The following is a 55471-nucleotide window of genomic DNA, read 5'->3' as shown; positions in this document are numbered from 1 at the left end:
ACGATCCGCCAGCGCGTGTACGGCGGCCAGGTGGCCGCGCAGGCGCTGATCGCCGCGTCCCGGACGGTCGACGAGGGCCTCCATGTGCACTCGCTGCACTCGTACTTCCTGCTGCCGGGCGACTACACGGTCCCGATCATCTACGACGTCGAGCGGATCCGGGACGGCCGGTCCTTCGCCACCCGCCGCGTCCTCGCGCGCCAGCACGGCCGCCCGATCTACTACCAGTCGCTCAACTTCCAGCGGGCCGAGGAGGGCCTCGAGCACCAGGACGTCATGCCGGAGGTGAAGCCGCCGGAGGAGGGGCTCGACCTGATCAGCCTGATGGCCGAGCGCGGCACCGACGACGGCATCGGCAGGGAGTGGGCCGCCCTCGACGTGCGCTGGCTCGGCAGCTCGGCGTACGGCCTGGACCCGGACCCCGCCCGGCCCTCGCAGGCGCTGGTCTGGATCCGCGTCGACGGCCGCCTCAGCGACGACCCGCTGGAGCACCTCGCCACGTTCACCTACGCCAGCGACGTGTCGCTGCTCGGCGCCACCCTCTCCGCCCACCCCGAGCACGGGCCGGACAGGGTGCAGATGGCCTCGCTCGACCACACCATCTGGTTCCACCGGCCGTTCCGGGCCGACGAGTGGTGGCTCTACGACCAGTGGTCGCCCTCGGCCAGCGGCGGGCGGGGCCTCGCCCTAGGGCGGGTCTTCACCCAGGACGGGACCCTCGTCGCCACGGTCGCCCAGGAGGGCCTGATCCGGCCGCGACGGTAGCTCCGTCGGCGCCCGGGTCGCCGGACGTCATCGGACGATCGCCACGGGGCAGTGGGCGTGGTGCAGCACGTGCTGGCTCACCGAGCCCAGCAGCAGCTCCGCGAAGGCGTCGCGGCCCCGCGAGCCGACGACCACGAGGGACGCCGCCCGGCTGGCGTCGACGAGGACCTGCCCCGGGCGGACGGGGATCGCCTCGGGCTCGATCTCGACATCGGGGAAGTCGGGCGCCCTCGCGGCGCAGACCTCTTGCACGAGCCGCTCGCCGGCGGCCAGGCTCCGCGCGGCCAGCTCCGACTCGGCGCCGTCGAAGGTGAGGACGTGGGCCAGGACCGAGAAGCAGCCGTGGACGGCGATCACGCTCTCGCCGGTGCGCTGCGCCCGCCGGCAGGCGAACCGCAGCGCTCGCCCGGCCTCGGGCGACTCGTCGATCCCCACCACGATCCGGTTCGCGACCGTGGAGCGCCGGGGCCGCACGACCACCACCGGGCAGCCGGCGTGGCGGGCGACGTGCTGGCTGACCGACCCGGTGAGGGTGCCGGTCGCGAGGCCGTGCCCGTCGCTCCCGACGACGAGCATCGCCGCCTGCTCCGCGGCGCGCAGGAGCTCGGGGACGACCGGCCCGTGGCGCACCTCGACCCGCTCCCGGGCCTGCCCGGGGGCGGTGTCGGTCCCCGCGAGGCGCTGCTCGGCCTCCGAGCGCCACCGCTCGAGGAGGTCGTCGTTCCTGGCGCGGTAGCCGCCGAGGACCGGATCCATGGCGGTCCCGACGATCACGGCCCGGACCTCGTGCGGCTCGTCCGCCTGCAGCTCGGCCCACTCGGCGGCCCAGTCCAGGGCGGCTCCGGCGCTCGCGGATCCGTCGTACCCGACGACGATGCGGGGAAGGTGGTCGGTCATGGGGTCCGCCTCTCGGGGGCTGGTGCGGGGTGCCGGTCAGGAGAGCAGGCGGCCGCCGTCCACGACGATCTGGGCGCCGGTGAGGTACGACGCGAGGTCGCTCGCGAGGAACAGCGCGGCCCGCGCGATGTCGTCGGGCACGCCCATCCGCGCCATCGGCACCCGGGCGAGGAAGGCCTCGAGGATCGCCTGGGGGTCGCCGCCGGTGGCGCCGGCCGACTGCATCGTGGTGACGCCGGGTGTCGCGATCGCCCCGGGCGCGATGGCGTTGACCCAGATGCGGTGCGGAGCGAGCTCGAGGGCCAGGTTCTTGGTGAAGCCCCAGGCGCCGTGCTTCGAGGCGTCGTAGTGGGCCAGACCGACGGAGGACGGGTGCAGGGCGTCGATGGAGGTCACGTTGACGATCCGCCCGCCCGAGTCCTGGTCACGCATCCGCAGCGCCGCCTCCCGTGAGCAGAGGTAGACGCCGCGCAGGTTGGTGCGGATGACCCGGTCGAAGTCCTCGGGCGCCATGGCGAGCACCGGCATGCTCGGGAAGATGCCGGCGTTGTTGACGAGGACGTCGACGCGACCGCGCCATCCGATGGTGTCGGCGACCAGGCGGTGGACGTCGTCGGCGTCGCCGACGTCGGCGTACATGGCGAGCACCGAGCGGCCCTGCTCGGCGAGCTCCTCGGCGGTGGCCTCGGCGGCCCGGAGGTCCGCGTCGGCGACGACGACCGAGGCCCCGGCCTCCGCGAGGCGCTCGACGATGCCGCGCCCGATGCCCATCGCCCCGCCGGTCACGATCGCGGTGCGCCCGGTCAGGCTGATGAGGTCGGTGATGGTGGGGGAGTCGATGGTCATGGCTCTTCTCCTTCTCGGGCCTTCTCGGGCCGGTCGGCCCCCCTCAGGCTCCGGCCGGCCGCAGGCGGTGAACAGGGCCCAAAGACCTGGAGCCTCGGGGTCCGTCGCCGCCGCGGGACCTTGGTCCCCGCGCCCGGGCCGTCGGGCCGTTCCGCCCCGGCCCGCCCGGGGCTGGACTGCCCCTGTGGACACGAGAGAGCGGGCGTCCGGCATGGAGCGGAGCCGTGCGGCCGGGGCGGCCGGGACGACTCCGATCGCTGGCCGCCGCCTGGTCGCGCGCATGCTGCTGACGGTGGCGGTGCTGGTCCTCTGCGGTCTGCTGATCGGACTGGTCGTGGGGACCGCGCTGGCGACCGTCATCCAGACCGGGCTGTCCAGCCTCCGGCTCACCCGGTGAGCCGGTCCCGGCGCCGGAGGTCACCCGGACCGGTGACGGCGCCGGGCGACGCGCTCGGTGAGTCGGGAGCGGACCAGCGTCTCGCACAGGGTGAGGCGGGCGGCCGGCGTGGCGTGGTACGGCGCCAGCAGGAGGTCGGCGCGGAGGACCGCGGCGAGCACCTGTCCCGGAGCGACCGAGCCGGCGTACTCGAGCATCAGGCGGTCCGCCAGCTGCTGCCTCGCCTCGCGGTCCGGCCGGTGGGTCGTGATCGTCATCGTTCTCACCTCGTGGGGTCCGCTCCATGGTCGGCACCGCCGGCCCCGGCCGAGGAGAGGACAAAGTCCCACACCCGTGGGCCTACGCCTCTGTGGACGCGGCCCGGGCCGGCGTTGAGTGGTGGTCGAGGCGGTGAGGATCCGAAGAGATCGAGGCCCGGTCGTGGACGTCGCTCCGCGACGGCCCGGACTCCCATGTCGTGTCAAACGGCTGCAGGGTCCTCGCCGTCTCCTCTCGCGCCGCACCGGGACGGGAGGAGCGACAGCAGGCAACGGGAAGGAGAGGACGATGAGTGTGATGCCACGGGAGCACCGCGCGCTGCTGGGCCTGGAGGGTCCGTGGAGCGGTGGGCTGCAGGACGTCGCGCTGAGCGATCGGCTGCGGGACCTGTTCGCCGGCAGCGGACTGCTGGACTGGGCGTTCGACGGAGGCACCCGGCTGATCCGGATCGAGGAGTTCACGGACGGCGACACGAGCGTCATCCGCGCCGAGCTCCCCGGGATCGACCCGGACAAGGACGTCGAGATCACGGTCGACGACGGGGTGCTCCGGATCCGCGCCTCGCGCGAGGAGCGCGCCGAGGAGGACCGGGCCGACGGGTACCGCAGCGAGTTCCACTACGGCACCCTCGTGCGGAGCTTCCGGCTGCCGGAGGACGTGTCCGCCGACGACGTCCACGCGACGTACCAGGACGGCATCCTCGAGGTGCGCGTGCCCACCCCGCCTCCGCCCGCGTCGGCGGCACCGCAGAAGATCGCCGTCGACCGCGGTTGAGCGGTTCCGCGCACCGCCGCCCCCCTCCCGGGCGATGAGGGCCGGGACCGGCCCGTCGCCGGGACTCTCGGAGGCCGAGGTGGCCCGGCGACGGGCCGCCTCGGGCCCCAACGTGATGCCGCCGGTGGGCCGGCGGCGACCGCTGGTGCTGCTCGCCCGCCAGCTGAGCCACCTGCTGGCGGTGCTGCTGTGGATCGCGGCGCTGCTGGCCGCTCTCGCCGGGATGCCGGCGCTGGCGCTGGCCATCGTCGTGGTCGTGGTGCTCAACGCGCTGTTCGCCTTCTGGCAGGAGCACCGCGCCGACCGGGCCACCGAACGGCTCCGGGCCCTGCTGCCCAGCCGGGCCACGGTCGTCCGCTCCGGGCGCACGTCGTCGGTGCCCGTCGCCGAGCTCGTCGTCGGCGACCTCGTCGTCCTGGAGGCGGGGGACCGGGTCGGCGCCGACATGACCCTGGTCGAGGCGCACAGCGTCACCCTCGACGAGTCGCTGCTGACCGGGGAGAGCGCGGCGGTCCCGCACGGGACCGGCGACCGGCTGCTGTCCGGCACCTTCCTCCAGCAGGGCGGCGGGCGAGCGGTCGTCGACGCCATCGGCGCGGCGACGGCCCTCGCGGACATCTCCCGGCTGGCCGCGTCCGCCCACCGCCCGCCCAGCCCGCTGACCCGGCAGCTCGACCGCGTGGTGCGGGTGATCGCGATCATCGCCGTGTCCGTCGGCGCGAGCCTGGGCGTCGGCTCGCTGCTGCTGGGGCTCGGCACCACCGAGGCGTTCCTGTTCGGCGTCGGCGTCTCCGTCGCCCTGGTCCCGGAGGGCCTGCTGCCCACGGTCACCCTCTCCCTCGCCCGCGGTGCGCAGCAGATGGCCACGAGGAACGCGCTCGTCCGCCGCCTGGACGCGGTCGAGACCCTGGGCGCGACCACCTTCGTCTGCACCGACAAGACCGGGACCCTTACCCAGAACCGGATGAGCGTGGTCGTGGTGGCGACCCCCGCCGGCAGGTACGACGTGGCCGGCAGCGGCTACGAGCCGACCGGCGCCGTCGCGGGACCGGTCGAGGACGACGCCCTCCGCGCCGCCGCGGCGGCCGCCGTCCGGTGCGTCACCGGCCGGGTCGTCGAGCGCGACGGCAGCTGGGTCGCCCTCGGCGATCCGCTGGAGGCGGCGATCCACGCGCTCGCGCTGCGGACCGAGGCCCCGGTCGACGACGTGGAGACGCGCCGGCCGTTCACCACGGACCGGATGCTCAGCTCCGCCCTGCACCGCGGGGAGGTGTCGGTGATCGGGGCGCCCGAGGCCGTCCTCGCCCGGTCCACCGCGGCGCCCCCGAAGGTACGCCGCCTGCTGGGCGAGCTCACCGGCGCGGGCCTCCGCGTGCTGGCCGTGGCCCGGCGGTCCTGGCAGGGCGGGCCGTCGGACGCGATGGAGCACGACCTGGAGCTGCTCGGCCTGCTCGGACTGCAGGACCCGCCCCGCCCGGACGTCGCCGACGCGCTGCTGGTCGCCCGGCGGGCGGGGGTCGCCGTCGCGATGGTCACCGGCGACCACCGCGACACCGCCCGGGCCATCGCCACCCAGGTGGGCCTCCTGCGGGAGGGCGGGCTCGTGGTCGAGGGCCGCGACCTGCCGGCGGACGACGGGGAGCTGGCCGGGCTGCTCCGGTCCGCCGACGGGGCCGTCGTGGCCCGGGTGACGCCCGCCGACAAGCTCCGGATCGCCCGCGCGCTGCGCGCGGCGGGGCACGTCGTGGCCATGACCGGGGACGGCGTCAACGACGCGCCGGCACTGCGCGAGGCCGACGTCGGCGTCGCGATGGGGGCGAGCGGCAGCGACGTCGCGCGCGAGAGCGCCGACCTGGTCCTGCTCGACGACCACTTCGCGACCATCGTGGGCGCGATCGAGCTGGGCCGCGCGACCTTCCGGAACGTCCGCCGGTTCCTGACCTTCCACCTCACCGACAATGTCGCCGAGCTGGCGCCGTTCGCGGTGTGGGCGATGAGCGGAGGTCACTTCCCGCTGGCGCTCGGCGTGCTGCAGGTGCTCGCCCTCGACATCGGCACCGACCTGATGCCCGCCCTCGCGCTGGGTGCCGAGCCGGCCCGCCCGGACGTCATGCAGCACCCCCACCGGCGGGTGCTGATCGACCGTGCCCTCGCCGTGCGCGCCTTCGCCGTCCTGGGCGCGACCGAGGCCGTGGCCTCGCTGGCCGCCTTCGCCACCGTGCTCCTCGCCCACGGGTGGCGCTGGGGGACGGCGCCCGCGCCCGCGGACCTCGCGCTGGCGTCGGGCACCGCCTTCACCGTCATCGCCGCCATGCAGGTCGCGAACTCCTTCGCGTGCCGCAGCGTGGCGCTGCCGGTGTGGCGGATGGACCCGTTCGCCAACCGCCTGCTGCTCTACGCCGTCGCGGCCGAGCTCGTCCTGCTCCTCGTGTTCGTCGGCGTCCCGCCGGTCGCGGAGGTGCTGGGCGGCTCGTTCCCGCACGGGGAGGGCTGGCTCATGGCGATGGGCGGTGCGGCCGCGCTCCTGCTCGTCGACGCCGCGGCGAAGAGCGTGCGGCGCAGCCGGCCCGCAGCGACCCCGGGGTGACAACGTCCCGGCCGACGGGGACCTTCGACCCTGCAGGCGTCGTTCGGCCCGGGAAAGACTGGTGTCCAGCCGAAGGAGGGGACGATGGTCAACGGAATCCTGGTCGGCGTCGACGGCTCCGAGGCCGCACTGACGGCCGTGGCGTACGCCGCGAGCGAGGCGCAGCGACAAGACCTCCCCCTCCACCTGCTCCACGTGGTCGCCGCCGGGTGGCTCCTGCACCGCGCGGCCCCGCGCTCGCTCGGGTCGCTGGCGGACGAGTACCAGCGTGGCGGCCGGGTCGCGCTCGCCGAGGCGAGGAGGTCGGCGCGGGCGATCCTGGGGAACCAGCCGGTCGCCACGTCGATGCAGACCGGCGACCGCGTCCGCTGCCTGGTGCGGGCAGCGCGCGAGGAGTCGCTGGTGGTCCTCGGCAACGAGCGGCGCGGCCTGCTCGACCGGCTGGTCACCGGCTCGGTCGTCAACGGCGTCGCCGCGCACTCCCCGGCTCCGGTCATCGTCGTCCCGGACACGTGGACGCCGACGACGGTGCACGACCGCGTCGTGGTCGGGGTCAAGGACTACGACAGCTGCGAGGGGCTGATCCGCCACGGTCTGGCCGTGGCCGCCGGGCGAGGCGCCCGGCTCCACGTCCTGCACGCCTGCGACTACCCGCCCGCCTACGACCCGGGAGTCGCCGCGGTGGTCCCGATCGACCTGTGGCTGGACGAGGCCCGGGCCGCGCTGTCGGCGGCGCTCTCCGGCGTGGCCGGCGAGTTCCCCCAGGTGGCGGCCGACATCGGCGTCGAGCAGGGACAGCCCGCCCGGCGCCTGCTGCTGGCCAGTGCGCGCGCCGACCTGCTGCTGCTCGAGCGCCGCGGGCACCTGCTGCCCATCGGGCACCTCGGCGGCACCGCGCGCGCCCTGCTCCGCGACGCCCACTGCCCGGTCGAGGTGCTGCCCGCGGTCCGCGAGGTGCGGTCGGACGACCTCGTCCTCGAGAAGGACGGTGGCATCGAGAAGGCGGTGCTCCATGTCGACTAGCGACCAGCGGCCCACCCGGGTCTTCCTCCTCGACGACCACGAGGTCGTCCGACGGGGGATCCGGGACCTGCTCGAGGCGGAGGGCTTCGAGGTCGTCGGCGAGTGCGGCTCGGCCCGCGAGGCGAGCCACCGGGCGCCGGCGCTCCGGCCGGAAGTCGCGATCCTCGACGGCCGTCTTCCGGACGGCTCGGGCATCGAGGTCTGCCGCGAGATCCGCTCCGTCGACCCGGGCATCGCCGCCCTGATCCTCACGTCGTACGACGACGATGACGCCATCTTCGCCGCGATCCTCGCCGGGGCGTCGGGTTACGTCCTCAAGCAGGTCAGCGGGCTGGAGCTGGTCGAGGCCGTCCGGGCGGTCGCGGAGGGCCGCTCCATCCTCGACCCGGCGGTCACCGCCCGGGTCCTGGAGCGGATCCGCCGGGGGCCGAGCACGAATCCCGCCCTGGTCGGCCTCACGCCCCACGAGCAGCGGATCCTCAAGCTCATCGGCGAGGGCCTGACCAACCGCCAGATCGCCGCCCGGCTGTCGCTGGCGGAGAAGACCGTGAAGAACTACGTGTCCGTGCTGCTCGGCAAGCTCGGCATGGAGAGCCGCACCCAGGCGGCGGTCTACTACATCCGGTCGCTCCAGCTCGACGGCGGAGCGGGACGGCGGGACGAGTGAGTCTCTCCGGGGGCCCCGCCGGATCAGCCGGACCCTCGCCGTGGTGCCAGGTCCTCGAGACCCACTCCGGCGCGGTCGTGCTGCTCGGCGACCGGGCGTACAAGGTGAAGAAGCCGGTGGACCTCGGCTTCCTGGACTTCCGCGAGCTCGGCGCACGACGCCGCGTGTGCGAGCGCGAGGTCGCCCTGAACCGGCGCCTCGCCCCGGACGTGTACCTCGGCGTCGGCGAGCTGCGCGACCCCGACGGCACGGCCGAGCCCGTCGTGGTCATGCGGCGGATGCCGGACGAGCTCCGGCTGTCCCGGCTCGTCCGGAGCGGGACGGACGTGACGGAGGTGGTGCGCGAGGTCGCCCGCCGGGTCGCGGCCTTCCACGCCGCCGCGCCCACCTGCGCGGCGATCGCCGCGCAGGGCACGCGTGACGCGCTTCGCCGTCGCTGGGACGCGAACCTCGCCCAGGCCGCGCCGTTCGCCGACCGGCTCCTCGATCGCGGCACGCTGGACGAGATCGCTGCCCTGGTGCACCGCTTCCTGGACGGGCGCTCGGCGCTCTTCGACGACCGGATCGGGCGCGGAGCGGTGGTGGACGGGCACGGCGACCTCACCCCGGACGACGTCTTCTGCCTGCCGGACGGGCCGCGCCTGCTGGACTGCCTCGAGTTCGACGACGCCCTGCGGTACGTCGACCGGCTCGACGACATCGCGTTCCTCGCGATGGGGCTGGAGGACCTCGGCGCCGCCGGCGCCGCGCGGCTGCTGATCGAGACCTGGGCCGAGTACGTCGACGATCCGGCTCCTGCGTCGCTCGTCCACCACTTCATCGCCTACCGGGCCTTCGTGCGCGCGAAGGTCGGCTGCCTGCAGGGCGCCCAGCACCGGGTCGCCGTCCGGACCGGAGTGGGGGCCTATGCGGACGCGGCCCTGGCCCACCTGCGCGCGGGCGCGGTCACGCTGGTCCTCGTCGGCGGCGCACCCGGCACCGGGAAGTCCACGCTGGCGGGCGCCGTCGCGGACCGGCTCGGGATGAGTGTGCTCGGCAGCGACCGGATCCGCAAGGAGCTGGCCGGGATGGACCCCGAGTCGTCGGCCGCCGCCCGGTTCGGCGCGGGCATCTACGACGCGGAGCACTCCCGCGCCGTGTACGCCGTCCTCCTCCGGCGCGCGGGCCTGCTCCTGGGCCGCGGGGAGTCCGTCGTCGTCGACGCGACCTGGGGCGGCGCCGAGGAGCGGCACCGGGCGCGCGAGCTGGCCCGCGCGCTCTCCACCGACGTGGTCGAGCTGCGCTGCGAGGTCGACGCCGACACCGCCGCCGCGCGGATCGCCCGGCGGCGCGGTGTCTCGGATGCCGACGCCGAGGTCGCGGCGCGATGGCGACTGTCCGCCGCTCCGTGGCCGGCGAGCCATGCGGTCGACACCGCCCGTCCGATCGGGGAGTGTGTGGATGCCGCCTGCGCGCTCGTGCGGCCCGCGCGAGGACATTAGCCTCGATCCGTGGATGGGCGCCGTAGCGAGCGGCACCGGAGGGGTGTGATGGCAAGGCGCGGCCGCGAGGGCGGTCTGGTTGCACCGTTGAGCGTCCGCAACGCCGCCAGCGCGCCGCTCCGGGGCCGCGTAGTAGGTGGCTATCCACGGATCGAGGATTAGGGAGACTGGACAGGAGGCGAGCGATGGGCGCGCACGGGCGTGACGACATGGCCGCGTGGGTCGCGGGCGCCGTGCCGGGGACCCGGGCGCGGGTCGCGGCCGTCCGGCGCCGGGTGCCCGAGCCGGCACCCGACGAGGTGCTCGTGCGGGTCGTCGTGTGCGGCGTGTGCCGCACTGACCTGCACCTGACCGACCGCGACCTGGCGCCGAAGGCGCCGGAGCGGGTCGCCGGGCACGAGATCGTCGGCCGGGTCGTCGAGCGGGGCGCGGACGCCACCCGCTTCGCGATCGGGGACCGCGTCGGCATCGCCTGGCTGCGGCGTACCTGCGGCGTCTGCGACCGGTGTCGTCGCGGCCAGGAGAACCTGTGCCGCCGCTCGGAGTACACCGGCTGGGACGCCGACGGCGGCTTCGCGGAGTACGCCGTGGCGCCGGAGGCCTACGCCTACCGGCTGCCCGAGGCGATCTCCGACGAGCAGGCGGCGCCCCTGCTGTGCTCCGGCATCATCGGCTACCGTGCGCTGCGCCGAGCCGACCTGCCGGCCGGCGGCCGGCTGGGCATCTACGGCTTCGGGGCGAGCGCGCACCTGACGGCGCAGCTCGCCCTCGCGCAGGGGGCCGAGGTGCACGTGCTGACCCGCGACGTCGCGGCCCGCGAGCTCGCGCTCCGGCTCGGCGCCGCGTCCGTGGGGCCTGCCGACGGTCTCCCACCGGTGCCGCTCGACGCGGCGATCCTCTTCGCGCCGGTGGGATCGCTGGTCCCGGTCGCCCTCGCCGGCCTCGACCAGGGCGGCACCCTGGCGATCGCCGGGATCCACCTGACCGACGTACCCCCGCTCGACTACCAGCGGCACCTGTTCCGGGAGCGCACCCTGACGAGCGTGACGGCCAACACGCGCGCCGACGGCGAGGAGCTGCTCACCCTCGCCGCCCGCGTCGGTCTCGAGGCCAGCGTGACCGGCTACCCGTTCGCGGAGGTCGACGTCGCGCTGGAGGACCTGGCGGCCGGCCGGGTCGTCGGCGCTGCCGTGATCCGCTCCTGAGGGGCACGGCGGCGTTGCCGGAGGCCGGCTCAGCGCTGGCCGAGGAAGCCCCGCACGACCAGGCCGGGCAGCGTCGCCAGGGCGACGACGGTGCCCAGCATGCCCCAGGACAGGCCGGTCGTGCCCAGCAGGGCCTGCAGCGGGCCGGCCTGGACGGCGGCGAGCTGCAGCACGGCGGCGACGACGAGCGCCAGCTCCAGCCCCCGCTCGCGCAGCGACCGTCCGGGGTGGCGCGCCCGCAGGGCGAGGGCGACACCGAGCTGGCCGAGTCCCAGACAGGCGAAGATCGCCGTCCGGAGGGCGGCGTCCGGTCCGGAGGCCGCGAGCCCCGCCACCAGGGAGGTGACGGTGAGCATCAGGGCCGCGACGCCCAGGGTGAGCATCGACTGCCGGGTGAGGACCGCCTCCGACGGCGGTCGCGGCGGTCGCCGCATGTCCCGGGGGTCGGCGGGCTCGGCCCCGAAGGCCACGCCGGTGAGTCCGTGGGTCAGCAGGTTGATCCAGAGGATCTGGCCGGGGAGGAGCGGCAGGGCGAGGCCGAGCACCGGCCCGAGGAGCATGACGGCGACCTCGGCGAGCCCTCCGGAGATGGCGTAGGTGAGGAAGGCCCGGATGTTCGCGAAGACGCGGCGCCCCTCCTCGACGGCGGCGACGACGGTTCCCAGGTCGTCGTCCATCAGGACCAGGTCGGCCGCCTGCTTGGCGACCTCCGTGCCGCCGAGCCCGGCGGCGACGCCGATGTCGGCACGGCGCAGGGCGGGCGCGTCGTTCACCCCGTCGCCCAGCATGGCGACGATCTCGCCGTCGTCCTGGAGCGCCTCGACCAGGTCCAGCTTCTGCTCGGGCCGGACCCGGGCGAACACCGTCAGGCGCCCGGTGCCGGTGCCGCCGGTCGGCCCGGTGCCCTCGACAACCCAGTCGCCGTCGGACGCGATGCCGACCCGGTGCGCGATCGCCTGGGCCGTCCGGGCGTGGTCGCCGGTCACCAGGATCACCCGGATGCCGGCCTCCCCGAGCGCCCGGACCACCTCGGGTGCGCGCTGCCGCGGTGGGTCGCCGATGGCGACCAGGCCGGCGAGCCGGGGACAGGACGGCGGCCGCCCGGTCTCGGTCCGCGCGTCGGCGACCGCGATCACCCGGTACCCGCGGCCAGCCGTGCGCTCCGCCCAGCTCGTGGCGGCGGCCGCGTCGGGGCCTGGCGCGACCAGGTCGAGCACCGCCTCGGGAGCGCCCTTGGTGACCCGCAGCTCGGTCCCGTCCGCGTCGCGGTGCACGGTCGTCATCCGCCGGGTGCGGTGGTCGAAGGGCTGCTCCGCGACGCGCGGCCAGCGCTCGGCCGGGTCCTCGTCCTGCTGCGGGGACTTGGCGGCCAGGGCGAGCAGCGCTCCCTCGAGGGGGTCGCCGACCACCGACCATCCCTGCTCCTGCTCGCGGAGCTCGGCGTCGTTGCACAGTCGTACGTCGCGCAGCAGGAGCTCGAGGCCGGCCGGGTCGCCGGCGGGGCCGACGGGCTCGATGCGGCCGTCCGGCGCGTACCCGGCCGACGTGACGGCGTACGTCCCGCCCGGCGTCCAGACCTCCTCCGCCACCATCACGCCCTCGGTGATCGTGCCCGTCTTGTCGGTGGCCACCACGGTCACCGAGCCGAGCGTCTCGACGGCGGGGAGGCTGCTGACCACGGCGTTCCGTGCGGCCATCCGGCGCGCGCCCAGGGCCAGCGCGACGGCCACCACCGCCGGCAGGGACTCCGGCACCGCTGCGACGGCGAGGCTCAGGCCGACGATGACCATCTCCGGGACGGACCGGCCCTGCACCAGGCCGACGGCCACCACGACGGCCGTGAGGGCGGCGACGGTGGTCACGAGGAGGCGGCTGAGCCGTGCCAGCCGGCGCTGCAGCGGCGTGCGCGGCGGCAGGCCGGTCGTGAGGGCGGTCGCGATCCGGCCGATCCCGCTGTCCGCGCCGGTCCGGACGACGGTGGCGATCGCCCGACCGCGGGTCACCTGGGTGCCGCCGGTCACGGTCTCCCCGGTGGCACGGGCGACGGGCAGCGACTCGCCCGTCATCCTGGACTCGTCGACCTGGAGGTCGCGGGCGTCGCCCAGCACCCCGTCGGCCGGTACGACGTCCCCAGCCGTGAGCGCGACGACGTCGCCCGGCACCACCTCGGCCACGGGGACGGCCTCGAACCGGCCGTCGCGGCGTACCCGTGCCTGGGGTGCGACGAGGTCGTGCAGCGCCGCGATCGCCCGCTCCGCGCGCACCTGCTGGACGACACCCGCCGTGGTGTTGAACACGACGACGGCCACGATGATGACGGTGCTGGCCCCGTCGCCGAGGAAGGTCGCCAGCAGCGCGGCGGCGACCAGCAGCACGATCATCGGGTCACGGACCTGCTCCAGGACGCGCCCGGCGAGGCTGCGGCGGGGCTGCGGCGGCAGCGTGTTGGCACCGAACCGGCGCAGACGATCGCGTGCAGCCCGGGTGGTCAGTCCCTCCGTATCGGTCGCCATGGCCACCAGCGTGGGCGACGCCCGGGACCCGCGGCAGGGCCGAGAGGACGTCCGGCCCCCGCCGAAGGTCCCGACCGTCGGCGCCTCAGCGGTCGGCGCCCGCCACGACGGCGCTGGCGGGGATGCGCCCGGTCGCGACCGCGGCCGCGACCTCGGTCAGCGCCTGCTGCGTGCGGCGGGCGTGCTCGCGGAGCCGCTTGAACGCCAGGTCCATGTCGACGGAGGCGTACTGGGCGATGACGCCCTTGGCCTGCTCGATGGCGATCCGGCTGTTCAGCGCGGTCTGCAGCTGGGTGGCGAGCCGTTCGTTCGCCTCCGCGGCCCGGTGCTGGAGCAGCGAGATCGTGGCGACGTCGGCGAGGGCCTGCGCGACCTGCAGGTCGTCCTGGGGCAGGGGCGAGGCGGAGACGCCGAACAGGTTGAGCGCGCCGACCGTCTGCTCCCGCAGCCGCAGCGGGACCGCGTGGACCGCGCCGAGGCCCAGCGCCCGCAGCCCCTTCGCCATGACCGGCCACCGGCGCGCCTGCGCGGCGGCCGAGGGCTCGGAGACCTGGGCCCCGGTGCGGTAGCAGTCCAGGCAGGGTCCCTGCTCGTTCTGCAGCTCGAACAGCTCCAGGAGGCGTGTCTCCTCCGACGTGGCGGCCAGGACCCGGAGCCGGTCGCCGGCGTCCGCCAGCACCAGCCCCGCGGCGGCGATGTCGAACAGGGAGACGCAGCTGTTGACCAGGTCGTCGAGGAGCTCGACGATGTCGAAGTCCCGGACCAGGTTGTCGGCGAGCCGGACGAAGACATGTCCCAGCCGGACCTCTCGGGGTTCTGTGGTGTCCATCTGCGCGGCCTCCGCTCCTCTGTGCTGACCTCATGCCTCGAACCGAAGTCGCCGGGTGACGACGGCGTGGGCCACCTCGCCCAGAGGGTGGCCGTGTGCGAACGCGTAGGCGCGGAGCCGGGCCCATGCGGCGTCGATGGGGACGCCCAGCTGGACCATGACCATGCCACTGGCCTGGTGGATCTCCGCGCCGACGAAGTCCGGCATCGGCTGCTCGGCGGGCGGCGTACCCGTGCCGGATGCCTGGTCGGGCTGCGCGGGACGGGCGTCCAGGAGGAGGTAGCCCACGTCGTCGGCCAGGCGCAGCAGCTGCGCGAGGTCGACCCGCGGCAGCATGCCGACCGTACGACGATGGGCGACCACGACGCCCAGGCGGATGGCGCCCACCTGCACCGGGAGCGCGGCGTTGGCGCTGACGCCCAGTGCCAGGGCCTCGCCGGTGAACACCGGCCACCGCGCCCGGCTCGCGGTCCCGCCGAGATCCTCGACGAGAACCGGCAGGCCCAGGGCAGCGGCATCGATCGCCGGCCCCTCCACGCAGAGCACGGCGATCTCCTCGAGCGCGGCGGTCAGCTCGCCGGCCGCCCCCGCCAGCGTGCGGTAGCCGGCCGAGCTGACCAGGACCACCCCGACGCCGTCGACGGGGAGGAGGCGCAGCGCGAGGGCGCACAGGCCCTGGACCGACGGTGGATGAGTGCTCATCGGACTCGGATCGTCATCGTGCGTCCTCCAGCACCCGGGCCGGCGACGGCGGACCGGGCGCGCTCAGGCTACTCCGGGTCCGCCGGGCGCGGGCTGCGCCAGCGAACGACCGCGCCGCCGCCGGCCCGCAGGGCGAAGAGGAAGGAGCCGCCGAGGTGGTGCGCCCGGGCGGCCAGGTTGGCGAGCTCCAGCCCGGAGCCGGTGACCGGCAGGTGGGCCGCGCCGTCGTCGACCACGGTCACCTCGACCTCCCGCTCGGTGGCGGTGATCGTGGCGACCACCTCGTCCGCCCGGGCATGGGTGACGGCGTTGTGCACCGCCTCGGCGAGGACGGCCGTGAGATGGTCGGCGACGGCGTGGGGCAGCCGGTCGATGTCGCCCTCGACCGTGAGCGCCGCGGAGCAGCCGCGGTGGCCGGCCATCCCCTCGACCAGGGCGCGCAGCATGCTCTCCCGGCGAGCGACGGGCGCGTCGTCCCCGGACAGGCCGAAGACGAGCTCCCGCAGGCTCAGGGTGATCGCGTCGACGGCGTCGACCGCCGCCTGGAGCCGCTCCGCCGCCGGACCGGTGACGAGACCACTGGTCGAGGACAGCTCGTCGCCGAGCCGGAGCAGCCGCGCCATCGCCGCGTCGTGCAGGGCCCGGGCGATCCGGTCGCGCTCGTGGTCGACGCGGTCGGTCCGCGGCCGGACGACCGGTGGGGCGTCGTCGACGGGATCCGTGGGCCGCGTCGTGTCTCGCTGCCGTGCGTACAAGGGGCTGGTCATCCGCGCTCCCGGTCATCTCGTTGCGACGATGCCGGGGTCTGGGGCACCGCTCTCCCGCCCCATCGGGAGACCGATTTCTGCGCCGCAGACTACTCCACGCGCCGGACGGTCGCCACCGCCGCCGGTGCCCCCGCCGGTGCCGGCGAGCGAAGTGACTTGTGGCCCTGTCCGCGCACGTGGATCGGCGCCACAGTCGTAGGCGCACCCGCGTGGGCCTCGGCCCGCGACCCGCCCAGCAGGAGGTCCGCACATGTTCGCATCGGTCGGCGACCGGCTCGTCATCCGGAGCCACACCGTCGGGGGTCCCGTCCGGGACGGCGAGATCATCGAGGTCCGCCACGACGACGGCAGCCCGCCGTACGTCGTGCGCTGGTCGGACACCGGGCGGGAGACGCTCTACTTCCCCGGGCCGGACGCGGACGTGGAGCACTTCGAGCACGACCCGCCGCCCGATCGCGACGAGCGCTCCTGACGTCATCCGGCCAGGTCGAGCCGGGCGACGTCCTGCCAAGGCATAGCCAAGAGTCGAGCGCGGCCACTAGCGTGGCGGTGTGACCCAGGCGACCACCGCGACGGGCGTGCGCAGGCGCTCACGCCGGGCCGAGGAGAGCCTCCGGCCGTCGAGGCGGTGACCGACGGTGCCGGGCGGCGAGATGCGGGATGCGGAGTTCGAGCACCTGATCGCGGAGGTCGTCGACCGGATGCACACGGCGCTGGACCAGCAGGCCCGGCTCCGGCTGCTGCTCGACGCGGTCGTCGCGATGGCGGCCGACCTGAGCCTCGACAGCGTGCTCTCGCGGATCGTCACGATCGCGAGCCGGCTCGTGGACGCGCGCTATGCGGCGCTCGGCGTGCTGGGCGAGGGGCCGGGGCGACGGCTGCGCACCTTCGTCCACCACGGCATGGACGACGAGACGGTGGTGCGGATCGGCGACCTGCCCTCGGGCCACGGTCTGCTGGGCCTCATCATCGACCGGCCCGAGCCGCTGCGGCTGCACGACATCGCCGAGCACCCGGACTCCTACGGCTTCCCCCGCCACCATCCGCCGATGCACTCCTTCCTCGGCGTGCCGGTGCGGATCCGGGGCCGGGTCTTCGGCAACCTCTACCTCACCGAGAAGGCCGGGGACGTCGACTTCACCGCTGACGACCAGGAGGTCGTGATCGCGCTGGCGGCGGCCGCGGGCGTGGTGATCGAGAACGCCCGCCTGTACGAGGAGGCCGCCCACCGGGAGATGTGGCTGAAGGCGACGGCCGAGATCATCGCGCAGCTCGCGGCCCGGGAGGCGGGCGACTCGCTGCGCACGGTCGCCGAGCGCGCCCGGGCGGTCGCCCGGGCCGACCTCGCCTGGATCGTCGCCGGCCCGGCCGCCGACGAGCTGGAGGTGGTCGCGGTCTCCGGCGTCGACGTCCCCCGAGCGCGACCGAGGACCTGGCGCTGGAGCACTCGATCGCCCGGCTCGTGGTCGAGAAGGGGGTGCCGGTGACGGTCGACGACCTGGCCGCCGACCCGCGGGACTTCCCGGCGGGCCGCAGCACGGTCCCCGGGTGGCCGCGGCTGGGCCCGGCGGTCGTCGTACCGCTGGGGCCCACGGGTGGGATGACGGGGGCGCTGGGCCTCGCGTGGTCGGCCGATCGCGGCGAGCTCCACCGTGCCGTGGACGCCGAGCTGCCGGCGAGCTTCGCGGAGCAGGCGGCGCTGGCGCTCGAGCTCGCCCAGAGCCGGGAGGACCGGCAGCGGCTGGCCCTGTACGAGGACCGGGACCGGATCGCCCGCGACCTGCACGACCTGGTGATCCAGCGGCTCTTCGCGCTCGGGCTCAGCCTCCAGGGAGCGGTACGGCGCTCCGACGACCCCGAGATCCGGCGGCGCCTGGAGCAGGCGGTGGCCGACCTCGACGCGACGATCAGGGACATCCGGCGCAGCATCTTCGAGCTCCGGTCGCTGGAGTCGGACGACGACATCCAGGCCGGGGTGACCCGGCTCGTCGAGCAGGCCGCCGCCACCTTGAAGCTCCGGCCCGACCTCCGCTTCGAGGGCCCGGTCCGGGCGCTGGTGGACGACGACCTGGCCGCCGACCTCCTCGCCGTCCTCCAGGAGGCGCTGTCCAACGCCGGCCGGCACGCCGAGGCGTCGGCGGTCGAGGTCACGCTGGCGGCCGCCGGCGACGGCGTGGTGCTCACCGTCAGCGACGACGGGCGGGGCTTCGAGGGCGACGTGCCGCGCAGCGGGCTCGCCAACATCCGCAGCCGGGCCGAGCAGCGCGGCGGCACCTTCCGCGTCGACTCCGCACCGGGCGCCGGCACGGTGCTGGTGTGGGCGGTGCCGGCCGGCACCGCCTGATCAGCGCTCGCCGGCCGGGTCCGGCGGGCCGTGGGCCCGGAGCCGCGGGTCGTGCGGTACGACGGCGACCGGGCACCGGGCGTGCTCGGTCAGCGCGGTGGCCACCGATCCCAGGACCAGGTCCAGGAGTGCGCCGTGGGGTCGGCTCCCCACGACGACCAGCGCCCGGTCGTGGGTCAGGTCGGCCAGCGCTTGCTCCGCCAGCCCGTGGTCGAGCTGGACCGTGATCGCGATGTCGGGATATCTCTCCCGCAGGCTCGCCAGGGTCTCGCTCACGACGAGCCGCTCCTCCTGGTGGTCGGTGTGCGGCGGAGCGGCCAGCGCATGGCCCTGGGCGGTGATCGCCTCGCCGACGCAGTGCAGGACCGTGAGGCCGTCCCCGCGCCAGGAGGCGGCGCGGAACGCGAACTCCAGGGTCGCCACCGAGGCCGCCGTACCGCCGATGCCGACCAGCACCCCGTGCGCCGTGGCCGGGTCGACCGGTGCCCGGACCACCACCACCGGGCAGTGGGCCTGGCGGACGACCGCCGACGACACCGAGCCGAGCAGCAGGGCCCGCACCCGCCCGAGCCCCCGGGCGCCGACGACGAGGAGCGCGGCGCGCCGGGACAGCGCGACGAGCAGCTCGCGGGCGTCGGCGGTCACGCGGATCGAGGTCGGCTCGATCCCCGGGTGCCGCTGCCGGACGTGGTCCTCGGCCCGCGCCACGACCCGGACGCCCGCCCTGCGGAGCTCCTCCTCGAGGCTCGGCCCGGCCACGACCCCTCGGGGGCCAGGGGGAGGGCGCGGTGCACGCCGTGCGCCAGCACCAGCGGCCGGTGCTCGCGGCCGGCGACCTCGGCGGCCCAGGCGGCAGCGTGCTCGGCCGGCTCGGACCCGTCGACGCCGACCACGACGGCCCCGGCCGGGAGGTCGGAGAGACGCCGGGTCATGGCTCCATCGTGGGCCGCGTCCCGGCGCCGGGGGAGGGTCCAAGGTCCTCCCTCGCCGGGCGCTGTGCGGCGGCGCCGGTCAGGAGGGCATTCGCAGCTGCCGGGGGACGCCGGGCAGCACCTCCTCGGCGGCCGCCGGCGCGGCCAGCCGGACCCGGGCGTCGACGCAGACCACGCCGTCGGCGGTGGCGATGACGGGGTTGAGGTCCATCTCGGCGAGCTGGGGGAGATCCTCGGCGAGCGCCGCGACGGACACCACCAGGTCCTGCACGCGCTCCAGGTCGACCGGCGGGGAGCCCCGGAACCCGCGGAGCAGGGGCGCGATCCGCAGCGTGGCCAGGGTGCGGGCGACGTCGAGGTCGGTGACCGGCGGCACCAGGAAGGCCCGGTCGCGCCACACCTCGGTCGCGACGCCGCCCGCCCCCACCATCACCAGCGGCCCGAAGGAGGGGTCGCGGACCACCCCGACGGCGAGCTCGACCCCATGGGGCGCCATCGGCTGCACCAGCACCGGCACGTCGGCACGCCCCACCTCCGCGCCGAACCGCCGGACCGCGACGGCCACCTCCTCCCGCGACCGCAGCCCCACCGCCACCAGGCCCCGGTCGGTCTTGTGGAGGATCTCGGGGTCGGCGACCTTGGCGGCGACCGGGTAGCCGACGGCGTCGGCGGTCTCCATCGCCGCGGCCGCGCCGGCGCACACGGAGCCGGTCGGCGCCGTCACGCCGTAGTGGGCGAGCAGCTCCTGGATCTGCGCCGGGTCCAGCCAGCCGCCGTGGCGGTCGGCGGCGAGGAGCCCGGCGGCGAGGGCGGCCGCGTCGCGGGTCGCGGCGGGGACCCGGGGCCGCCGGGTGCCGCGCGGGGCGCTGCGCCACGCGACGTAGCGGGCGGCGCGGCCGAAGGCGCGGACGGCGCTCTCGACCGACCGCAGCCGGGGCAGGTCGCCCGCACCGGGCTCGGCCGGGGCTGGGAGGTCGTCGCCGTGCAGGACGAGCACGACCGGGATCGTCAGATCGCGGGCGGCCGCGCGGATGGCGGCCACGGTGCGGTCGGTGTCGCCGACCCGGGTGGCGGCGAAGACGACCACGAGGCCGTCCACCTCGCCGCTGCCGGCCAGCAGTCCGATGCCGGCCCCGAACGCCTCCGGGGAGGCCGCCGCCCCGAGGTCGACGGGGTTGGTCGTGCCGGGCGCGCCGCCCGCGACCCGGCGGAGCTCCTCCTGCAGCCGTTCGGAGAGCTCGGGTACGTCGATGCCCTCGTCGCTCGCGTCGTCGGCGGCGAGCACGCCCAGCCCACCGGCGTTCCCGACGATGCCCAGCCTCGACCCGGCGGGCAGCGGGCCCGCGGTGAGCAGCAGGGCGCAGTCGACGAGCTCGTCCAGGCCGGTCACCGGGATCACGCCGGCCTGGGCGAAGACCGCCGAGACCGCCGATCCGGGGGTCGCGGCGGCGGCCGTGTGCGAGGCACCCGCGCGGCTGCCCACTGCGGAGCGGCCGCCGACCACGGCGATGAGCGGCTTGCGCTCGCTGAACCGGCGGGCGAACCGGGCGAACTTGCGCGGGTTCCCGAAGGACTCCAGGTAGAGCGCGGCGGCGGTGACCTGCTCGTCCTCGATCCAGGCGGCGAGCAGGTCGTTGCCCGACACGTCGGCCTTGTTGCCCAGCGACACGAACGAGGCCAGGCCGAGCCCGGCGGAGGCGGCGTCGATCAGCGCGATGCCGACCCCGCCCGACTGCGAGGCCACTGCCAGGCCGCCGGCCGCGGGCCGGCGGCGGGCGAACGTCGCGTCGAGGCCCACGGCCGGTGCGTAGCTGCCGACGCCGAAGCAGTTCGGGCCGATCAGCCTCATCCCGTGCCCCCGGGCCGAGCGCACCATCGCGGTCTGCAGGAGGTGGCCTCCGGGCCCGGCCTCGGCGAAGCCGGAGCTGATCACGACCGCCACCCGGACCCCTGCCCGGCCGGCCTCCTCCAGGAGGCCGAGGACGTGCTGGGCCGGCACCGCCACGATCAGCAGGTCGACCGGCCCGGGGACCGCCGCGATGCTCGGATGGACCTCGACCCCGGCGATCTCGGGCCGGTCCGGGTGCACGACGCACACGCTCCCGGTGAAGCCGCCCTCGCGGATCGCGTCCAGCACGGCGTTGCCCACGCCCCCGCCGTCGCGGGCGACCCCGGCGACGGCGACCCGCTGCGGCCGCATCAGCGCCCGCAGCGAGCGCGCCTCGGCCCGGCACTCCCGTACGTCGGCCGCCTCGACGGCGCGCTGGGTCGCCGCGGTGCTCAGCCTCATCTCGATGGTTCCCTGGGCGACGTCGCGGGTCGTGTCGAAGCCGACGTCGTTGAGCACCCGGATCATGGCGAGGTTGTCCACGGCGACCAGCGCCGTGAACTCCCGCAGGCCCGCCCGGCGGGCCCGGGCGGCGAGGTGCTCGAGCAGCAGCGTGCCGACGCCCCGGCCCTTCATCTCCTCGGCCACGAAGAAGGACACCTCCGCGACGGCGGGCGCGACGTGCTCGGCCGTGGCGAGCGCGACCGGGCGCCGGTCGTGCTCCATGACGAGCGCGATCACCTCGTCGGGGCCTGCCTCGCACAGGTGGTCGACGTACGCCGCGGCCGCGTGGTCCCCGGCGTGGAGGAACCGGTGGCGCAGGCTCTCCGCCGACGCGTGCTCGTGCATCGCCCTCACCGCGTCGGCGTCGTCGGCGGCGAAGTCGCGGACGCGTCCGATGCTCCCGTCGGCGAGGAGGACGTCCACGCCGGGCAGGGGGCCGGGCCCGGGCAGCGTGGTCGGGGCGCCCATCTAGCGGCCCAGGACCCGGTCGAGGGCCTCGTCGAGCCCGGGGGGAGCCTCGCCGAGCTCGGCGAGCACGCGGGAGCGGACGACGGACCGGGTGACGGAGCCGGTCCCGGGCGGCGCCGGAGGCTGCGGGCCCGGGGCGTCGGGACGCACGACGGCGACGCCCCGCTGCGCCGCGCGCTCGCGGGCGACATCGGTGACGGTGGTGCGGTCGTCGATCTCCAGCCTGGTCTCGCCGCGGTCGGCGAGCGCGTCGATCTCGGCCTTGGTGACGAATCTGCGGGGCATGCCTCTCTCCTTCTGGGACGGGCGGCTTCTAGGACGGGCGGCCGGTGAGGTTCTCGATGGCGCCGGTGGCGGCGTCCTGGGCAGCGAGGACGTCGGCCTCCCGGCCGGCCATCCAGAGCCGGCCGAAGCGGCCGACCGAGGTGATGTGCATGAGGTTCACCGGCGCGGCCTTCTCGGCCTCGTTGGCGGCGAGGTTGATGTACGCCGCCGGCGCGACCTCGACGACGAGCATGGTCTGCCCGGCGACCAGCATGGTGCCGCGGACGAACCGGTTGAGCAGCTGCGCCTGGTAGGGGTTCACGTTGGTGATCACCTGGATCGAGGCGATCTCCGGCTTGATCCGGTCCGCCACCGTCCGGCCGAGCTCGGCGAGGGTGACGTCGCCGGCCCGGAGCACGTCGGCCTGCGAGAGCGAGTGCACCTCGAACATCCCGAACTCGCGCTCGACGATCTGCGCGCCCGGGCGCACGTCGGTGGTCTTGACGACCTTGTCGACTACCCGGAAGACCCAGTTGCCGGGCGCCATCTCGACGTACAGGCTCGCCATGCCCTCCACCGGCGGATCGCCCTGGGTGATCGCGCCGATGAACGCCGCGAACTGGGGCTGCATCCGGTCCAGGTGGACGTAGGCGCGCAGCTGGAAGTCCTCGCTGGTCATCCGGCATCTCCTCCCGTGTCGTGCAGGGCCACGCCCACCGGCGTCACGAAGAGCGGGGCGCCGGGGACCACCGCGGGCACGCCCGTCACCGACGCCACGACGTCCGCGATCCCGGTGAAGGCGCTGGTGCCGCCCACCAGGTAGATCTGCTCGACGTCGTACCCGCGGATCCGGTCGGCGACCAGGGTGCCGATCTTCTCCAGCACCGGGCGCACGACGGGGAACAGCCGGGCGTGGTTGCGCTGGTCGCGCTTGAGCAGCTCGGCCTCCTCGAAGGAGATGCCGTGCGCGCCCGCCACCACGAGCGTGAGGTGGGTGCCGCCAGTCGGGTCGTCCGCCGTGGCCACCACCTCGCCGTCGCGCAGGACGGCGATGCCGGTCGTGCCGCCGCCGACGTCGACGACGGCGCCGTCGGCGACCTGGAGCACGGCGTTCGCGGCCGTGGGCTCGTCGACGATCGCGGTGCACTCCAGGCCGGCCGCCTCGACGACATAGCCGTGCGAGCGCACCTCGCTGACCGGCACCCCCGGCGGGATGGTGACCGCGGCGGTGGTCAGCCCCCGCCCGATCCGCTGCTCGATCTGGGACTTGAGCCGGCGGACCAGGTCGACCGCACCGGCGTAGTCGAGGACGACGCCGTCGCGGACCACGTCGGCGAACCGGTAGGCGCCCGCGACGGGCAGGCCGGACTCGTCGACCACGAAGATCACGGTGTACGCCGTGCCGAGGTCCACGCCGACGCGCAGCGGCCCGGTGACGGTCACCGGCGCGTCCGTCGTCGCGCGGTCGGCCACCTCCAGCAGTCGGGCGAGGTTGGGGGACAGGGTGCTGGTCATGGCCGGTCCTCCGCGTCCGCGGCGTGGCGCAGCTCGAGGTAGTAGACGACGCTGGACAGCCGGTTGAGGCCGTGCACGATACTGGCGCCCGAGGGGTCGTGGGGGGAGGGAAAGGCGTCCAGCGCGACGAGCTCGACCTCCCGGACCTGGCTGCGAAGGAGGTTCAGCCGGAGCAGGAGCTCGGCGTCGCCGGCATCGGGCACGACGTGGTCGACCCCCACGGTGGCGCGCGGGTCGTGGGTGGCGGCGTGGATCTCCTCCTCGGAGAGCCCGGCCAGCCCCGGTGCCGCCGCGGGCCGCTCGTGGTACTCCGCCGACATCAGCTCCCGGCAGTACGCCGCGACGGTGCCGAGATGGTCGCGCAGCGGCTCGTCGCCGAGGGCCGCCGCCCGGGCGGCGAGGAGGAGCACGGTGGCCTGCAGGGTGTCGATCCGGCCCCGCAGCCGGATCCGCGGGTGGGTCTTGGGGGCGAAGTGGCAGGCGTCGAGCTGGGTCAGGCCGTCGGGCTTCTCGGTGACCGCGCCGCCGCACGTCAGGCACCGGGGGACGTCGCCCTCGCGGACCACCGGGAACGTGCCCGGCCGGTCCCACTCCCGGCGCTCGGGGGTCGCCGGCGTGGACGTCACCACCTCCAGTCGCCAGTGCGCGACGAAGTCCTGGGCGGAAGGGGAGAGGGTGGCGCCCGCCGGCACGGTCACCCGGGCGCCGGCCCGGGGCTGCCGGAGCTGCTCGCGGAGGGCGCCCTCGGTCACGATCACCGCGATCCCTCCCAGTCGGCCGGGTAGGTGACGTAGAGGATCCGCGCCCACGACGGGGTGCCGAACGTGATCGCGCTGCCCTTCGGGACGTAGAGCACGTCGCCGGGGTGGCCCACGATCGTCGTGCCGTCGATCCCGAGGTGCAGCTCGCCCTCGACGACGTACTCGATCTCGTCGTAGGTCAGGGTCCACGGGAAGCAGCCGCGGGTGAGGGTCAGGAAGCCCGCTGCCATGGGCGATCCGTGCCCGGCGTCGACCACGTCGCCGACCCGGACGTCCTGGCCGGGCTCGGGGCCGGGGTAGGGGAACGGATCGAGCGCGATCTCCCGGGCGTCGACGTGCCGGATCGCGGCCGCGCCTGCGGACGGTGGCGCCGGAGCCGGCTCGGGCGGCCGGGCCGGCACGAGCAGGACGCCCAGCTCGCGCGCGGTGTCCCGGGCGAGCGGCGTGACCCGCGCGTGCGGCGGCACCGCGAGCTCGCGGCGCCCGGCCGCGGCCGCGGCCCGCACGTCGGCCGCGGCCAGGGCGCGCGTGGTCGGCACGGGCATGGTCCGCCTCCGATCGACGATCTCGTGGTGGGTCGGTCGACGGGTGGGTCACGCCTCGTTCGTGTGCGGCAGGATGGTCTCGACGTCGCCGTGCGGGCGCGGGATCACGTGCACGGACACGAGCTCGCCGACGCGGTCCGCTGCGGCGGCGCCCGCGTCGGTCGCCGCCTTCACGGCGCCGACATCGCCACGGACCATGACGGTGACGTAGCCGCCACCGATCTGCTCCTTGCCGATCAGCTTGACGTTGGCCGCCTTGACCATGGCGTCGGCGGCCTCGATGGACCCGACCAGACCCTTGGTCTCGATCAGGCCCAGCGCGATCATCTGGACGTTGGGCATGGTGTCTCTCCTTCGTTGGGTGGGTTGTTCGCTCGAGGGCGCCGGGGCCGGCGGCTGCTCCGCCGGCCCGGGTACGGCGGGGGCCGCCGTGGCGGCGGGCGTGGTCTGCTTCGGGGTCGGCCGGGTCATCGGGACTCCTTCTCCTTCGGTCGGGTCTGGGCGAGGACCTCGCGGACGACGCGCGCGATCAGGTCCACGTCGGCGAGGGCGCCGTCGGCTCGCTCCTCGCGGGTGGTCGCGGCGGGTGCCGCGGGGCGTCCGCGCGCCTGCTCCGGCGGGCGCCGGGTCTCGTAGGCGAGCCGCTTGACGTTGAGCAGGTGCCGGACCGAGATGTTGTCGCTGACGACGGCTCCGCCGAGCCCGCCGGGGGAGAGCGTCATGGACGGCGCGAGCCCGGTGGTGGCGCCGATCGCGCCGAGCGTCCCCCAGGTGTTGACCAGGATCCGGAAGGCGGGCTTCTCGATCCCGAAGGCCAGGATGACCTCCTCGTCCGTGGCATGGACGACCAGCGAGTGGCCGTCGCCGCCGAAGCGGAGCAGCTCGATGCAGCGGTCGCACCCGGCGCGCCAGCCGTCCTCCTCGACGAACCCGAGCACGGTGGTCAGCTTCTCGCGGGAGAGCGGGTGGGCCGGCCCGACGCCGCCGAGGTCGGCGACGAGCACCCGCGCGTCCGCCGGGACCGGGATCCCCGCGATCTCGCCGATCCGCTGCGGCGAGCGGCCGACGAAGCGCGGGTCCAGCAGGCCGCTGGGCCGGAACATCAGCTCGCCGAGCCGGGCCGCGTGGTCGGGGGTGAGCCAGTGGGCGCCCTGCGCCCGCATCTCGGCGCGCAGCTGTGCGGCGATCGGCCGGTCCGCGACGACGGTCTGCTCGGTGGCGCAGATGGTGGAGGCGTCGAAGGCCTTGGAGTCGACGATGTCGGCGGCCGCACGCGGCACGTCGGCGCTGCGGTCGACGTACGCCGGGACGTTGCCGGGACCGACGCCGAGCGCGGGCTTGCCGACGCTGTGGGCGGCGCGGACCATCGGGGTGCCGCCGGTGGCCAGGACGAGCGAGGTCGCGTAGTGCTCCATCAGCTCGTGCGTGCCGGGCAGGCTCACCGTGCGCAGCGAGGAGACCAGCCCGGCCGGCATGCCCGCGGCCTCGCCGGCCTCGGCCATCACCCGGACCGTCTCGGCGGTGCACCCGACGGCCGTGGGGTGGGGCGCGACCACGATCGCGTTGCGCGCCTTGACGGCGATCAGCGTCTTGAAGATCGCCGTCGACGTCGGGTTGGTCGACGGGCACAGGGCGGCGACGACCCCGACCGGCCAGCCGATCTCGACGATGCGGTGCTCCTCGTCCCTGCGCAGCACCCCGCAGGTGGGCACGTCCCGGATCGAGGCCCACACGTCCCGGCTCGCGAACTCGTTCTTGATCCGCTTGTGCGCCGCGACGCCGTACCCGGTCTCCTCGCAGGCCAGGGCGCCGAGCCGCCCGGCCGCCGCGAAGGCGGCGTCGGCCATGGCCGCGCAGATCCGGTCGACGTCGGCCTGCTCGGCGTGCTGGAAGGCGCGCTGCGCCTCGCGCGCCGCCACGGCGCGGTCGCGGGCCTCCTGGATGGACCGGAGGTCGGGGTCGAGGTCGTCGGTCACGGTGCGCTCCGTGGTCAGAGGTGTCAGGGGTGGTCAGTAGGTCCGGGGGTCGCGGGCGACGGTGAGGACGGCGTCCTGGAAGGCGGCGCACGCCGCCCGGCACGCGCTCTGGCTGCCGGAGAGCAGCCCGCCGGAGAAGTTGGTCTCCGAGGGCGGCGCCCACCACAGCGCCATCTCCACGTCGGCCGCCTTCACCGCCGCGTCGAGGGCGAAGGTCGCCTCCAGGGGCGGCGCGATGAGGTACGCGAGCGGGGTGCCGACCGGTACGCCGGCCTCCTTGCTCAGGTAGGTCCCCGTGCGCGAGATGGTGTGCGGGAAGAAGTTCAGCTGGCCCGCCTCGTCCGCGCTGTAGAACCAGGCCTCCTCCTCGGCGTACTGGATGCAGGCGTTGAGGCCGGCCCGCGCCTCGGCCGGGTCCGGGGCGGCGAGGATCCCGATGATCTCGCCGGACAGCGGTCCGGACGGGTAGCCGGATCCGGCGTAGAAGCTGTGCGCGTAGACCACCTCGACGTCCGCCTTCTTGGTCGCCTCGTCGAGCGAGACGTACAGCGAGTCGTCGATGTCGCAGGTCACCAGCGCGAGGCTGCGGTGCTCGGGCTTCAGGTCCAGCTTCGCGGCGAAGCCGGGGTGCACGTTCGGGATCAGCCGGGCCGCGAGGATGGTCGGCTTGACCGGGTCGAGGACGCCCATGGGTGGTTCCTCCTTCTTCGATGGTGGCTAGGCGGTCGTCGCGGACCGTTGACGGAGCTCGACGCCGCTGGCGCCGTACTGGAGCGTCTTCTCGACGAGCTCCACGACGTAGGCGCCCGCCTCGAGCGGGTTGGTGCCGCCGTTGACGGTGATCATGCAGACCAGGTCGCGCTCGGCGTCGGTCTTGCCGGGCTCCGGGTGGAAGCCCATGTAGGCGCTCAGGGCGTCGGCGATGCCGAGGCCGGGGCGCTCGCCGATGAGGAGCAGCACGAGCCGGGCGTCGATGATGGTGTTGACCTCGTTCATCACGCCGACCCGGCAGTTCTCGATGAAGAACGGCGTGCCCACGCTCAGCCCGGCCGCGCGCAGCCCCTGCTCGATGACCGGGTAGATGTCGGGGAGGTTGTTCTCGATCGCGGCCGCCGAGAGGCCGTCACCCACACAGATCTGCACGTCCGGGTGCTTGGTGCACCGCTCCTCGATCGTCGCCCGCGCCTCCGGCGAGAGCCGCCGGCCGAGGTCGGGCCGCAGCAGGTACTCGCCGCGGTCGCTCACCTGGGTCCGGACCGTGAACAGGCCCATCCGCTCCTTGAGCTCCTCGGGCACCTCGCCGTAGATGGCGTCCTGGGTGACGCCGTGGTCGGCCTCGAAGAGGAGCAGGGACGCCGTCCGCGGTCGCGGCCCGGCGCGGCCGACGCCCAGCCGCGCGGTCGTCGCCGCGCACAGGTTGCGCAGTCCCTCGGGGTCCGCGGGATCCTCGACGCCGATCCTGCGGCGCGCGCTCTCTTCGGTGGGGTCCGGGAGGTCGATGACGAGCTCCTCGGGCCCGGTGGCCGCCGCGGCGGCCGGCCCGGCGGCCGGCGCCTCGGCGGCCAGGGGAGCGCCGCCGGCGTGGCCGAGCTCGCGGAGCACGGCGCGGACGAGGGCGTCGATGTCGGCAGTGGCCGATGGGTCGGTGCTGGTCATCGTGGTCTCACCTCGCCAGGAAGAAGGACGCGTCGCCGGCCTGGTCGGTCAGGCGGCCGTCGCGGATCAGCCCCAGGCCCTCCATCCAGGCCTCGAACTCGGGCAGGGGACGCAGGCCGAGGGTCTGGCGCAGGCTCGGCGCGTCGTGGTAGCTGGTGCACTGGTACGACAGCATCGCGTCGTCGCCCATCGGCACCCCCATGAAGTAGTTGCAGCCGGCCGCCGAGAGCAGCACGGCGAGGTTCTCGATGTCGTTCTGAGTGGCCTTCGCGTGGTTGGTGTAGCAGGCGTCGCAGCCCATGGAGATGCCGGTGAGCTTGCCCATGAAGTGGTCCTCGAGCCCGGCGCGGGTGATCTGCACCGCGTCGTAGAGGTACTCCGGCCCGATGAAGCCGACGACGGTGTTGACCTGGAACGGCTTCCAGCGCCGGGCCATGCCGTAGATCCGGGCCTCCATCACGAGCTGGTCGGCGCCGTAGTGGGCGTCGGCCGACAGCGCCGTGCCCTGACCGGTCTCGAAGTACAGGTAGTTGGGTCCCGCGGTCCAGCAGTGCTTCTGCGCCATCGCGTAGGCCTCGTCGATCATCGCGACGCCGACCCCGAACGCCTCCATCGCCTTCTGCGATCCGGCCAGGCTCTGGAAGACCAGGCCGACCGGTGCCCCCTGGCGCATCGCCTCCATCTGCGTGGTGACGTGGGCCAGCACGCAGTTCTGGGTGGGGATCTCCCACTTCTGGATGACGTCGTAGGTCATCTCCAGCAGCCGGGCCACGCTGCCGACGCTGTCGTCGGAGGGGTTGATGCCGATCACGCTGTCGCCGGAGCCGAACGACAGGCCCTCGTAGAGGGTGGCGCGGATGCCCTCGACCGAGTCGGTGGGGTGGTTGGGCTGGTTGCGGGAGGCCAGGGTGCCCCGCAGCCCGATCGTGTTGTTGCAGTGGGCGGTCACCTGGATCTTGCCCGCCGCGTGGATCAGGTCCAGGTTGGACATCAGCTTGGTCACCCCGGCGACCATCTCGCCGGTCAGCGCGTTGCTGACCCGGCGGATCATGTCGCCGGTGGTGTGGTCGTCCAGGAGCCACTCCCGGAAGTCGCCCATCGTCCAGCCCTTGACCTCGTCGTAGATGGCCTCGTTGATGCCGTCGTCGATGACCCGGGTCACCTCGTCCTCGTCGTACGGCACGGCCGGGTTCTCGCGGATCACCGAGAGCGGCACCTCCGCGAGGACGTAGCGGGCGGCGACCCGCTCGGCGGCGCTGCCGGCGGCGATGCCCGCCTGGCGGTCGCCGGACTTCTCCTCGTTGGCTTTGGCCAGCAGCTCCTTGACGTCGGCGAACTCGAAGGTCGTCCCGAACAGCTTGGTCCGCAGGATCATGGTCTCGCCCCTTCTCTCTCATCCGTCTGCACCTCTGCTCTCGTCGGGCTCACCGGTAGAACACGAGCGTCTTGACCGACACCGGGACCACCCGGCCGTCCAGGAGCGGCTCTCCGATGTCGATGAAGTCGCCCTCGCCCAGCCCGATCTGGTCGATGGCGACCAGCGGCAGCTCCGGGGCGGCCTGCTTGATGGTCTGGCCCAGCGCCTGCGCGTAGTCGCGCTCGGTGACCAGGACGACGGGGGCCGGGTCGGCGGAGCCGGTCGTCGCCGCGTAGCCGACCACCCCCGCGGCCAGCCGGGAGAGGGCGGCGTAGTCCAGCCGGGCGGGGAGGTCGAGCGCGAACGCCATGCTGCGGTGCTCGTCCGCGTCCCAGCGCTGCGCTGCGCCGCCCAGGGAGCCGGCGATCGCCTCGGCGGTGGGTACGCCGCCCGCCAGGTCGGGCTCGATCACCGGCAGGTTCCGCAGCGGCAGCAGGGCGGGGTCGGCCCAGATCGTGGATCCCGAGAGGGTGACGGTCTGGCCGGCCGCGCCGAGCACGGTCGCGCGCAGCGTCTCGGCCGGTCGCCGTACGGGCAGCCGGGAGAGCCGGACGTCCTCGCGCAGGGACCTCGCCAGCAGGGGGCCGCAGTCGCCGAAGGCGGCGATCTCGTCGAGATCCTCCGCGGGGTCCGTGTCGTAGTACGAGCGGCCGACGCCGCCGGAGAGGAAGACCGCCGTGAGCCCGTCGACGCGCGGCAGGGGCGCGGTCAGGGCGATCCGGTCGGCCAGCGGCCGGTGCTCCCCGAGCACGAGGTCGACGATCAGCTCGGCCATGGCGTCGGTGAGGTGCCGCAGCTCGCGCAGGTCCGCCGGCCTGCCCTCGACCAGGTCGAGGCCGAGCTCCTCGACGATGGCCCGGCCGGACGGGGCGAGACCGGTGACGATCCCGGACCGTCCGTCGAGGGTGAGTTGGCGCCCGCCGACCATGATCGCGGCGGAGGCGACGTGCCGGCCGGAGCGGAAGACCGCCGCGTTCGACGAGCCGCCGCCGACGTCGACGTTGGCGACCGTCGTGTAGTGCTCCGATGAGTACTGCGCGGCCCCCGAGCCGCGGCCGGCGATCTGGGCCTCGACGTTCGGGCCGGCGACGGTGACGACGAAGTCGCCCGCCAGCCCGGCGACGCCGCTGAGGATCGCGTCGGCGTTGCGGCGGCGGGCCGTCTCGCCGGTGATGATCACCGCGCCGGTCTCGACCTGCTCGGCGCTGACGCCGGCGGCGTCGTACTCCGCCCGGACCAGGGCGACCAGGGCGTCCACGTCCACCTCGTCGGGGGCCGGAGCGGCGTGGGGTACGCCGGGCTCTGGTGGAGCACCGCGCGGGTGTCCACCTCCAGCCGCGGGACCAGCCCCAGCCGCCGGCTGTTGCGGACGGTGAGCCGGGAGAAGACCACCTGCGTGGTCGTGGTGCCCACGTCGATCCCGACGCTGAGCATCTCCCGCCAGCTCGCTCTCGACATCGCCTGGTCCTCTCAGGACTTCCGGAAGCTGACCGCGCCGTCGACCTCGAGGGAGTCGAGGATCGCCATGATGATCGCGTCCACGGGCCGGTCGGCGGTCTCGGGCGTCTGCCGGGCCGCACTGCCGCGGGCGACGAGCACGAGCTCGCCCTCGCCGGCGCCCACGCCGTCGATCGCGACCAGGGGGGCGCCCACCAGCTCGTCGTCCGTCGTGGTCTCGCGCACGATGAGGAGCTTCAGGCCGCGCAGCTGCTCCGCCTTGATGGTGGACACCGCCGAGCCGACGACGCGCGCGATCAGCATGGCCGCGACCTCACGATGCCGTCTGCGGCGCGGTCGCCTCGGCGTCGCCCACTTCGGCGCCACTCGCTTCGGCGGCGGCCGTCTCGGCGGCGGCCGTCTCCGGCTGGTCCGGGGTCGACCCGCCCACCCACGCGGGGTAGGCGCGGCGGAAGAACAGGTAGGCGATGAGCACCGCGGTGATGCCGGCGACGAGCTTGCCGACGATCATCGGGAAGATCATCGAGCGCTCCACGCCCGCGGTGAAGCCGAGGTGGTCGCCGAAGGTGAAGGCCGCGCTGACCGCGAAGGCCGCGTTGAGCACCTTGCCCCGGTTGTCCATCTCCTTGAAGATCTGGAACATCGGGATGTTGTTGGCCAAGGTGGCGATCATGCCGCCGGCCGCCTTGTCGTTCATCCCGATCAGCCTGCCGACCTTCGACAGCGGCTTCTCGGCGAACTTGACGATCAGGTAGACGGCGGGGAAGGCGCCGAGCAGCATCATGCCGATCAGGCCGATGATCTCGAGGCCGTCCGTCGGCGGTGCCAGCTCCCAGCCGTCGGGCATGATCTGGGTGTCGGTCATGAACTCGAAGACGGCGACGACCAGCCCGACCGAGATGAGGGCGACCAGGCCCTTGCCGAACCAGAGGAAGCCGGTGGTCATCTTCTCCGGCGCCCGCCAGAGGCCGAACGCGATGAGCGCCGCCGCGATGACGATCGGGACGAGGTTCGCCAGCACCAGGGCGGGGTCGAAGCCCGCGACCAGGCCGCCGGCCAGCACGCCGAGCGGGATCGTGATGATGCCGGCGAGCACGCCCTTGGCCAGCAGCGGACGGTCCTCGACGTCGATGATGCCGAGCGCGACCGGGATCGTGAAGACGATCGTCGGCCCCATCATGGCGCCGAGGATCAGCCCGGCCAGCAGCCCGGCGTCGGAGTCCTCGGCGAGCTGCTGGGCGAGCGGATAGCCGCCCATGTCGTTGGCCAGGAGGGTGGTGGCGAACATCGACGGGTCCGCGCCCAGCGCGGTGTACACCGGCACCACCACCGGCTCGAGCAGCTTGGCCAGGACCGGTGCCAGCGACACCACGCCGACCATCGCCAGTGCCAGCGGCCCGAGGGCCATGAAGCCCTCTTCGAACTTCTCGCCGAGCCCGAACTTGCTGCCGATCGCCCGGTCCAGGCCCCCCAGCACCATGCAGATCATCAAGATCCAGACGATGACTTCGTTGATGTCCATGAGGGCCTCCGACCCGTCGCCCCGCTCCTCGGCTGCTGCCGAGGAGCGCCTGCTCGTACCCGTCGAGCGTGACGGGCGAGCGGGGGCGTACGGAGGAGGAAAAGGTCCCTCCGGCTCAGTCCTCTGCCCGGGAAGAACGTCCCCGGGCTCGCGACCTACAGCGCGGTGGTGCGGCCGAGCAGGTGGGGGGCACCGCTCTTCGGGTTCACCAGCGTGAAGTCGTAGCCGGTCGCGGTCCTCTCCGCGCCGAACTGCGCCCTGCCGGGCAGGAAGATCGGCTTCTTGAACGCCACCTCGACCTGCACAGCGTCCGGCAGCCGGTTCTCCAGCGCCGCGATGCAGCGCGCCTTGCTCCACATGCCGTGGGCGATGTGACGCGGGAAGCCCAGTGCCTTCGCCGTGAGCGGGTGCAGGTGGATCGGGTTGCGGTCGCCCGACACCGCGGCGTACCTGCGGCCGAGGTTGTCGGGCAGCGACCAGACCGGACCTTTTGCCACGACCTTCTCCAGATGCAGACCTGGGTCGCCGCCGGCTGTGTCATTCGGGTCGCCCTTGCCGACCCGCAGGTACGTCGACGTCGACTCCCACACCACCTCGTCGCCCACGGTGCCGGTGACGTTCATGTCCCAGGCGCGGCCCTTGGTGCTGGCCCGCAGGTTGTCCGCCCTCAGCGAGAGCGACACGGTCTCGCCGATCGCGACCGGGCGGTGCTGGACGATGGTGTTCTCCAGGTGCACCGAGCCGATGGCCGGGAACGGGAACTGCGCGTCGGTCATCAGCTGCAGGTGCAGCGGGAACGCCAGCATGTGCAGGTAGGGCACCGGCGCGACGTCGCGGTTGGGGAAGCCGCACACCGCGGCGTACCGCTCGACCTCGGCGCGCTCCACCACGACGGCGTCGCGGGTGAGGGTGAGGTCGGGGAGCGCGCCGCCGGTCTTCTTGATGCCGGGGAGCCGGTTCACGCCGGGGACGGCGGGCAGCGCGGCCTTGAGCATCACGGGGAGCGCCATGTCAGGCACCCAGCATCATCTGGCCGCAGACCCGGACCACGTTGCCGTTGACGGCCGACGAGGCGGGGTTGGCGTACCAGGCGATGGTCTCGGCGACGTCGACCGGCAGGCCGCCCTGCGCCATGGCGTTGAGCCGCTGCCCGACCTCGCGGGTCGCGAACGGCACGGCGGCCGTCATCTGGGTGATGATGAAGCCCGGCGCGACGGCGTTGACGGTGATGCCGTCCTTCAGCTCGTCGGCGAGGCTGTCGACGAAGCCGATCACGCCGGCCTTGGAGGCGGCGTAGTTGGTCTGGCCCACGTTGCCCGCGATGCCGGCGATCGAGGCGACCCCGACGATCGAGCCGCCCTCGTTGACGACGCCCTGCTCGAGGAGCTCGCGGGTGATCAGCTCGGGCGCGGTGAGGTTGACCGCGATGACCGAGGTCCAGCGGTCGCCCTTGTCGGTGGGGGCCATGTTGGCGAGCTTGCGGTCGCGGGTGATGCCGGCGTTGTGGACCACGACGTCGACGCCGCCGTGCTTCTCCTTGAGGTGGTGCGCGATCCGCTGCGGCGCGCCCTTGCCGGTGATGTCGAGGGTCAGCCAGTCGCCGTCGAGCTCGTTCATCAGGGCCTGGAGCTCGCTGGCCGCCTGGGGCACGTCGACGCCGACCACCGTCGCGCCGTCGCGGTGCAGCACGCGGGCGATGGCCTCGCCGATGCCGCGGCTGGCGCCGGTGACGAGCGCGATCCTGCCGTCCAGCGGCTTGGTCCAGTCCTCGACGCTCGTGGTGGTCGCCTTGCCGTGGGCGCCGATGCGGACGACCTGGCCGGAGACGTAGGCGGACTTGGGGGAGAGCAGGAAGGCCAGCGTGCTGGTCACCGCGGCCTCCTGGCCGTCGGTGACGTACACGAGCTGGACGGTGCCGCCGCGGCCGATCTCCTTGCCGAGGCTGCGGGTGAAGCCCTCGAGCGCCCGCTGCGCGACCCGCTCCGGGCCCTTGGCCTGCTCGGGCGGCGTGCCGATGACGACGACGCGGGCGCAGGACTCGAGGCTGCGCAGGACCGGGGTGAAGAAGTCGCGCAGCGCGACCAGCTCGGAGGCGTCCTTCAGGCCGGTGGCGTCGAAGACGATGCCCTTCGCCCTCTGGCCGTCCTCGAGCGCGGTGGTCGAGGCGATGCCGAGCAGGTCGAGGAGGCCGGTCAGCGACTCGGCCAGGCGGCCGGTGCCGCCGACCAGCACGGTGCCCTGCACCAGCGGGTCGCCCTCGGTGTAGCGCTCGAGTGCGGTCGGGTTGGGGAGCCCGAGGTTCTTGACGAGGAGCTTGCCGATGGGGGAGCTCACGAAGCCCTGGTACTTGTCGCTCATGCGGCCGTCGCAATCTGTGAGGAAACTACGGAAGGTCTGTCCACGGGCCGGGCCCGCTCGGCATCTATGTAACTAGATGTGTAACTCTGAGTCCACATTTCGTGATCTCGCCCTCAAACAGTTCTCCTGAGGGCTCCTGCGCGTGAGGATAGGACCATGGCCAACACTGTTCGTCGGGCCGCCGTACTCGGTGGCAACCGCATCCCCTTCGCCCGCTCCAACGGGGCCTACGCCACCGCCTCCAACCAGGAGATGCTGACCGCCGCGCTCGACGGCCTCGTGGCCCGCTTCGGGCTGGAGGGTGAACGTCTGGGAGAGGTCGCCGGCGGTGCGGTGCTCAAGCACAGCCGCGACTTCAACCTGGTCCGCGAGTCGGTGCTCAGCACCCGCCTCGCCCCGGAGACGCCGGCCGTCGACCTGCAGCAGGCCTGCGGCACCGGCCTCCAGGCGATCAACTACATCGCCAACAAGATCAAGCTCGGCCAGATCGACTCGGGTGTCGGCGGCGGCGTCGACACCACCTCCGACGCCCCCGTCGCGATCTCCGAGAAGCTGCGCAAGAAGCTGATCCAGCTCAACAACGCCCGCTCCACCAAGGACCGCCTCGCCGTCCTGGCCACCATCCGGCCCGGCGACATCGGCCTGGCGATCCCGTCCAACGGCGAGCCGCGGACCAGGCTGTCCATGGGCGAGCACCAGGCGCTGACCGCGCTCGAGTGGCAGATCACCCGGGAGGCCCAGGACGAGCTGGCGGTCGCCTCGCACCACAACCTCGCGGCGTCGTACGACGAGGGCTGGCAGGACGACCTGGTCACCCCGTTCCGCGGCCTGGAGCGCGACAACAACCTGCGCGCCGACTCCTCGCTGGAGAAGCTCGCCAAGCTCAAGCCGGTCTTCGGCAAGGGCGAGGCGGCGACGATGACCGCCGCGAACTCCACCCCGCTGACCGACGGCGCGTCCGCCGTGCTGCTCGGCTCCGACGAGTGGGCCGAGGCGCACGGCCTCGAGGCGCTGGCCTACTTCGTCGACTCCGAGGTCGCGGCGGTCGACTTCGTCAACGGCGCCGAGGGCCTGCTGATGGCGCCGGCGTACGCCGTCCCGCGGATGCTCGAGCGCAACGGCCTGGCCCTGCAGGACTTCGACTTCTACGAGATCCACGAGGCCTTCGCCTCGCAGGTGCTCTCGACGCTCGCCGCGTGGGAGAGCCCGGTGTTCTGCAAGGAGCGCCTCGGCCTCGACGCCCCGCTCGGCTCGATCGACCGCAGCAAGCTCAACGTCAAGGGCTCCTCGCTCGCCGCGGGCCACCCGTTCGCCGCCACCGGCGGCCGGATCGTGGCCAACACCGCCAAGCTGCTCCAGGCCAACGGCGGCGGCCGGGCGCTGATCTCGGTCTGCGCGGCCGGCGGCCAGGGCGTCGTCGCGATCCTGGAGCGCTGAGCGCTTCCCGGACCGGTTGCCTCAGCGCTGGCGCGAGGAGACCAGTGCCAGCGCTGAGGTCACCAGGTACGCCCGTACCTGGTCCGGCGAGATCTCGCCGACGGTCGGGATGCCCGGCGCGGCCTCGCTGACCAGGATCCCCAGCCGGGCCAGCTGGAGCGCGCCCAGGCCACTGGCGTAGAGCGCGTTGGCGAGCAGCACCGGGTCCTCGGTCAGCACGAAGGCGCCCTTCTCCACGCCGCGCGCCAGCGCGTCGGACAGCACCGTCAGGCAGGACGTGATGCCCCGCCCGAGCCGGAACAGCGGCCCCTCCGCGATCTCGTCGAGCAGCTCGTCGCCCGGCCGCACCATGAGCGCCTGGGCGCAGTCGACGAACGCCGGGTGCGCCACGCCGTAGTCGACGAAGGCGCCCACGATGGCCGCCAGCTGCTCGTTCGGGTCCTCCGACGCCGCGGCGGCCGCCGCCATCGCGTCGTGCAGCTCCTCGAGGTAGCCGACCAGGGTCAGCGCGAACAGCTCCTCCTTGCCGGTGAAGTGCCGGTAGACGATCGCCCGGTTGATCCCCACCGCACTGGCGATCTCCTCGATCTGGACGTCCCGCACGCCCTTGGAGTCGAAGATCTGGCGGGTCGCCGCGATGATCTCCGCCTGCCGCGCCTTCCGGCGCGCGGCCGCCGCCCTGCGACGGCCGTCGGTGGCCGGTGCGTTGGTCGCCATGGGGGAAGTGTACGAGACGTGCAACTCGGTGTTGCAACATCTCCGGCGCGTTCGAGGCCGATGCCTCAGGGGCCCGCCAGCGCCCGCACCGTCGCGATCGTGTCCGCCTCGTCGGCGGACTTGTCGTCCCGGTACCGCACCACTCGGGCGAAGCGGAGCGCCAGCCCGCCGGCGTACCGTGTCGAACGCTGGAGGCCGTCGAAGGCGATCTCGACGACCTGCTCGGGGCGGACGGTGACGACCCAGCCGTCGTCGGAGACCTCGAGCTCCCGGAAGCGCTCGGTCTGCCAGGCGAGCATCTCGTCGGTCATGCCCTTGAACGTCTTGCCGAGCATCGTGAACCCCGTGGGGGAGGACGGGTCGCGGGCGCCGAGGTGGATGTTGGAGAGCCAGCCGCGGCGGCGGCCGGAGCCGTGCTCGACGGCGAGCACGACGAGGTCGAGGGTGTGGACGGGCTTGACCTTGACCCAGGCGGAGCCGCGGCGGCCGGCGTCGTACGGCGCGTCGACGGACTTCACCACGACGCCCTCGTGGCCGGAGGCGAGGACCGAGGACGCGAAGGCCGTGGCGTCGGCGGGGTCGGAGCCGACCCAGCGCTGGACCCGGTGGACGGGTGGGACGAGCTCCTCGAGGACCTGCCAGCGCTCGTGGGCGGGGCGGTCGATGAGGTCGGTGCCGTCGAGGTGCAGCACGTCGAAGAAGTACGGCGTGACGACCGACCCGCCGGGGACGACCTCGGTGGCGGTGCGGGAGGCCGTCTCCTGGAACGGCCGCGGTCGGCCGTCGGCGGCGAGGGACAGCGCCTCGCCGTCCAGCACCAGCCGGGTGGCGGGCAGGGAGCGGGCGATCGCGACGACCTCGGGCAGGCGGTGGGTGATGTCGTCGAGGCTGCGGGTGGCGATCACGACGTCGTCGCCGGAGCGGTGCACCTGGATCCGGATGCCGTCGAGCTTGGCGTCGACGCCGACGGTCCCCGAGCTGCCGGCGGCCTTGGCGAGCGCGGCGGCCACGTCCGGCGCGGAGGAGGCGAGCATCGGCAGGACCGGGCGGCCGACGGTCAGGCCGACCGCCTCCAGCGCCGTCACGCCGGAGAAGGCCGCGTCGACGACGTACGTCGCCCCGCCGGCCAGCATCGCCGCGCGCCGGACCGCGACGAGCGGGACCTCGGCGGCCAGCGCCAGCGCCTCGGTGACGATCGCCTCGAGCGCGCCCTGGCGCACCTCGCCGACGGTGACGGCGCGCAGCCACTCCTGCTCGGCCGCGGTCGCCCGCCCGAACAGGTCCGCGACGGCGGCGGCGCGCAGGCCGGCCGAGCCGGCGCCGGCGAGCAGCGAGATCGCCGCGAAGGCGGTGTCGACCTCGACCACCTCGAGCGTCGGAGCGGTCGCGGGGGAGGGCAGGTCCTGGAGGCTGCGCCACCCGATTCCGGTACGACGCTGGCGGAGCCGCCCGCTGAGGTAGTGGGCCACCAGCGCCCGCTCCCCGGGGTCGGCCGCGAGCAGCAGTGCGCTGATCAGCCGGGTCTTCTCCTTGCGCGACCGCGTCGCGGCGACCTGCCGGGAGACGTCGACGAGGTCGCGGAGCAGCATCGGATCAGCGGCTGGCTTCCAGCGAGGCCGCGACGGCGCCGTCGATGACCTGCTCGTAGACGAGGTCGAGGTCGAGGGCCTCGGCGCTGGTGCCGGACAGGTCGCCGAAGTAGCCGGCGACCTCCAGGGACACGAACCCGTGCAGCGAGGCGAACAGCGCCATCGCGCTCTGCAGCAGCCGGTCGTCGGGGAGCCCGGCGGAGCGGACCATCACGGCCAGCGCCTCGATCGCGTCGAGGGCGGCCGCGTAGAACGCCTCGCGGTCGATCGGCGGCCGGGTGAGCGCGGCGTAGCGCTGGGGGTGGGTCCGGGCGAAGGCGCGCAGGGCGTGGCTGAGCGCCCGCAGGCCGGCGATCCCGGCGTGCCCCATGGCGGCGGCGCGGACGTGCTCGCCGAGCAGGCGCATCGCGCGGACCTGGATGAGGGCGCGCAGGTCCTCGAGGTTCGCGACGTGGTTGTAGAGCGAGGACACCCGCGCCTCGAGCTCGGCCGCGAGGGACGTCATGGTGAGCGCGTCGTACCCGTCGCGGTCGACGAGCGCCTCGGCCGCCTGGAGCACGGCCTCCTGGTCGAGGCGCGTCCGGCGGCTGCGGGTCGTGTCGATGCTCAACTGCCCTCCGGAGCCTGAAGGAAGAATGACGGTACGTACGAAAGGGATTCGTCGCGGTACGAGAGAGCCTAGTCCACCCGGCGCCGTACAGTGCTCCGGTGACCTCCCCGGACGCGGTGCGCGTGTGGCTGCCCGGGCGCCCGGTCCCGGTGGCGGCGCTCCTGCGCCAGCAGCGTCGCGGCGTCGGCGACCCGACCCACCGGCTGGGGGTCGCCGGCCGGCACTGGCGCGCCAGTCGGACGCCGGAGGGGCCGGCCGCGGTCGCCGTGACCGAGCAGGACGACGCGGGAGCGGTCACCGCCCACGCGTGGGGTCCCGGCGCGCACTGGGCGCTCGCCCAGCTGCCCGCGCTGCTGGGCGATCTCGACGACTGGACCGGCTTCGCGCCGCGCCACCCGGTGCTCGAGGAGGTACGCCGCCGCCACCCGCACCTGCGCCTGGGCCGGACCGGGCTGGTGCTGGAGGCAGTCGTGCCCGCGATCATCGAGCAGAAGGTCACCGGCCAGGAGGCCTTCGCCGGCTTCCGCGCCCTCGTCCGGCGCCACGGCACGCCGGCTCCCGGCCCGGGCGCCGCGCACGGCCTGATGGTCCAGCCGGACGCGGAGACGCTGCGCGGGATCCCGTCCTGGGAGTGGCTGCGCCTGCACGTCGATCCCGCGCGCAGCCGGGCGGTGGTCACCGCGGCCCGGCACGCGGCGGCACTGGAGCGCACGGCCGCCGAGCCGGGGGAGGACGCCGAGCGCCGGCTGCGCGCCCTGCCGGGGGTCGGCGTGTGGACCGCCGCGGAGGTACGTCAGCGCGCGCTCGGCGACCCGGACGCGGTCTCCTTCGGCGACTACCACGTGGCCAAGGACGTCGGCTGGGCCCTGGAGGGCCGGCTGTTCGACGACGCCGAGCTGGCCCGCTACCTGCGTCCGTGGGAGGGCCAGCGCGGCCGGGTGCCGTTCCTCGTGGCGGCCGCCGGGCTGCGCCGGCCGAGGCGCGGTCCACGGATGGCGCCACGCGATCACCTCGGGACCCGTGACCAATTCGCGTGATAAGTGTTACACCGTGCGACAGGCAGTATCCGGGGGCTGGATCGGTCCGGGGCTCCCGGTGTGGCAGGCAGGGGTGGAGATGGACGAGAGGCGGTTGCCCGGATGAGCGCCGTGGTCGCCGGGGGACGCTCCCTCCTCGACAGCATGACCGGCCGCTTCAAGGCCGGGGTCGTCACCACCGGTGAGCTCGTGAAGCTCGCCGTGGAGTCCATCCAGTGGGGCTTCTCCGACATCGTCGCGCGGCGGTTCTCGTGGACCGAGTTCCTCCTGCAGTGCTGGTTCATGACCCGCGTCTCGCTGCTCCCGACCATCCTGGTCGCCATCCCGTTCGGCGTGATCACCTCGGTGCAGATCGGCGCCGCGGCCAACCAGATCGGCGCGCAGTCGTTCATCGGCGCGGTCAACGGCATCGGTGTGCTCCGGCAGGGCGCGCCGCTGGTGACGTCGCTGATGATCGCGGGCGCGGTCGGCTCCGCCGTGTGCGCCGACCTCGGCGCCCGCACCGTGCGCGAGGAGATCGACGCGCTCAAGGTGATGGGCATCTCGCCGATCCAGCGCCTGGTCGCCCCACGGATCCTCGCCGCGCTCCTCGTCTCGCTGCTGCTGACCGTGATCGTCGCGATGACCGCCATGACGACCGCGTTCGTCATCGTGGTCGGCGGCGGGCAGATCTCCTCCGGCACCTACCTCGACTCGTTCGTCGGCCTCGCGCAGCCGGGCGACCTGGTCCTCGCCGAGCTCAAGGGCCTCATCTTCGGGTTCGTGGCCATCATCGTCTGCGCCCACAAGGGGCTGAGCGCGCACGGCGGTCCGAAGGCCGTCGCCGACGCCGTCAACCAGGCCGTCGTGCTCAGCGTCATCCTGCTCGCCGTGATCAACGTCGGCCTGACCCAGGCCTACGTGATGCTCTTCCCCGGAGGTGCCTGATGTCCGAGGTCCAGCTCGGTCGCGGGCTCGGGGCGCGCCTCTCCGACGCCCTCGTCGGCGCCGCCGACGCACTGATGAGCACGCTCGCCATGTTCGGCTCGTTCGTGAGCTTCTCCGGCAAGGTGTTCCGCGAGATCCCGGCGACCGTCGCCCTCTACCCGAAGGAGGTGCTGCGCCAGATCAAGGACATCGCCTGGGGCAGCGGCGCCCTCCTCGTCGGCGGCGGCACCGTGGGCGTGATGATCCTGCTGTCCGTCGCCGCAGGCACGTCGATCGGCATCGAGGGCTTCAACGGCCTCGAGATCGTCGGCCTCGCGCCGCTGACGGGCTTCATCTCCGCGAGCGTCAACACCCGTGAGCTGGCCCCGCTGATCGCGGCCCTCGCGCTCGGAGCCCAGGTCGGCTGCCGGTTCACCGCGCAGATCGGCTCGATGAAGATCCACGAGGAGATCGACGCGCTCGAGGTGATGGCGGTCAGTGCGGTGCGCTACGTCTGCACCACCCGCGTCATCGCCTGCATGGTCGCGATCCTGCCGCTCTACCTGATCGGCCTGATCGGCAGCTACGTCGCCTCGCAGGTCTCGGTCGTCGTCCTGTTCGGGCAGTCACCCGGTCAGTACGACCATTACTTCTCCACGTTCATCCAGGGCAGGGACATCGTGTTCTCGATCGTGAAGATCCTGATCTTCGCCCTGACCGTGGCCCTGATCCACTGCTGGTACGGCATGCGGGTCGGGGGCGGGCCCCAGGCGGTCGGCGAGGCGACCGGCACCGGCATCCGCGCCAGCATCGTGTCCATCGTCGTGCTCGACATGGTCCTCACCCTGGTGTTCTGGGGCGGCGACCCGGGCTTCCGGATCTCGGGGTGAGGTGACGAGATGGCACGAGAGGTCTCCCGCAACCAGCTGGCCCGCCGCGGCCTGATCGCGCTCGTCGCGCTCGCGGTCGTCGGCGCCTTCATCACGCTGCGCAGCAACGGCACGTTCGGCTCCCGGCCGCACGTCACCGCCGAGGTCGCGAACGCCGGCGGCGCGCTGCGTACCGGCTCCGACGTCAAGATGAACGGCGTCATCGTCGGCAAGGTGTCCCGGATCAGCCGGGCCGCGTCCGGCGGCGTCACCGTCGACATGGAGATGTCGAAGTCCGACATGGACGTCATCCCCGGCAACGTGGTGGCGCGGATCCTGCCCGCGACCGTGTTCGGCACGACCTTCGTCGACCTGGTCGTCCACGGCAGCCCGTCGGGCGAGCTGAAGGCGGGCGCGAAGGTGCAGGCCGACGGCACCCAGGAGACGCTCGAGCTCCAGCAGGCCCTCGACGACATCGACCGCCTGGTCAAGGCGCTCGGTCCCGCCGAGCTCGCCTCGGCGATCGGCTCGGCGGCCGAGGCGCTCGACGGCCGCGGCGGCCAGATCGGCGCCACGGTCCGCACCCTCAACGGCTATCTCGACCGGATCAACCCGCGGATGCCGCAGGTCCGGGCGGACCTGGAGGCGCTGGCCGCCACGACCCGGCTCGTCGACCAGATCGCCCCCGACCTGCTCGACGCCACCGACGACGTCCTGGTCACGCTCCACACCATCGTCACCCAGGAGGCCTCCCTCACCGCCCTGATCAGCGGCGGGACCAACCTGGCGCGGACCTCGAGTGCGTTCCTGAAGAAGAACGAGAAGAACCTGGTGGACTTCATCAACGGATCCGCGGTCCTGCTCGACGCGGTCCACGACAACCGCAAGGCCGGCATCACCGATGCGCTCGCGGTCAACATCCTGCTCGGCACGAACCTGCCGCAGGCGGTGCGCGGCGGCTTCGTGCGGACCGACGGCACGCTGCGGCTCTCGCCGCCGCCGTACTACACCAGCGCCCAGCGGCCGGCGTACCGCACCGGCAGCACCGACCCGGCCGGCGTCGGGCGACTGTGGGGGGAGGGCCGATGACCGGGCTGCGCTCGATCGCGATCAAGTTCGTCGCCTTCGCGGTGGCCAGCGGCCTGATGCTGCTCCTGCTGGTCAACACCATGCAGAACGGCGTCAGCGGGGGCACCCGCGAGTTCACGGCCGAGTTCGCCGACGTCAACGGGCTGCGCGTCGGCGACGACGTCAAGGCCGCCGGCGTCCGGGTCGGCCAGGTCAAGGGCATCAAGGCGACCGACGACGGCGCCGAGATCGAGCTCGAGCTGGTGAAGGACCAGCCGCTGCTCGACTCGACCAAGCTGGTCATGCGCTACCAGAACCTGCTCGGGCAGCGGTACATCTCGCTGGTCCAGGGCGCCCAGCGCGGCGCCGCGCTCCCGGACGGCGCCGCGGTCCCCGTCACCCACACCGACCCGGGCTTCGACCTGACCGGCCTGCTCAACGGCTTCCGGCCGTTGTTCAAGGTGCTCCAGCCCGGCGACGTCAACCAGCTGGCGACGTCCCTGGTCAAGGTGCTCCAGGGCGAGGGCGGCACCGTCGAGCAGCTCCTCGCCCAGACCAGCGAGCTCAGCAACTTCCTCGCCGACCGCGACGCCGTGATCGGCGAGGTGATGACCAACCTCAAGCCGGTGCTCGACAACATCGCGGGCCAGGGCGACGAGCTCTCCAAGACGGTCGCCGAGCTGCGCAAGCTGATGACCGGGCTGGCCGAGGACCGCAAGTCCATCGGTGCCTCGATCGACGGCGTGAGCCGCCTCGTCGGCGCGACCAGCTCTCTCCTCAAGGAGGTCAAGGTGCCCCTGACGAGGACGACGGACCGGCTGGTCACCGTCGCGGACATGTTCGAGCGGTCCCGGGCGAGCCTGGTGGACGCGATCCCGGCGTTCACGACCGTCTTCGAGTCGCTCGGCCGCGCGACGTCGTACGAGAACGCGCTGAACGTCTACGTCTGCTCGTTGTCCATCGCACTGACGGCCAATGGCACCGGCATCAACCCGGTCGGCAACAACGGTCCCTGGTCGGCGGCGTGCCGATGAAGCCCATGAACGAGCGCAACCCGATGCGCGTCGGCATCGTGACCCTGGTGATCCTCGGCCTGGTCGGCGCGGCCGTGATCGTGCTCAGCGTCAGCAACTTCGGCACGAAGAAGTACACCGCCGTCCTCGAGCACACCGCCGGCCTGCGCACCGGCGAGGACGTCCAGGTGCACGGCGTGATCTCCGGCAAGGTCACCGGCATCGAGATCGAGCAGGACCACGTCCTGGTCACCTTCGCCCTCGACTCCGGCATCACGCTGGGCGAGCGGTCCTCGGCGACCGTGAAGGTCGCCACCCTGCTCGGCACCCACTACCTCGAGGTCGACCCGAACGGCTCCGGGAGCCTCGCCGGCGGGCAGATCCCGCTCGAGCGGACGTCGGTGCCCTACAACCTGCAGGACGTCATCGAGAAGGGCTCCGAGGCGCTCGACGAGCTCGACCCGGAGCTCCTCGCCCAGGCGCTGACCGCCATGGCCGGGACGCTCGGCGCGAGCAAGGAGGAGATCGGTCCCGCGCTGGAGGGCGTCGCCCGGCTCTCGGAGGTCGTCTCGAAACGCTCCGACCAGGTCGGCGACCTGCTCGAGTCCACCCGGAAGGTCACCGACCAGCTCTCGGCGAGCAGCCAGGACATCGTCGGGCTGATGAAGCAGACCAACCTGGTCGTCGGCGAGATCACCGCCCGCCGGGAGGCGATCCACCGGCTGCTCGTGGAGACGACGGACCTGTCGAAGGCGCTGACCGCGATCGTGAAGTCCACCAACGGCAAGCTCAAGCCCGCGCTGAAGGACGTCAACGCCGTCCTCGACACGCTCAACAGCCAGGACAAGCAGCTGACCAAGCTGCTGGAGCAGATGGCTCCGGCGATCCGGTACGTCGCCAACGCGACCGGCAGCGGCCCGTACCTCCCGCTCTACGTCAAGCCGCCGGCGATCCCGGCCGACGACACCACCTGCAAGCTGGAAGGGACGTGCCAGCGATGACCGGGCCCCTCGACTCCAGGCGAGGCCGCGGCCGCGTGGCGCGCGCCGCGGGCGCGACGGTCGCCGCCCTCGCCGTCCTGCTCACCTCCGGGTGCGGCCTCGTGGGCGGCTCCGACACGATGACCGTGAAGGCCTACTTCGCCGACTCCGCGGGCCTGTTCGTCGGCAACGACGTGGGCGTGCTCGGCGTCACCGTCGGCTCCGTCACCTCCATCGAGCCGGACGGCGACAAGGTCCTGGTCACCATGGAGGTCGACGCCGACCAGCCCGTGCCCGCCGACGCCGGCGCGGTGGTCGTCGCCCGGTCCGTCGCGACCGACCGGTACGTCGAGCTGACGCCGGTCTACCGGGAGGGCGCGAAGATGCAGGACGACGCGACCATCGCGCTGGACCGCACCCAGACCCCGGTCGACTTCGACCAGGTGCTGGAGTCGCTCAACGACTTCGCCACGGGCATCGGCGGCAACGCCGAGACGACCGAGGCGGTCCAGAAGTTCATCGACGCCGGCACCGAGGCCCTGCAGGGCCGGGGCCCGCTGCTCAACCAGACCATCCACTCGCTCGCGAACGGCGTCGACGGGATCGCCAACCACCGCGAGGACATCGCGGCCACGCTGCGCTCGCTCGACGTCCTGCTGACCACGGTCGCGGCCAACGAGGACACCGCGCGCACCTTCATCCAGCAGGTCTCGCGGGCCTCCCAGCTGCTCGCCGACGAGCGGGGCAACTTCCAGAAGGCGCTCCGCTCCCTCGACGAGGCGGTCACCACGGTCGCCAAGTTCGCCGTCGACAACCGGCAGTCGATCGTGGACAGCCTCGACGGCTCGACCACGCTGATGAAGACCCTGCTCACCAAGCAGGACCAGCTCGCCGAGATCCTCCGGGTGATGCCGCTGGCCCTGCAGAACCTGCAGATGGTCCAGGGCGACCGGCTCCCGGTCCGGATCGACCCGCTGATCCTGGACCCGCTGGGCGGCATCCTCCAGCAGGTGTGCCAGGGCCTGCTCGGGCCGCTGTGCAACATCATCAACGGCACGCAGCCGGGATCGTGAGGGGAGCCATGACTGCGATGAAGACGGCGCTGGTCGCCCTGCTCGCCCTCGTCCTGGGCGTGCTCTCGGCCTGCAGCACCACCATGCGCGACCTCCCGATCCCGGGCACCGGCGTCTCGGGCGACACGATCGAGATCCAGGCCCAGTTCGACGACGCGCTCAACCTGGCGGTCGGCGCGCCGGTCAAGGTCAACGGCGTCGACATGGGCAAGGTCAAGGCGATCGAGCCCGACGACTTCACCGCCCTCGCGACGCTGACGGTGAAGAAGGACGCCGGCGTGCGCGAGGGGGCGCAGGCGCGGCTGCGCTACACGACCCCGCTCGGCGAGCTGTTCGTCGACGTCACGAACCCGGCGACGGGCGCCGTGCTGGCCGACAAGGCCGTCCTGGCCCGGGAGAGCACCCGGACGGCGCCCTCGGTCGAGGACGCGCTGGCCCAGGCGTCCCTGCTGATCAACGGCGGTGGCCTCGACCAGCTCCAGACCGTCACCGAGGAGCTGAACACCGCGCTCAACGGCAACGAGGCGGACTACCGCGCGCTGCTCGACAAGGCGTCGGTGTTCCTGACCCAGGCCAACTCGACCACCCAGGCGATCGACGGCGTCCTCACCTCGATGAACTCGCTCTCGAAGACCCTGAACGGACGCAAGAAGACCATCAACCGCGCGCTCCGCGAGATCCGGCCCGCGGCCAAGGTGCTGCGGGAGAAGACCCCCGAGTTCACCGAGCTGCTCGCCGAGGTCGAGAAGTTCAGCGGCGCCGCCAACGACACCGTGACCAAGACCCGGGCCCAGCTGCTCACCGTGCTCGGCGAGCTGGAGCCGGTGCTGGCGGAGTTCGCCGCCAACAACGGGACCTTCGAGCGGTCGCTGAAGGCCGTGATCCAGGCGTCCAGCTCGGCGGACGCGGTGATCGGGACCGACTACCTCAACATCGCCCTCGAGCTGCACGTCGACAACCTCAACGTCGACGGCCTCCTCACCGGGGCGGTCAACGGCCTGGTCACCGACCTGCTCGGCCTGATCGGGCTCGGCAACCTGCTCCCCGGACTGGGGCTGGGCGGCAACAACAAGGCGGGCGCCCAGAGCAAGGGCACGGGCGCCGGCGGGGCGGCGACCCCGCAGGGCGGGACCGGTACGACGTCCGACCCGCTGGGACTCAACGGCCTCCTCGGCGGCCTGTTCGGACGGGGGGCCTGAGATGCTGAAGATCCTCGGCAACCGGCTCTACCTGAGCCTCGCGGGCATCATCGTGGTGCTGATCGTGACGACCGCCTACATCTTCGCGGCCGTCCTCGACCAGCCGCTGACGTCGCGGCCGGTGCAGGTGAAGGTCCAGCTCGCGCAGACCGGCGGCCTCTTCGAGGGCTCGGTGGTCACCTACCGCGGCATCAAGGTCGGCAAGGTCCGCCGGATCGTGCCGTCGGCCGACGGCGTCGAGGCCACCATCGCGATCACCACCGGCACCGAGATCCCGAAGGACTCGCTGGCCCGGGTGCGCAGCCTGTCGCCGGTGGGCGAGCAGTACCTCGACTTCCAGCCGAAGGCGGTCGAGGGCCCCTACCTCGCCGACGGGGACGTCGTGCCCGCGGAGTCGACGGACCTGCCGAAGAGCCTCAGCTCGACGGTCGTCGCGGTCAACAACGTGCTGCGCCAGATCGACGACAAGAAGCTGCGGATCGTGCTCGGCGAGCTGAGCACCGGCCTCAAGGGCACGGGCACCGACCTCGGCCACATCCTCGACCAGGGCACCGCGATCCTGCAGACCCTCGACGAGGTGTGGCCCGAGACGGACCGGGTGATCAGCAACTCCGGCAGCGTGCTGTCCATCGCGACCGACAACGCCGACTCGCTGCGCCGGCTCGCCACCTCCGCCAAGCAGTTCGCGACGTTCCTGCGCAACTACGACCCCGAGCTGCGCGACCTGCTCGCGCGGGGCCCCGGCCAGGTCGACGAGCTGATCAAGCTGGTCGAGGACGCCAACCAGGTGCTGCCGGGCTTCCTGTCGACCGGCGTGAGCTTCACCGACGTGTTCCGCTCCTACGAGCCCCACCTGCGCTCGCTGCTGCAGAACTACTCGCCGGGACTCCGCTCGCTGCTGTCCAAGGTGCGCGACGGTGAGCTGCGGATCGAGCTGATCCCCGACATGGACCCGCGCTGCAGCTACGGCACCCCCCGCCTCGACCCGAAGCGGACCGAGCGCCGGGCGCTGCAGAAGGACGGTCGCTGCGCAGCGTCGTTCGCCACGCTCCAGCGCGGTGCCGCCCACGCCCCGGGGCCGGTCCGGTGAACCACCCCACGAAGTTCTACGCTTCCCCCGCTTCGCTCCTCCAGCGCACAACTTCGCGGGGACCCCGGTGAGCAGGGACGTCAAGCCCGGGACCCTCGTCGTCGCGCTGGCCGCCGCCCTGGTCGCGAGCCTGGCGGCCGTGGCCTGGCTGGTCGTCCAGGAGCGCGGCGCCAGCGGCGACCTCGAGGACGCCCAATCCCGGGCCCAGGCGCTCACCGCCCGGGACGACGCCGAGAAGGCGGCGCTGGAGGCGGCCAAGGAGGTGCTGGTCGAGATCACGTCGTACTCGTGGAAGGACGGCGAGCACGACTTCGCGTGGGTCGACAAGATCGCGAACGCCGAGCTGCGGGAGAAGCTGGCGCCCAACGTCGGCGACCTCCAGAAGGCCATCGTCGAGGGCAAGGTGACCGCGCAGGGCCAGGTCGTCGACGCCGCCGCGCGGGCCGTCGACGACCACCAGGTCGAGGTGCTCGCGTTCGTCGACCAGGCGATCACCGACGAGGAGAACACCGACGTCAAGATCGAGGAGCAGCGCGTCAGCATGACCCTGCGGCTCGAGGGCGGCGCCTGGCTGGTCGACCGGCTGGAGCTCCTCAGCGGCGCCAACAGCGGCGAGGGTGCGCAGTAGCGCGGGGGTCCGACCGCTAGATTGACGCGCGTGGCGCACGACGACAGGGACTCGCTGGCCGGCCTGCGGACCGTGCTGCGGCGGGTCCTGCTGACCCTGGTCGGCGTGCCCTTCGCGGTCGCCATCGCGATGTCGCTGGTCGACTCCTACCGGCGTCGCGGCAAGCGGCCCAAGGCGTTCCCCACCACGCCGCCGCGCACGGTCACGGTCGGCGACGGAGAGGTGACGACGTACACCTTCGGGCGGGACCTGTACGACGACATGCTGGCGGCCATCGAGGGCGCCGAGCGGCAGATCCTCTTCGAGACCTACATCTGGAAGGGCGACGCCACGGGGGAGCGGTTCAAGCAGGCCCTCATCGCCGCCGCCGAGCGCGGGGTCGACGTCTACTGCATCTACGACGGGTTCGCGAACCTCGTGGTCTCACCGGCCTTCCAGCGGTTCCCCCCGAGCGTGAAGGTGCTGCGCTACCCGGTCTACGCGGCCGGCTGGCGGTTCTTCGACCTGCGCCGCTACGGGCGCGACCACCGCAAGATCCTCGTGGTCGACGAGAGCGTGGGGTTCGTGGGCGGCTACAACATCGGCTCGGCGTACGAGTCGGAGTGGCGCGACACCCACGTCCGGATCACCGGCCCGGCCGTGTGGGACCTCAAGCGGGCGTTCGCGGACTTCTGGAACCTCAACCGCCGGCGCCGGCTGCGCAGCTCCGAGCGGCCGCTGCTGCTGGAGACCGCGTCGACGTGGGAGCCGCGGGTGCGGCTGCAGCGCAACGTCCCGCGGCTGTGGATGTTCCCGATCCGGGCGATGTACATCGAGGCGATCAACCGTGCCAGCCGCAACGTGTGGATGACCCAGGCCTACTTCCTGCCCGACGAGGACTTCATCGACGCGGTCAAGGCGGCCGCGCGCCGCGGCGTCGACGTACGCCTCCTGCTGCCGCTGAAGTCCAACCACATCGTGGCCGACTGGATCTCGCGCGGCCACTTCACCCAGCTGCTCGACGCCGGGGTGCGGATCCTGCGCTACCGCGACGCGATGGTGCACGCGAAGACGGCGACCGTCGACGGCACCTGGGCGACCGTCGGCACCGCCAACATCGACCGGCTCAGCCTCTCGGGCAACTTCGAGATCAACGTCGAGATCATCGACGAGGGCTTCGCGGCCGAGCTCGAGGCGATCTTCGAGGTCGACCAGTCCCACTGCCTGGAGCTGACCAGCGGCGAGTGGGAGGCGCGCGACGTGCACCGCAAGTTCACCGAGCTGGTGCTCGCCCCGCTGCGCCCGCTGCTCTGACCTGCAGGCCCGCCGCCGATTGACGAACAACACTGTTCGTGGAACGCTCACGGTCATGACGACCCTGCCCCGCGGACGGCACGGCCTGAGCCGCGCCGAGGTGGCGGCGGTCCAGCGGGAGCGGATGTTCCACGCGATGGCCGAGGCGATGGCGGAGCGGGGGTACGCCGCGACGCCGGTGGCCGAGATCGTCCGGCGCGCCGGCGTCTCCCGGGAGACCTTCTACCAGCACTTCGGCTCCAAGCAGGAGTGCTTCATCGCGGCGTACGCGTGGGCGACGGACGCGCTGCGCGCCGGCTTCGCCGAGGGGCTGGGCGCGGCCGGGCCGCCGCTGGAGCGGCTCGCCGACCTGCTCGACCGCTATCTCGCGGCCCTCGCCGAGGACCCCGACCGCTCCCGGCTGTTCCTGGTCGAGGTCTACGCCGCCGGCCCCGAGGTCATGCGGCGGAGGCTGGAGGTCCAGCAGGAGGCGGCGACCGAGCTCGCCCGGACCCTCGGCGCCCGCGACGCGCGGGAGCGCTTCGCGTGCGAGGCCCTGCTGGCCGCCACGGTCCAGATGGCGACCGCGCACATCATGGTCGGCGAGCCGGAGCGGCTGGCCGGCCTCCGACCGCCGCTCGTCGCCCTCGCGGCGTCGCTGTTCCCGAGCTGAGGAGAAGTCCCATGTGGTTCCGTGCCCCCGTCCGCGACCTGGCCGGCAAGCAGGTCCTGGTCACCGGCGCCGCGAGCGGCATCGGTCGCGCGGTCGCCGAGCAGGCCGCCGAGCGCGGCGCCGTGCTGCACCTGACCGACATCCGGGCCGACCGGCTGGCCGAGGTCGCCGCCGCGATCCGGGCCCGGGGCGGCCGGGTCGGCAGCGCGGAGGCCGCCGACGTCTCCGACCACGCCGACGTACGCCGCCTCGCCGCCCTCGTCACCGAGCGCCACGGCGCCATGGACGTGATCCTCAACGTCGCGGGGATCGCGATCTGGGGCACCGTCCGCAGCCTGGAGCCCGAGCACTGGCAGCGGCTGGTCGACGTCAACCTGATGGGTCCGATCCACGTGATCGAGGAGTTCGTGCCGCCGATGATCGACGCCGGCCGCGGCGGCCAGCTGGTCAACGTCTCCTCGGCCGCCGGCATCATCGCGATGCCCTGGCACGCGGCCTACAGCGCGACCAAGTTCGGCCTGCGCGGCGTCTCGGAGGTCCTGCGCTACGACCTGCGCAAGCACCGGATCGGCGTCAGCCTGGTCTGCCCCGGCGGCGTCGACACCGGCCTGGTCGAGACGATCCGGATCGCCGGCATCGACCAGCAGAGCAAGGCGTTCGTCCGCGCTCGCCGGCACTTCCAGAAGCGCGCGGTCTCACCCGAGCAGGCCGCGGCGGCGATCTGGAGGGGTGCGCTGCGCAACCGGTACTGGGTCTACACCTCGCCCGACATCCGCCTCGCCCACTGGCTGCAGCGCTACTTCCCGCCCGGGTACGCCGTCGCGATGCGGATCTTCAACTACGGCGCCAACCGGGTGCTGCCCGCCGTCGAGCAGGCCCGGCGGGCGGCATGAGCGAGCCCACGGCCCCCCGGATCGCACCGGGCGGCTGGCGCGAGGTCGGCCCGCTCGTCGCGCTCTTCGCCCGCATCGCCGGCCGGGTCCAGGGCACCGAGCCGCCTGCCGTCTTCCTGACCCTGGGCCGGCACCGCCGGCTGTTCTGGGGCTGGCTGCACTTCGCCGGCCGGCTGATGCCGGGCGGGCGCCTCTCGCGCCGCGAGTCGGAGCTGGTCATCGTCCGGGTCGCGGCACGCCGCGGGTCGTCGTACGAGCTGACCCAGCACCGGCGCCTGGCCCGGCGCGCCGGCCTGACCCGTGCGGAGCTCGCCGCGATCGAGGCGGGGGACGCCGAGGGCACCTTCAGCCCCCGCGAGCGGCTGCTGCTGCGCGCCACCGACGAGCTGCTCGCCGACCAGGACCTCTCCGACGGCCTGTGGGCGGAGCTGGGGGAGCAGTTCGAGGACCGGGAGCGGATCGAGATCCTGATGCTGATCGGCCACTACGCCATGCTCGCCACCGCGCTCCACGCGCTGCGGGTGCAGCCGGACCGGCCGCGCTGACGCCGAATCGGGCGCTGTCGGCGCTCCCTCGTACGCTGGAACCATGCGTCCGGTCACCGATCTCGAGCGTCGCGTCGCGCCCTTCCACGTGCAGTCCGACTACCAGCCCTCGGGCGACCAGCCGGCCGCCATCGCGGAGATCACCAAGCGCCTCAACGACGACGTGCCGGACGTCGTCCTGCTCGGCGCGACCGGCACCGGCAAGACCGCGACCGTCGCCTGGGTCGCGGAGCAGGTGCAGCGACCGATGCTGGTGCTGCAGCCCAACAAGACGCTGGCCGCGCAGTTCGCCAACGAGCTGCGCCAGCTCTTCCCCGACAACGCGGTCGAGTACTTCGTCTCCTACTACGACTACTACCAGCCCGAGGCCTACGTCCCGCAGACCGACACCTACATCGAGAAGGACTCCTCGATCAACGAGGAGGTGGAGCGGCTGCGCCACTCGGCGACCAACAGCCTGCTCACCCGCCGCGACGTGATCGTGGTCTCGACGGTGTCGTGCATCTACGGCCTCGGCACCCCGCAGGAGTACGTCGACCGGATGGTCCGGCTGCGCGTGGGGGAGGAGCACGACCGCGACTCGGTGCTGCGCCGCCTGGTCGAGATCCAGTACACCCGCAACGACCTCGCCTTCACCCGCGGCACCTTCCGGGTCCGTGGCGACACCCTCGAGATCTTCCCGGTCTACGAGGAGATGGCGGTCCGGATCGAGTTCTTCGGCGACGAGATCGAGCGGCTGATGACGCTGCACCCGGTCACCGGCGAGGTGCTCACCGAGGACACCGAGCTCTACGTCTTCCCTGCCAGCCACTACATCGCCGGCCCCGAGCGGATGGAGCGGGCGATCAACGGCATCGAGGCCGAGCTCGCCGAGCAGCTGGCGACCTTCGAGCGGCAGGGCAAGATGCTCGAGGCGCAGCGGCTGCGGATGCGCACGACGTACGACATCGAGATGATGCGGCAGGTCGGGTCCTGCTCGGGCATCGAGAACTACTCGATGCACATGGACGGCCGGTCGCGGGGGAGTGCGCCCAACACGCTGCTCGACTACTTCCCCGAGGACTTCGTCCTCGTCGTCGACGAGTCCCATGTCGCGGTCCCGCAGATCGGCGGCATGTACGAGGGCGACATGTCCCGCAAGCGCAACCTGGTGGAGCACGGCTTCCGCCTCCCGAGCGCGATGGACAACCGCCCGCTGCGCTGGGAGGAGTTCCTCGAGCGGATCGGGCAGACCGTCTACCTCTCGGCCACGCCGGGCGACTACGAGCTCGACAAGGTGCAGGGCGACGTGGTCGAGCAGATCATCCGCCCGACCGGGCTGGTCGACCCCGAGGTCGTGGTCAAGCCGACCAAGGGCCAGATCGACGACCTGATCCACGAGATCCGCCAGCGCGCCGAGAAGGACGAGCGGGTCCTGGTCACCACGCTGACCAAGAAGATGTCCGAGGACCTCACCGACTACCTGCTCGACGCCGGGGTCCGCACCCGCTACCTCCACTCCGAGGTCGACACCCTCAAGCGGATCGAGCTGCTGCGCGACCTGCGGCTGGGCCTCTACGACGTGCTCGTCGGCATCAACCTGCTCCGCGAGGGCCTCGACCTGCCCGAGGTCTCGCTGGTCTCGATCCTGGACGCCGACAAGGAGGGCTTCCTGCGCTCCGACAAGTCGCTGATCCAGACCATCGGCCGCGCCGCTCGCAATGTGTCCGGCCAGGTGCACATGTACGCCGACAAGATCACCCCCTCGATGGAGTCGGCCATCGAGGAGACCAACCGCCGCCGGGCCAAGCAGGTCGCCTACAACGAGGCCCACGGCATCGACCCGCAGCCGCTGCGCAAGAAGATCGCCGACATCACCGAGATGCTGGCCCGCGAGGACGAGACGACCCAGGAGCTGCTCCAGACCTGGGCCGACGTCGGCCAGAAGGGCCGCGCCGGCGGCGTGAAGCCGCAGAAGTCGCCGACCCCGCAGCTGCGCTCCACCGACGTCGGCGGGCACGCCGCCGAGCTGGCGGGCCTGCCGAGCTCCGACCTGGCCCAGCTGATCCAGGACCTCACCGACCAGATGAAGGCGGCGGCCGCCGAGCTGCAGTTCGAGCTGGCCGCCCGGCTGCGCGACGAGATCGGCGAGCTGAAGAAGGAGCTGCGGCAGATGATGGAGGCGACCAAGTGAGGAGGGAGCGCCGGCCGAGGAACGAGACCGAAGTGCTCCCGACGAGCGCGGGAGCGCGCGAGCGCAGGCGAGCGCAGGCGACGAAGTGAGCGTGCGGAGCTGAGTACCCACCGTCGCTACGTCGTCTGGATCGTCGGCCTCCTCGTCTACGCCCTCGCGGTCTTCCATCGCAGCAGCCTCGCCGTGGCCGGCCTCGCCGCCACCGAGCGCTTCGACATCTCGGCGAGCCAGCTCGCGTCGTTCACCGTGCTGCAGCTCCTCGTGTACGCCTCGATGCAGATCCCGGTCGGGCTGATGGTCGACCGGCTCGGCTCCCGGACGGTGCTCACCGTCGCGGTGGCCGTGGTCAGCATCGGGCAGGCGGGATTCGCGTTCGCCGACCAGTACGCCCTCGCCCTCGGGGCGCGGGTGCTGGTCGGGGCGGGCGACGCGATGACCTT

The 55471-nt window shown here is 73.4% G+C and carries 55 protein-coding genes and 1 pseudogene (2 of these 56 only partly in view); 28 read left to right on the top strand and 28 right to left on the bottom strand.

Annotation, left to right across the window (positions count from 1 at the left end):
• Positions 1-765 carry the 3' portion of an acyl-CoA thioesterase gene (locus FIV44_RS00565; RefSeq protein WP_342778870.1) on the top strand. The gene continues 99 nt to the left of window position 1, outside the view, so only the last 765 of its 864 coding nucleotides appear in the window; the start codon falls outside the window, past its left edge; its stop codon occupies positions 763-765.
• 27 nt (positions 766-792) lie between these two features.
• On the opposite strand, the gene FIV44_RS00560 is transcribed toward FIV44_RS00565, so the two are convergent.
• Positions 793-1662 (bottom strand): universal stress protein, encoded by an 870-nt coding sequence (locus tag FIV44_RS00560; protein WP_141002800.1) that lies wholly within the window; start codon positions 1660-1662, stop codon positions 793-795.
• 36 nt (positions 1663-1698) lie between these two features.
• Positions 1699-2508, bottom strand: a complete 810-nt coding sequence (locus FIV44_RS00555) for an SDR family NAD(P)-dependent oxidoreductase (RefSeq protein WP_141002799.1) — start codon at positions 2506-2508, stop codon at positions 1699-1701.
• Between the two features lie 184 nt (positions 2509-2692).
• On the opposite strand from FIV44_RS00555, the gene FIV44_RS00550 reads away from it, so the two are divergent.
• Positions 2693-2905 carry a hypothetical protein gene (locus FIV44_RS00550; protein WP_141002798.1) on the top strand — a complete coding sequence of 71 codons (213 nt, stop codon included), beginning with the start codon at positions 2693-2695 and terminating at the stop codon, positions 2903-2905.
• Positions 2906-2925: 20 nt separating this feature from the next.
• Here the strand turns inward: FIV44_RS00550 and FIV44_RS00545 are convergent, their stop codons facing one another.
• Positions 2926-3162 carry a hypothetical protein gene (locus tag FIV44_RS00545; RefSeq protein ID WP_141002797.1) on the bottom strand — a complete coding sequence of 79 codons (237 nt, stop codon included), beginning with the start codon at positions 3160-3162 and terminating at the stop codon, positions 2926-2928.
• A gap of 289 nt (positions 3163-3451) precedes the next feature.
• On the opposite strand from FIV44_RS00545, the gene FIV44_RS00540 reads away from it, so the two are divergent.
• The 6 genes from FIV44_RS00540 to FIV44_RS00515 all read left to right on the top strand — a co-directional run bounded on the left by FIV44_RS00540 (position 3452) and on the right by FIV44_RS00515 (position 10900).
• Complete coding sequence (locus tag FIV44_RS00540) at positions 3452-3937, top strand: Hsp20/alpha crystallin family protein (protein WP_219996236.1); 486 nt, start codon at positions 3452-3454, stop codon at positions 3935-3937.
• 34 nt (positions 3938-3971) lie between these two features.
• Entirely contained in the window at positions 3972-6524 is a 2553-nt protein-coding gene (locus FIV44_RS00535; protein WP_141002796.1) for a cation-translocating P-type ATPase, read from the top strand.
• 84 nt (positions 6525-6608) lie between these two features.
• Positions 6609-7547 (top strand): universal stress protein, encoded by a 939-nt coding sequence (locus tag FIV44_RS00530; RefSeq protein ID WP_141002795.1) that lies wholly within the window; start codon positions 6609-6611, stop codon positions 7545-7547.
• Positions 7537-8214 (top strand): response regulator, encoded by a 678-nt coding sequence (locus tag FIV44_RS00525; protein WP_141002794.1) that lies wholly within the window; start codon positions 7537-7539, stop codon positions 8212-8214. The genes FIV44_RS00530 and FIV44_RS00525 overlap by 11 nt, the downstream gene beginning before the upstream one ends.
• Complete coding sequence (locus FIV44_RS00520; RefSeq protein WP_141002793.1) at positions 8211-9695, top strand: bifunctional aminoglycoside phosphotransferase/ATP-binding protein; 1485 nt, start codon at positions 8211-8213, stop codon at positions 9693-9695. Before FIV44_RS00525 ends, FIV44_RS00520 begins: the two co-directional genes overlap by 4 nt.
• 185 nt (positions 9696-9880) lie before the next feature.
• Positions 9881-10900 (top strand): zinc-binding alcohol dehydrogenase family protein, encoded by a 1020-nt coding sequence (locus FIV44_RS00515; protein WP_246086739.1) that lies wholly within the window; start codon positions 9881-9883, stop codon positions 10898-10900.
• 29 nt (positions 10901-10929) lie between these two features.
• On the opposite strand, the gene FIV44_RS00510 is transcribed toward FIV44_RS00515, so the two are convergent.
• The 4 genes from FIV44_RS00510 to FIV44_RS00495 all read right to left on the bottom strand — a co-directional run bounded on the left by FIV44_RS00510 (position 10930) and on the right by FIV44_RS00495 (position 15711).
• The gene (locus tag FIV44_RS00510) at positions 10930-13413 is read right to left on the bottom strand and encodes a cation-translocating P-type ATPase (RefSeq protein WP_141002792.1); all 2484 of its coding nucleotides are present in this window, start codon (positions 13411-13413) and stop codon (positions 10930-10932) included.
• 85 nt (positions 13414-13498) lie between these two features.
• Positions 13499-14242, bottom strand: coding sequence for a GAF and ANTAR domain-containing protein (locus FIV44_RS00505; protein ID WP_141002791.1), 744 nt, complete (start codon positions 14240-14242; stop codon positions 13499-13501).
• A 30-nt stretch (positions 14243-14272) separates the two neighbouring features.
• Positions 14273-14944 (bottom strand): GAF and ANTAR domain-containing protein, encoded by a 672-nt coding sequence (locus FIV44_RS00500; protein ID WP_141002790.1) that lies wholly within the window; start codon positions 14942-14944, stop codon positions 14273-14275.
• Between the two features lie 68 nt (positions 14945-15012).
• Complete coding sequence (locus FIV44_RS00495) at positions 15013-15711, bottom strand: sensor histidine kinase (protein ID WP_141002789.1); 699 nt, start codon at positions 15709-15711, stop codon at positions 15013-15015.
• A gap of 250 nt (positions 15712-15961) precedes the next feature.
• Here FIV44_RS00495 and FIV44_RS00490 point away from each other — a divergent pair, with 250 nt between their 5' ends.
• The 3 genes from FIV44_RS00490 to FIV44_RS00480 all read left to right on the top strand — a co-directional run bounded on the left by FIV44_RS00490 (position 15962) and on the right by FIV44_RS00480 (position 18055).
• A complete protein-coding gene (locus tag FIV44_RS00490) occupies positions 15962-16183 on the top strand; it encodes a DUF1918 domain-containing protein (protein ID WP_141002788.1) in 222 nt (73 codons plus the stop codon).
• Positions 16184-16349: 166 nt separating this feature from the next.
• A complete protein-coding gene (locus FIV44_RS00485; protein WP_141002787.1) occupies positions 16350-17198 on the top strand; it encodes a GAF domain-containing protein in 849 nt (282 codons plus the stop codon).
• Positions 17195-18055 carry a sensor histidine kinase gene (locus FIV44_RS00480; protein WP_141002786.1) on the top strand — a complete coding sequence of 287 codons (861 nt, stop codon included), beginning with the start codon at positions 17195-17197 and terminating at the stop codon, positions 18053-18055. Before FIV44_RS00485 ends, FIV44_RS00480 begins: the two co-directional genes overlap by 4 nt.
• Here FIV44_RS00480 and FIV44_RS32985 read toward each other — a convergent pair whose 3' ends face one another.
• The 18 genes and pseudogenes from FIV44_RS32985 to FIV44_RS00395 all read right to left on the bottom strand — a co-directional run bounded on the left by FIV44_RS32985 (position 18056) and on the right by FIV44_RS00395 (position 35259).
• Complete coding sequence (locus FIV44_RS32985) at positions 18056-18814, bottom strand: universal stress protein (RefSeq protein ID WP_181410902.1); 759 nt, start codon at positions 18812-18814, stop codon at positions 18056-18058.
• Positions 18697-18987: a universal stress protein gene (locus FIV44_RS33775; RefSeq protein WP_181410901.1), complete on the bottom strand. Its 291-nt coding sequence runs from the start codon at positions 18985-18987 to the stop codon at positions 18697-18699. The genes FIV44_RS32985 and FIV44_RS33775 overlap by 118 nt, the downstream gene beginning before the upstream one ends.
• Positions 18988-19066: 79 nt before the next feature.
• On the bottom strand, positions 19067-21787 hold the full coding sequence (locus FIV44_RS00470) for a bifunctional acetate--CoA ligase family protein/GNAT family N-acetyltransferase (RefSeq protein WP_141002784.1): 2721 nt from the start codon (positions 21785-21787) through the stop codon (positions 19067-19069).
• Entirely contained in the window at positions 21788-22072 is a 285-nt protein-coding gene (locus FIV44_RS00465) for a hypothetical protein (protein ID WP_141002783.1), read from the bottom strand. It abuts the gene before it with no gap.
• Between the two features lie 28 nt (positions 22073-22100).
• The gene (locus FIV44_RS00460) at positions 22101-22730 is read right to left on the bottom strand and encodes a hypothetical protein (protein ID WP_141002782.1); all 630 of its coding nucleotides are present in this window, start codon (positions 22728-22730) and stop codon (positions 22101-22103) included.
• Positions 22727-23566, bottom strand: coding sequence for an ethanolamine utilization protein EutJ (gene eutJ / locus FIV44_RS00455; protein ID WP_141002781.1), 840 nt, complete (start codon positions 23564-23566; stop codon positions 22727-22729). The genes FIV44_RS00460 and eutJ overlap by 4 nt, the downstream gene beginning before the upstream one ends.
• Positions 23563-24324 carry a hypothetical protein gene (locus tag FIV44_RS00450; protein ID WP_181410900.1) on the bottom strand — a complete coding sequence of 254 codons (762 nt, stop codon included), beginning with the start codon at positions 24322-24324 and terminating at the stop codon, positions 23563-23565. The genes eutJ and FIV44_RS00450 overlap by 4 nt, the downstream gene beginning before the upstream one ends.
• A complete protein-coding gene (locus FIV44_RS00445) occupies positions 24321-24872 on the bottom strand; it encodes a cupin domain-containing protein (protein WP_141002779.1) in 552 nt (183 codons plus the stop codon). Before FIV44_RS00445 ends, FIV44_RS00450 begins: the two co-directional genes overlap by 4 nt.
• Before the next feature lie 48 nt (positions 24873-24920).
• Positions 24921-25214 carry an ethanolamine utilization microcompartment protein EutM gene (gene eutM / locus FIV44_RS00440; RefSeq protein ID WP_141007654.1) on the bottom strand — a complete coding sequence of 98 codons (294 nt, stop codon included), beginning with the start codon at positions 25212-25214 and terminating at the stop codon, positions 24921-24923.
• A 125-nt stretch (positions 25215-25339) separates the two neighbouring features.
• Positions 25340-26848: an aldehyde dehydrogenase family protein gene (locus FIV44_RS00435; RefSeq protein ID WP_141002778.1), complete on the bottom strand. Its 1509-nt coding sequence runs from the start codon at positions 26846-26848 to the stop codon at positions 25340-25342.
• 33 nt (positions 26849-26881) lie between these two features.
• Positions 26882-27538: an ethanolamine utilization microcompartment protein EutL gene (eutL, locus tag FIV44_RS00430; protein ID WP_141002777.1), complete on the bottom strand. Its 657-nt coding sequence runs from the start codon at positions 27536-27538 to the stop codon at positions 26882-26884.
• A 27-nt stretch (positions 27539-27565) separates the two neighbouring features.
• Complete coding sequence (eutC, locus tag FIV44_RS00425; RefSeq protein WP_141002776.1) at positions 27566-28504, bottom strand: ethanolamine ammonia-lyase subunit EutC; 939 nt, start codon at positions 28502-28504, stop codon at positions 27566-27568.
• Positions 28505-28511: 7 nt separating this feature from the next.
• On the bottom strand, positions 28512-29879 hold the full coding sequence (locus FIV44_RS00420; protein WP_141002775.1) for an ethanolamine ammonia-lyase subunit EutB: 1368 nt from the start codon (positions 29877-29879) through the stop codon (positions 28512-28514).
• Positions 29880-29928: 49 nt separating this feature from the next.
• Positions 29929-31355 (bottom strand): annotated as a pseudogene (locus tag FIV44_RS00415) (ethanolamine ammonia-lyase reactivating factor EutA).
• 36 nt (positions 31356-31391) lie between these two features.
• The gene (locus FIV44_RS00410; RefSeq protein WP_141002774.1) at positions 31392-31682 is read right to left on the bottom strand and encodes a EutN/CcmL family microcompartment protein; all 291 of its coding nucleotides are present in this window, start codon (positions 31680-31682) and stop codon (positions 31392-31394) included.
• A 10-nt stretch (positions 31683-31692) separates the two neighbouring features.
• Positions 31693-32901: an ethanolamine utilization protein EutH gene (gene eutH, locus FIV44_RS00405; protein WP_141002773.1), complete on the bottom strand. Its 1209-nt coding sequence runs from the start codon at positions 32899-32901 to the stop codon at positions 31693-31695.
• A gap of 155 nt (positions 32902-33056) precedes the next feature.
• Positions 33057-33911, bottom strand: a complete 855-nt coding sequence (locus FIV44_RS00400) for a MaoC family dehydratase (RefSeq protein WP_141002772.1) — start codon at positions 33909-33911, stop codon at positions 33057-33059.
• A gap of 1 nt (position 33912) precedes the next feature.
• Positions 33913-35259, bottom strand: a complete 1347-nt coding sequence (locus FIV44_RS00395; RefSeq protein WP_141002771.1) for a 3-oxoacyl-ACP reductase — start codon at positions 35257-35259, stop codon at positions 33913-33915.
• 156 nt (positions 35260-35415) lie between these two features.
• On the opposite strand from FIV44_RS00395, the gene FIV44_RS00390 reads away from it, so the two are divergent.
• Positions 35416-36696: an acetyl-CoA C-acetyltransferase gene (locus tag FIV44_RS00390; RefSeq protein WP_141002770.1), complete on the top strand. Its 1281-nt coding sequence runs from the start codon at positions 35416-35418 to the stop codon at positions 36694-36696.
• Positions 36697-36717: 21 nt separating this feature from the next.
• Here the strand turns inward: FIV44_RS00390 and FIV44_RS00385 are convergent, their stop codons facing one another.
• The 3 genes from FIV44_RS00385 to FIV44_RS00375 form a co-directional block, all read right to left on the bottom strand.
• A complete protein-coding gene (locus FIV44_RS00385) occupies positions 36718-37413 on the bottom strand; it encodes a TetR/AcrR family transcriptional regulator (RefSeq protein ID WP_141002769.1) in 696 nt (231 codons plus the stop codon).
• Positions 37414-37478: 65 nt separating this feature from the next.
• On the bottom strand, positions 37479-39002 hold the full coding sequence (locus FIV44_RS00380; protein ID WP_141002768.1) for an ATP-dependent DNA ligase: 1524 nt from the start codon (positions 39000-39002) through the stop codon (positions 37479-37481).
• 4 nt (positions 39003-39006) lie between these two features.
• The gene (locus FIV44_RS00375) at positions 39007-39612 is read right to left on the bottom strand and encodes a TetR/AcrR family transcriptional regulator (RefSeq protein ID WP_219996233.1); all 606 of its coding nucleotides are present in this window, start codon (positions 39610-39612) and stop codon (positions 39007-39009) included.
• Positions 39613-39710: 98 nt separating this feature from the next.
• Here FIV44_RS00375 and FIV44_RS00370 point away from each other — a divergent pair, with 98 nt between their 5' ends.
• From FIV44_RS00370 to FIV44_RS00295, 16 genes are all read left to right on the top strand, one after another.
• A complete protein-coding gene (locus FIV44_RS00370) occupies positions 39711-40649 on the top strand; it encodes a DNA-3-methyladenine glycosylase family protein (protein WP_181410899.1) in 939 nt (312 codons plus the stop codon).
• Between the two features lie 102 nt (positions 40650-40751).
• On the top strand, positions 40752-41576 hold the full coding sequence (locus FIV44_RS00365) for an MlaE family ABC transporter permease (protein WP_141002767.1): 825 nt from the start codon (positions 40752-40754) through the stop codon (positions 41574-41576).
• Entirely contained in the window at positions 41576-42445 is an 870-nt protein-coding gene (locus FIV44_RS00360) for an MlaE family ABC transporter permease (protein ID WP_246086738.1), read from the top strand. Before FIV44_RS00365 ends, FIV44_RS00360 begins: the two co-directional genes overlap by 1 nt.
• Positions 42446-42454: 9 nt before the next feature.
• Positions 42455-43513 carry an MCE family protein gene (locus FIV44_RS00355; RefSeq protein WP_141002766.1) on the top strand — a complete coding sequence of 353 codons (1059 nt, stop codon included), beginning with the start codon at positions 42455-42457 and terminating at the stop codon, positions 43511-43513.
• Entirely contained in the window at positions 43510-44526 is a 1017-nt protein-coding gene (locus FIV44_RS00350) for an MCE family protein (protein WP_141002765.1), read from the top strand. Before FIV44_RS00355 ends, FIV44_RS00350 begins: the two co-directional genes overlap by 4 nt.
• A gap of 5 nt (positions 44527-44531) precedes the next feature.
• Entirely contained in the window at positions 44532-45506 is a 975-nt protein-coding gene (locus FIV44_RS00345) for an MCE family protein (protein WP_181410898.1), read from the top strand.
• Positions 45503-46558, top strand: coding sequence for an MCE family protein (locus FIV44_RS00340; RefSeq protein ID WP_141002763.1), 1056 nt, complete (start codon positions 45503-45505; stop codon positions 46556-46558). The genes FIV44_RS00345 and FIV44_RS00340 overlap by 4 nt, the downstream gene beginning before the upstream one ends.
• Positions 46559-46566: 8 nt before the next feature.
• Complete coding sequence (locus tag FIV44_RS00335) at positions 46567-47757, top strand: MCE family protein (protein ID WP_141002762.1); 1191 nt, start codon at positions 46567-46569, stop codon at positions 47755-47757.
• Between the two features lies 1 nt (position 47758).
• Positions 47759-48847: an MlaD family protein gene (locus FIV44_RS00330; protein WP_141002761.1), complete on the top strand. Its 1089-nt coding sequence runs from the start codon at positions 47759-47761 to the stop codon at positions 48845-48847.
• A gap of 67 nt (positions 48848-48914) precedes the next feature.
• Positions 48915-49475, top strand: coding sequence for a hypothetical protein (locus FIV44_RS00325; RefSeq protein WP_141002760.1), 561 nt, complete (start codon positions 48915-48917; stop codon positions 49473-49475).
• A 30-nt stretch (positions 49476-49505) separates the two neighbouring features.
• Positions 49506-50768, top strand: coding sequence for a phospholipase D-like domain-containing protein (locus tag FIV44_RS00320; RefSeq protein WP_246086737.1), 1263 nt, complete (start codon positions 49506-49508; stop codon positions 50766-50768).
• Positions 50769-50823: 55 nt separating this feature from the next.
• Positions 50824-51420 (top strand): TetR/AcrR family transcriptional regulator, encoded by a 597-nt coding sequence (locus tag FIV44_RS00315; protein WP_141002759.1) that lies wholly within the window; start codon positions 50824-50826, stop codon positions 51418-51420.
• An 11-nt stretch (positions 51421-51431) separates the two neighbouring features.
• A complete protein-coding gene (locus tag FIV44_RS00310; RefSeq protein WP_141002758.1) occupies positions 51432-52313 on the top strand; it encodes an SDR family oxidoreductase in 882 nt (293 codons plus the stop codon).
• Positions 52310-52858: a carboxymuconolactone decarboxylase family protein gene (locus FIV44_RS00305; protein ID WP_141002757.1), complete on the top strand. Its 549-nt coding sequence runs from the start codon at positions 52310-52312 to the stop codon at positions 52856-52858. Before FIV44_RS00310 ends, FIV44_RS00305 begins: the two co-directional genes overlap by 4 nt.
• Before the next feature lie 43 nt (positions 52859-52901).
• Positions 52902-55031, top strand: coding sequence for an excinuclease ABC subunit UvrB (gene uvrB / locus FIV44_RS00300; RefSeq protein WP_141002756.1), 2130 nt, complete (start codon positions 52902-52904; stop codon positions 55029-55031).
• A 99-nt stretch (positions 55032-55130) separates the two neighbouring features.
• Positions 55131-55471 carry the beginning of an MFS transporter gene (locus FIV44_RS00295; protein ID WP_141002755.1) on the top strand. Its footprint extends 958 nt past the window's final position, so only the first 341 of its 1299 coding nucleotides appear in the window; its start codon is at positions 55131-55133; the stop codon falls past the right edge of the window.

This window comes from Nocardioides humi (assembly GCF_006494775.1).
Taxonomy (GTDB): Bacteria; Actinomycetota; Actinomycetes; order Propionibacteriales; family Nocardioidaceae; genus Nocardioides; species Nocardioides humi.
The sequence above is the reverse complement of the archived record's forward strand: the minus strand, read 5'-3'. Positions and strand labels throughout refer to the sequence as shown.

Coding starts and splice junctions, on each gene's coding strand:
- FIV44_RS00560 (WP_141002800.1), bottom strand. CDS start 1,662: ATGACCGACCACCTTCCCCGCATCGTCGTCGGGTACGACGGATCCGCG.
- FIV44_RS00555 (WP_141002799.1), bottom strand. CDS start 2,508: ATGACCATCGACTCCCCCACCATCACCGACCTCATCAGCCTGACCGGG.
- FIV44_RS00545 (WP_141002797.1), bottom strand. CDS start 3,162: ATGACGATCACGACCCACCGGCCGGACCGCGAGGCGAGGCAGCAGCTG.
- FIV44_RS00540 (WP_219996236.1), top strand. CDS start 3,452: ATGAGTGTGATGCCACGGGAGCACCGCGCGCTGCTGGGCCTGGAGGGT.
- FIV44_RS00535 (WP_141002796.1), top strand. CDS start 3,972: ATGAGGGCCGGGACCGGCCCGTCGCCGGGACTCTCGGAGGCCGAGGTG.
- FIV44_RS00530 (WP_141002795.1), top strand. CDS start 6,609: ATGGTCAACGGAATCCTGGTCGGCGTCGACGGCTCCGAGGCCGCACTG.
- FIV44_RS00525 (WP_141002794.1), top strand. CDS start 7,537: ATGTCGACTAGCGACCAGCGGCCCACCCGGGTCTTCCTCCTCGACGAC.
- FIV44_RS00515 (WP_246086739.1), top strand. CDS start 9,881: ATGGGCGCGCACGGGCGTGACGACATGGCCGCGTGGGTCGCGGGCGCC.
- FIV44_RS00510 (WP_141002792.1), bottom strand. CDS start 13,413: ATGGCGACCGATACGGAGGGACTGACCACCCGGGCTGCACGCGATCGT.
- FIV44_RS00505 (WP_141002791.1), bottom strand. CDS start 14,242: ATGGACACCACAGAACCCCGAGAGGTCCGGCTGGGACATGTCTTCGTC.
- FIV44_RS00500 (WP_141002790.1), bottom strand. CDS start 14,944: ATGAGCACTCATCCACCGTCGGTCCAGGGCCTGTGCGCCCTCGCGCTG.
- FIV44_RS00495 (WP_141002789.1), bottom strand. CDS start 15,711: ATGACCAGCCCCTTGTACGCACGGCAGCGAGACACGACGCGGCCCACG.
- FIV44_RS00490 (WP_141002788.1), top strand. CDS start 15,962: ATGTTCGCATCGGTCGGCGACCGGCTCGTCATCCGGAGCCACACCGTC.
- FIV44_RS33775 (WP_181410901.1), bottom strand. CDS start 18,987: ATGACCCGGCGTCTCTCCGACCTCCCGGCCGGGGCCGTCGTGGTCGGC.
- FIV44_RS00470 (WP_141002784.1), bottom strand. CDS start 21,787: ATGGGCGCCCCGACCACGCTGCCCGGGCCCGGCCCCCTGCCCGGCGTG.
- FIV44_RS00465 (WP_141002783.1), bottom strand. CDS start 22,072: ATGCCCCGCAGATTCGTCACCAAGGCCGAGATCGACGCGCTCGCCGAC.
- FIV44_RS00460 (WP_141002782.1), bottom strand. CDS start 22,730: ATGACCAGCGAGGACTTCCAGCTGCGCGCCTACGTCCACCTGGACCGG.
- eutJ (WP_141002781.1), bottom strand. CDS start 23,566: ATGACCAGCACCCTGTCCCCCAACCTCGCCCGACTGCTGGAGGTGGCC.
- FIV44_RS00445 (WP_141002779.1), bottom strand. CDS start 24,872: ATGCCCGTGCCGACCACGCGCGCCCTGGCCGCGGCCGACGTGCGGGCC.
- eutM (WP_141007654.1), bottom strand. CDS start 25,214: ATGCCCAACGTCCAGATGATCGCGCTGGGCCTGATCGAGACCAAGGGT.
- eutL (WP_141002777.1), bottom strand. CDS start 27,538: ATGGGCGTCCTCGACCCGGTCAAGCCGACCATCCTCGCGGCCCGGCTG.
- eutC (WP_141002776.1), bottom strand. CDS start 28,504: ATGACCAGCACCGACCCATCGGCCACTGCCGACATCGACGCCCTCGTC.
- FIV44_RS00420 (WP_141002775.1), bottom strand. CDS start 29,879: ATGATCCTGCGGACCAAGCTGTTCGGGACGACCTTCGAGTTCGCCGAC.
- FIV44_RS00410 (WP_141002774.1), bottom strand. CDS start 31,682: ATGCTGATCGCGCGCGTCGTCGGCTCGGCGGTGTCCACCATCAAGGCG.
- eutH (WP_141002773.1), bottom strand. CDS start 32,901: ATGGACATCAACGAAGTCATCGTCTGGATCTTGATGATCTGCATGGTG.
- FIV44_RS00400 (WP_141002772.1), bottom strand. CDS start 33,911: ATGGCGCTCCCCGTGATGCTCAAGGCCGCGCTGCCCGCCGTCCCCGGC.
- FIV44_RS00395 (WP_141002771.1), bottom strand. CDS start 35,259: ATGAGCGACAAGTACCAGGGCTTCGTGAGCTCCCCCATCGGCAAGCTC.
- FIV44_RS00390 (WP_141002770.1), top strand. CDS start 35,416: ATGGCCAACACTGTTCGTCGGGCCGCCGTACTCGGTGGCAACCGCATC.
- FIV44_RS00385 (WP_141002769.1), bottom strand. CDS start 37,413: ATGGCGACCAACGCACCGGCCACCGACGGCCGTCGCAGGGCGGCGGCC.
- FIV44_RS00380 (WP_141002768.1), bottom strand. CDS start 39,002: ATGCTGCTCCGCGACCTCGTCGACGTCTCCCGGCAGGTCGCCGCGACG.
- FIV44_RS00365 (WP_141002767.1), top strand. CDS start 40,752: ATGAGCGCCGTGGTCGCCGGGGGACGCTCCCTCCTCGACAGCATGACC.
- FIV44_RS00360 (WP_246086738.1), top strand. CDS start 41,576: ATGTCCGAGGTCCAGCTCGGTCGCGGGCTCGGGGCGCGCCTCTCCGAC.
- FIV44_RS00355 (WP_141002766.1), top strand. CDS start 42,455: ATGGCACGAGAGGTCTCCCGCAACCAGCTGGCCCGCCGCGGCCTGATC.
- FIV44_RS00350 (WP_141002765.1), top strand. CDS start 43,510: ATGACCGGGCTGCGCTCGATCGCGATCAAGTTCGTCGCCTTCGCGGTG.
- FIV44_RS00345 (WP_181410898.1), top strand. CDS start 44,532: ATGAACGAGCGCAACCCGATGCGCGTCGGCATCGTGACCCTGGTGATC.
- FIV44_RS00340 (WP_141002763.1), top strand. CDS start 45,503: ATGACCGGGCCCCTCGACTCCAGGCGAGGCCGCGGCCGCGTGGCGCGC.
- FIV44_RS00335 (WP_141002762.1), top strand. CDS start 46,567: ATGACTGCGATGAAGACGGCGCTGGTCGCCCTGCTCGCCCTCGTCCTG.
- FIV44_RS00330 (WP_141002761.1), top strand. CDS start 47,759: ATGCTGAAGATCCTCGGCAACCGGCTCTACCTGAGCCTCGCGGGCATC.
- FIV44_RS00315 (WP_141002759.1), top strand. CDS start 50,824: ATGACGACCCTGCCCCGCGGACGGCACGGCCTGAGCCGCGCCGAGGTG.
- FIV44_RS00310 (WP_141002758.1), top strand. CDS start 51,432: ATGTGGTTCCGTGCCCCCGTCCGCGACCTGGCCGGCAAGCAGGTCCTG.
- FIV44_RS00305 (WP_141002757.1), top strand. CDS start 52,310: ATGAGCGAGCCCACGGCCCCCCGGATCGCACCGGGCGGCTGGCGCGAG.
- uvrB (WP_141002756.1), top strand. CDS start 52,902: ATGCGTCCGGTCACCGATCTCGAGCGTCGCGTCGCGCCCTTCCACGTG.